The 54,029-nt window shown below is 50.5% G+C and carries 60 protein-coding genes and 2 tRNA genes (2 of these 62 running past the window's edge); 40 read left to right on the top strand and 22 right to left on the bottom strand.

Annotated elements, in window-relative coordinates; translation table 11 throughout:
• A protein-coding gene (bioF, locus tag ACZ483_RS06300) for an 8-amino-7-oxononanoate synthase (RefSeq protein WP_464323339.1) crosses the window boundary here: on the bottom strand, positions 1 to 974 show its 5' portion. 148 nt of this gene lie to the left of the window's left edge; the window shows 974 of its 1,122 coding nt (coding positions 1–974); its start codon is at positions 972 to 974; its stop codon lies beyond the left edge, outside the window.
• Between the two features lie 10 nt (positions 975 to 984).
• Here bioF and ACZ483_RS06295 point away from each other — a divergent pair, with 10 nt between their 5' ends.
• Genes ACZ483_RS06295 through dut form a run of 4 tightly spaced genes read left to right on the top strand, consistent with a single transcriptional unit; the run spans position 985 to position 4,317 of the window.
• Entirely contained in the window at positions 985 to 1,227 is a 243-nt protein-coding gene (locus ACZ483_RS06295) for a tetratricopeptide repeat protein (protein ID WP_464323338.1), read from the top strand.
• 48 nt (positions 1,228 to 1,275) lie between these two features.
• Positions 1,276 to 1,548, top strand: coding sequence for a 30S ribosomal protein S15 (rpsO, locus tag ACZ483_RS06290; protein WP_464323337.1), 273 nt, complete (start codon positions 1,276 to 1,278; stop codon positions 1,546 to 1,548).
• A gap of 1 nt (position 1,549) precedes the next feature.
• On the top strand, positions 1,550 to 3,871 hold the full coding sequence (locus ACZ483_RS06285; RefSeq protein WP_464323336.1) for a polyribonucleotide nucleotidyltransferase: 2,322 nt from the start codon (positions 1,550 to 1,552) through the stop codon (positions 3,869 to 3,871).
• A 2-nt stretch (positions 3,872 to 3,873) separates the two neighbouring features.
• Entirely contained in the window at positions 3,874 to 4,317 is a 444-nt protein-coding gene (gene dut, locus ACZ483_RS06280) for a dUTP diphosphatase (RefSeq protein WP_464325137.1), read from the top strand.
• Here the strand turns inward: dut and ACZ483_RS06275 are convergent, their stop codons facing one another.
• Complete coding sequence (locus ACZ483_RS06275; RefSeq protein ID WP_464323335.1) at positions 4,318 to 4,833, bottom strand: cytochrome P460 family protein; 516 nt, start codon at positions 4,831 to 4,833, stop codon at positions 4,318 to 4,320.
• Between the two features lie 95 nt (positions 4,834 to 4,928).
• Between ACZ483_RS06275 and ACZ483_RS06270 the strand changes: the two genes are divergently transcribed.
• The 4 genes from ACZ483_RS06270 to ACZ483_RS06255 are packed head-to-tail and all read left to right on the top strand — an operon-like array spanning position 4,929 to position 8,322.
• A complete protein-coding gene (locus tag ACZ483_RS06270; RefSeq protein ID WP_464323334.1) occupies positions 4,929 to 5,600 on the top strand; it encodes a response regulator transcription factor in 672 nt (223 codons plus the stop codon).
• Entirely contained in the window at positions 5,593 to 6,561 is a 969-nt protein-coding gene (locus ACZ483_RS06265) for a sensor histidine kinase (RefSeq protein WP_464323333.1), read from the top strand. The genes ACZ483_RS06270 and ACZ483_RS06265 overlap by 8 nt, the downstream gene beginning before the upstream one ends.
• Before the next feature lie 22 nt (positions 6,562 to 6,583).
• Positions 6,584 to 7,414 (top strand): hypothetical protein, encoded by an 831-nt coding sequence (locus ACZ483_RS06260; protein WP_464323332.1) that lies wholly within the window; start codon positions 6,584 to 6,586, stop codon positions 7,412 to 7,414.
• Positions 7,411 to 8,322, top strand: coding sequence for a multiheme c-type cytochrome (locus ACZ483_RS06255; protein ID WP_464323331.1), 912 nt, complete (start codon positions 7,411 to 7,413; stop codon positions 8,320 to 8,322). The genes ACZ483_RS06260 and ACZ483_RS06255 overlap by 4 nt, the downstream gene beginning before the upstream one ends.
• Here the strand turns inward: ACZ483_RS06255 and ACZ483_RS06250 are convergent.
• On the bottom strand, positions 8,297 to 9,271 hold the full coding sequence (locus ACZ483_RS06250) for an ABC transporter permease (RefSeq protein ID WP_464323330.1): 975 nt from the start codon (positions 9,269 to 9,271) through the stop codon (positions 8,297 to 8,299). The two genes, ACZ483_RS06255 and ACZ483_RS06250, sit on opposite strands and share 26 nt — an antisense overlap.
• 1 nt (position 9,272) lies before the next feature.
• Positions 9,273 to 9,650: a DUF1232 domain-containing protein gene (locus ACZ483_RS06245; RefSeq protein WP_464323329.1), complete on the bottom strand. Its 378-nt coding sequence runs from the start codon at positions 9,648 to 9,650 to the stop codon at positions 9,273 to 9,275.
• Positions 9,651 to 9,726: 76 nt separating this feature from the next.
• Between ACZ483_RS06245 and ACZ483_RS06240 the strand changes: the two genes are divergently transcribed.
• From ACZ483_RS06240 to ACZ483_RS06210, 7 genes are all read left to right on the top strand, one after another.
• Positions 9,727 to 10,212 (top strand): hypothetical protein, encoded by a 486-nt coding sequence (locus ACZ483_RS06240; RefSeq protein WP_464323328.1) that lies wholly within the window; start codon positions 9,727 to 9,729, stop codon positions 10,210 to 10,212.
• 47 nt (positions 10,213 to 10,259) lie between these two features.
• Positions 10,260 to 11,417: an ADP-forming succinate--CoA ligase subunit beta gene (gene sucC, locus ACZ483_RS06235; protein WP_464323327.1), complete on the top strand. Its 1,158-nt coding sequence runs from the start codon at positions 10,260 to 10,262 to the stop codon at positions 11,415 to 11,417.
• A gap of 13 nt (positions 11,418 to 11,430) precedes the next feature.
• Positions 11,431 to 12,348 (top strand): succinate--CoA ligase subunit alpha, encoded by a 918-nt coding sequence (sucD, locus tag ACZ483_RS06230; protein WP_464323326.1) that lies wholly within the window; start codon positions 11,431 to 11,433, stop codon positions 12,346 to 12,348.
• Positions 12,349 to 12,416: 68 nt separating this feature from the next.
• Positions 12,417 to 12,647 carry a ferredoxin gene (locus ACZ483_RS06225; protein ID WP_464323325.1) on the top strand — a complete coding sequence of 77 codons (231 nt, stop codon included), beginning with the start codon at positions 12,417 to 12,419 and terminating at the stop codon, positions 12,645 to 12,647.
• A gap of 3 nt (positions 12,648 to 12,650) precedes the next feature.
• On the top strand, positions 12,651 to 12,890 hold the full coding sequence (locus ACZ483_RS06220) for a ferredoxin (RefSeq protein WP_464323324.1): 240 nt from the start codon (positions 12,651 to 12,653) through the stop codon (positions 12,888 to 12,890).
• Positions 12,874 to 13,635: an MBL fold metallo-hydrolase gene (locus ACZ483_RS06215; RefSeq protein ID WP_464323323.1), complete on the top strand. Its 762-nt coding sequence runs from the start codon at positions 12,874 to 12,876 to the stop codon at positions 13,633 to 13,635. Before ACZ483_RS06220 ends, ACZ483_RS06215 begins: the two co-directional genes overlap by 17 nt.
• A complete protein-coding gene (locus tag ACZ483_RS06210; RefSeq protein ID WP_464323322.1) occupies positions 13,636 to 14,808 on the top strand; it encodes a type III PLP-dependent enzyme in 1,173 nt (390 codons plus the stop codon).
• Here ACZ483_RS06210 and ACZ483_RS06205 read toward each other — a convergent pair.
• Entirely contained in the window at positions 14,795 to 15,643 is an 849-nt protein-coding gene (locus tag ACZ483_RS06205) for a twitching motility protein (protein ID WP_464323321.1), read from the bottom strand. The genes ACZ483_RS06210 and ACZ483_RS06205 overlap by 14 nt on opposite strands.
• A gap of 99 nt (positions 15,644 to 15,742) precedes the next feature.
• On the opposite strand from ACZ483_RS06205, the gene ACZ483_RS06200 reads away from it, so the two are divergent.
• The gene (locus ACZ483_RS06200; RefSeq protein ID WP_464323320.1) at positions 15,743 to 16,792 is read left to right on the top strand and encodes an Mrp/NBP35 family ATP-binding protein; all 1,050 of its coding nucleotides are present in this window, start codon (positions 15,743 to 15,745) and stop codon (positions 16,790 to 16,792) included.
• Positions 16,793 to 16,804: 12 nt separating this feature from the next.
• Positions 16,805 to 18,028: a cysteine desulfurase family protein gene (locus ACZ483_RS06195; protein ID WP_464323319.1), complete on the top strand. Its 1,224-nt coding sequence runs from the start codon at positions 16,805 to 16,807 to the stop codon at positions 18,026 to 18,028.
• Here the strand turns inward: ACZ483_RS06195 and folK are convergent.
• Complete coding sequence (gene folK, locus ACZ483_RS06190; RefSeq protein WP_464323318.1) at positions 18,009 to 18,506, bottom strand: 2-amino-4-hydroxy-6-hydroxymethyldihydropteridine diphosphokinase; 498 nt, start codon at positions 18,504 to 18,506, stop codon at positions 18,009 to 18,011. The genes ACZ483_RS06195 and folK overlap by 20 nt on opposite strands.
• 47 nt (positions 18,507 to 18,553) lie before the next feature.
• Here folK and ACZ483_RS06185 point away from each other — a divergent pair, with 47 nt between their 5' ends.
• Positions 18,554 to 19,699, top strand: coding sequence for an NAD(P)H-dependent flavin oxidoreductase (locus tag ACZ483_RS06185; RefSeq protein WP_464323317.1), 1,146 nt, complete (start codon positions 18,554 to 18,556; stop codon positions 19,697 to 19,699).
• Here ACZ483_RS06185 and ACZ483_RS06180 read toward each other — a convergent pair.
• Genes ACZ483_RS06180 through ACZ483_RS06170 form a run of 3 tightly spaced genes read right to left on the bottom strand, consistent with a single transcriptional unit; the run spans position 19,677 to position 21,327 of the window.
• Positions 19,677 to 20,306 (bottom strand): purine nucleoside phosphorylase YfiH/LACC1 family protein, encoded by a 630-nt coding sequence (locus tag ACZ483_RS06180; protein WP_464323316.1) that lies wholly within the window; start codon positions 20,304 to 20,306, stop codon positions 19,677 to 19,679. The genes ACZ483_RS06185 and ACZ483_RS06180 overlap by 23 nt on opposite strands.
• Positions 20,261 to 21,046 carry a pyrroline-5-carboxylate reductase gene (proC, locus tag ACZ483_RS06175; RefSeq protein WP_464323315.1) on the bottom strand — a complete coding sequence of 262 codons (786 nt, stop codon included), beginning with the start codon at positions 21,044 to 21,046 and terminating at the stop codon, positions 20,261 to 20,263. The genes ACZ483_RS06180 and proC overlap by 46 nt, the downstream gene beginning before the upstream one ends.
• Positions 21,043 to 21,327 carry a DUF2103 domain-containing protein gene (locus tag ACZ483_RS06170; RefSeq protein ID WP_464323314.1) on the bottom strand — a complete coding sequence of 95 codons (285 nt, stop codon included), beginning with the start codon at positions 21,325 to 21,327 and terminating at the stop codon, positions 21,043 to 21,045. Before ACZ483_RS06170 ends, proC begins: the two co-directional genes overlap by 4 nt.
• 93 nt (positions 21,328 to 21,420) lie before the next feature.
• On the opposite strand from ACZ483_RS06170, the gene rpsB reads away from it, so the two are divergent.
• The 5 genes from rpsB to ACZ483_RS06145 all read left to right on the top strand — a co-directional run bounded on the left by rpsB (position 21,421) and on the right by ACZ483_RS06145 (position 24,987).
• Entirely contained in the window at positions 21,421 to 22,245 is an 825-nt protein-coding gene (gene rpsB / locus ACZ483_RS06165) for a 30S ribosomal protein S2 (RefSeq protein WP_464323313.1), read from the top strand.
• A gap of 91 nt (positions 22,246 to 22,336) precedes the next feature.
• Positions 22,337 to 23,197, top strand: coding sequence for a translation elongation factor Ts (gene tsf / locus ACZ483_RS06160; protein ID WP_464323312.1), 861 nt, complete (start codon positions 22,337 to 22,339; stop codon positions 23,195 to 23,197).
• Positions 23,197 to 23,916 (top strand): UMP kinase, encoded by a 720-nt coding sequence (pyrH, locus tag ACZ483_RS06155; RefSeq protein WP_464323311.1) that lies wholly within the window; start codon positions 23,197 to 23,199, stop codon positions 23,914 to 23,916. Before tsf ends, pyrH begins: the two co-directional genes overlap by 1 nt.
• A gap of 4 nt (positions 23,917 to 23,920) precedes the next feature.
• On the top strand, positions 23,921 to 24,475 hold the full coding sequence (frr, locus tag ACZ483_RS06150; protein WP_464323310.1) for a ribosome recycling factor: 555 nt from the start codon (positions 23,921 to 23,923) through the stop codon (positions 24,473 to 24,475).
• Positions 24,472 to 24,987, top strand: coding sequence for a YfgM family protein (locus ACZ483_RS06145; protein ID WP_464323309.1), 516 nt, complete (start codon positions 24,472 to 24,474; stop codon positions 24,985 to 24,987). Before frr ends, ACZ483_RS06145 begins: the two co-directional genes overlap by 4 nt.
• Here ACZ483_RS06145 and ACZ483_RS06140 read toward each other — a convergent pair.
• Positions 24,976 to 25,314 (bottom strand): DUF5335 family protein, encoded by a 339-nt coding sequence (locus ACZ483_RS06140; protein ID WP_464323308.1) that lies wholly within the window; start codon positions 25,312 to 25,314, stop codon positions 24,976 to 24,978. The two genes, ACZ483_RS06145 and ACZ483_RS06140, sit on opposite strands and share 12 nt — an antisense overlap.
• Before the next feature lie 49 nt (positions 25,315 to 25,363).
• Between ACZ483_RS06140 and surE the strand changes: the two genes are divergently transcribed.
• Genes surE through ACZ483_RS06120 form a run of 4 tightly spaced genes read left to right on the top strand, consistent with a single transcriptional unit; the run spans position 25,364 to position 28,605 of the window.
• Positions 25,364 to 26,113 (top strand): 5'/3'-nucleotidase SurE, encoded by a 750-nt coding sequence (gene surE, locus ACZ483_RS06135; RefSeq protein ID WP_464323307.1) that lies wholly within the window; start codon positions 25,364 to 25,366, stop codon positions 26,111 to 26,113.
• Positions 26,110 to 27,444, top strand: a complete 1,335-nt coding sequence (locus tag ACZ483_RS06130) for a UDP-N-acetylmuramoyl-tripeptide--D-alanyl-D-alanine ligase (protein ID WP_464323306.1) — start codon at positions 26,110 to 26,112, stop codon at positions 27,442 to 27,444. Before surE ends, ACZ483_RS06130 begins: the two co-directional genes overlap by 4 nt.
• Positions 27,441 to 28,046, top strand: a complete 606-nt coding sequence (locus tag ACZ483_RS06125; RefSeq protein ID WP_464323305.1) for a DUF8089 domain-containing protein — start codon at positions 27,441 to 27,443, stop codon at positions 28,044 to 28,046. Before ACZ483_RS06130 ends, ACZ483_RS06125 begins: the two co-directional genes overlap by 4 nt.
• On the top strand, positions 28,015 to 28,605 hold the full coding sequence (locus ACZ483_RS06120; protein WP_464323304.1) for a diacylglycerol/polyprenol kinase family protein: 591 nt from the start codon (positions 28,015 to 28,017) through the stop codon (positions 28,603 to 28,605). The genes ACZ483_RS06125 and ACZ483_RS06120 overlap by 32 nt, the downstream gene beginning before the upstream one ends.
• Here the strand turns inward: ACZ483_RS06120 and recO are convergent.
• Positions 28,593 to 29,222 carry a DNA repair protein RecO gene (gene recO, locus ACZ483_RS06115; protein ID WP_464323303.1) on the bottom strand — a complete coding sequence of 210 codons (630 nt, stop codon included), beginning with the start codon at positions 29,220 to 29,222 and terminating at the stop codon, positions 28,593 to 28,595. The genes ACZ483_RS06120 and recO overlap by 13 nt on opposite strands.
• 61 nt (positions 29,223 to 29,283) lie before the next feature.
• Here recO and panC point away from each other — a divergent pair, with 61 nt between their 5' ends.
• The 3 genes from panC to ACZ483_RS06100 are packed head-to-tail and all read left to right on the top strand — an operon-like array spanning position 29,284 to position 31,917.
• Positions 29,284 to 30,132: a pantoate--beta-alanine ligase gene (gene panC / locus ACZ483_RS06110; protein ID WP_464323302.1), complete on the top strand. Its 849-nt coding sequence runs from the start codon at positions 29,284 to 29,286 to the stop codon at positions 30,130 to 30,132.
• Positions 30,129 to 31,031, top strand: a complete 903-nt coding sequence (gene fmt, locus ACZ483_RS06105) for a methionyl-tRNA formyltransferase (RefSeq protein WP_464323301.1) — start codon at positions 30,129 to 30,131, stop codon at positions 31,029 to 31,031. Before panC ends, fmt begins: the two co-directional genes overlap by 4 nt.
• 4 nt (positions 31,032 to 31,035) lie before the next feature.
• Complete coding sequence (locus ACZ483_RS06100; protein WP_464323300.1) at positions 31,036 to 31,917, top strand: T3SS (YopN, CesT) and YbjN peptide-binding chaperone 1; 882 nt, start codon at positions 31,036 to 31,038, stop codon at positions 31,915 to 31,917.
• Here the strand turns inward: ACZ483_RS06100 and ACZ483_RS06095 are convergent.
• On the bottom strand, positions 31,912 to 32,763 hold the full coding sequence (locus ACZ483_RS06095; protein WP_464323299.1) for a UbiA-like polyprenyltransferase: 852 nt from the start codon (positions 32,761 to 32,763) through the stop codon (positions 31,912 to 31,914). The genes ACZ483_RS06100 and ACZ483_RS06095 overlap by 6 nt on opposite strands.
• A gap of 24 nt (positions 32,764 to 32,787) precedes the next feature.
• On the opposite strand from ACZ483_RS06095, the gene ACZ483_RS06090 reads away from it, so the two are divergent.
• The 5 genes from ACZ483_RS06090 to ACZ483_RS06070 are packed head-to-tail and all read left to right on the top strand — an operon-like array spanning position 32,788 to position 37,082.
• Complete coding sequence (locus ACZ483_RS06090) at positions 32,788 to 34,011, top strand: ABC transporter substrate-binding protein (RefSeq protein WP_464323298.1); 1,224 nt, start codon at positions 32,788 to 32,790, stop codon at positions 34,009 to 34,011.
• On the top strand, positions 34,008 to 34,865 hold the full coding sequence (locus ACZ483_RS06085; protein ID WP_464323297.1) for a carbohydrate ABC transporter permease: 858 nt from the start codon (positions 34,008 to 34,010) through the stop codon (positions 34,863 to 34,865). Before ACZ483_RS06090 ends, ACZ483_RS06085 begins: the two co-directional genes overlap by 4 nt.
• Positions 34,858 to 35,685, top strand: a complete 828-nt coding sequence (locus ACZ483_RS06080; protein ID WP_464323296.1) for a carbohydrate ABC transporter permease — start codon at positions 34,858 to 34,860, stop codon at positions 35,683 to 35,685. Before ACZ483_RS06085 ends, ACZ483_RS06080 begins: the two co-directional genes overlap by 8 nt.
• On the top strand, positions 35,682 to 36,698 hold the full coding sequence (locus ACZ483_RS06075; protein ID WP_464323295.1) for an ABC transporter ATP-binding protein: 1,017 nt from the start codon (positions 35,682 to 35,684) through the stop codon (positions 36,696 to 36,698). The genes ACZ483_RS06080 and ACZ483_RS06075 overlap by 4 nt, the downstream gene beginning before the upstream one ends.
• A 33-nt stretch (positions 36,699 to 36,731) precedes the next feature.
• Positions 36,732 to 37,082: a hypothetical protein gene (locus ACZ483_RS06070; RefSeq protein ID WP_464323294.1), complete on the top strand. Its 351-nt coding sequence runs from the start codon at positions 36,732 to 36,734 to the stop codon at positions 37,080 to 37,082.
• Here ACZ483_RS06070 and ACZ483_RS06065 read toward each other — a convergent pair.
• Together ACZ483_RS06065 and ACZ483_RS06060 are read right to left on the bottom strand one after the other, a co-directional pair.
• A complete protein-coding gene (locus ACZ483_RS06065; RefSeq protein ID WP_464323293.1) occupies positions 37,028 to 38,311 on the bottom strand; it encodes a TolC family protein in 1,284 nt (427 codons plus the stop codon). The genes ACZ483_RS06070 and ACZ483_RS06065 overlap by 55 nt on opposite strands.
• Positions 38,308 to 39,420, bottom strand: a complete 1,113-nt coding sequence (locus ACZ483_RS06060; protein ID WP_464323292.1) for an efflux RND transporter periplasmic adaptor subunit — start codon at positions 39,418 to 39,420, stop codon at positions 38,308 to 38,310. Before ACZ483_RS06060 ends, ACZ483_RS06065 begins: the two co-directional genes overlap by 4 nt.
• On the opposite strand from ACZ483_RS06060, the gene ACZ483_RS06055 reads away from it, so the two are divergent.
• Positions 39,380 to 42,400, top strand: a complete 3,021-nt coding sequence (locus ACZ483_RS06055) for an efflux RND transporter permease subunit (protein ID WP_464323291.1) — start codon at positions 39,380 to 39,382, stop codon at positions 42,398 to 42,400. The genes ACZ483_RS06060 and ACZ483_RS06055 overlap by 41 nt on opposite strands.
• On the opposite strand, the gene ACZ483_RS06050 is transcribed toward ACZ483_RS06055, so the two are convergent.
• A complete protein-coding gene (locus ACZ483_RS06050; protein WP_464323290.1) occupies positions 42,375 to 42,725 on the bottom strand; it encodes a hypothetical protein in 351 nt (116 codons plus the stop codon). The two genes, ACZ483_RS06055 and ACZ483_RS06050, sit on opposite strands and share 26 nt — an antisense overlap.
• 42 nt (positions 42,726 to 42,767) lie before the next feature.
• Between ACZ483_RS06050 and tpiA the strand changes: the two genes are divergently transcribed.
• The gene (gene tpiA, locus ACZ483_RS06045; protein WP_464323289.1) at positions 42,768 to 43,508 is read left to right on the top strand and encodes a triose-phosphate isomerase; all 741 of its coding nucleotides are present in this window, start codon (positions 42,768 to 42,770) and stop codon (positions 43,506 to 43,508) included.
• On the opposite strand, the gene ACZ483_RS06040 is transcribed toward tpiA, so the two are convergent.
• Positions 43,467 to 44,540 (bottom strand): LptF/LptG family permease, encoded by a 1,074-nt coding sequence (locus ACZ483_RS06040; RefSeq protein ID WP_464323288.1) that lies wholly within the window; start codon positions 44,538 to 44,540, stop codon positions 43,467 to 43,469. The genes tpiA and ACZ483_RS06040 overlap by 42 nt on opposite strands.
• 24 nt (positions 44,541 to 44,564) lie before the next feature.
• On the opposite strand from ACZ483_RS06040, the gene ACZ483_RS06035 reads away from it, so the two are divergent.
• The 3 genes from ACZ483_RS06035 to ACZ483_RS06025 all read left to right on the top strand — a co-directional run bounded on the left by ACZ483_RS06035 (position 44,565) and on the right by ACZ483_RS06025 (position 45,809).
• A tRNA-Ser gene (locus ACZ483_RS06035) sits at positions 44,565 to 44,655 on the top strand.
• Positions 44,656 to 44,669: 14 nt separating this feature from the next.
• Positions 44,670 to 45,317: a thiamine phosphate synthase gene (thiE, locus tag ACZ483_RS06030; protein ID WP_464323287.1), complete on the top strand. Its 648-nt coding sequence runs from the start codon at positions 44,670 to 44,672 to the stop codon at positions 45,315 to 45,317.
• 12 nt (positions 45,318 to 45,329) lie between these two features.
• The gene (locus tag ACZ483_RS06025) at positions 45,330 to 45,809 is read left to right on the top strand and encodes a peroxiredoxin family protein (RefSeq protein WP_464323286.1); all 480 of its coding nucleotides are present in this window, start codon (positions 45,330 to 45,332) and stop codon (positions 45,807 to 45,809) included.
• A gap of 30 nt (positions 45,810 to 45,839) precedes the next feature.
• On the opposite strand, the gene recG is transcribed toward ACZ483_RS06025, so the two are convergent.
• From recG to ACZ483_RS05995, 6 genes are all read right to left on the bottom strand, one after another.
• Positions 45,840 to 48,209, bottom strand: coding sequence for an ATP-dependent DNA helicase RecG (gene recG / locus ACZ483_RS06020; RefSeq protein ID WP_464323285.1), 2,370 nt, complete (start codon positions 48,207 to 48,209; stop codon positions 45,840 to 45,842).
• A 1-nt stretch (position 48,210) separates the two neighbouring features.
• Entirely contained in the window at positions 48,211 to 51,591 is a 3,381-nt protein-coding gene (locus tag ACZ483_RS06015) for a translocation/assembly module TamB domain-containing protein (RefSeq protein WP_464323284.1), read from the bottom strand.
• Between the two features lie 3 nt (positions 51,592 to 51,594).
• Entirely contained in the window at positions 51,595 to 52,233 is a 639-nt protein-coding gene (locus tag ACZ483_RS06010; protein ID WP_464323283.1) for a bacterio-opsin activator, read from the bottom strand.
• A 26-nt stretch (positions 52,234 to 52,259) separates the two neighbouring features.
• A tRNA-Pro gene (locus tag ACZ483_RS06005) sits at positions 52,260 to 52,332 on the bottom strand.
• A gap of 13 nt (positions 52,333 to 52,345) precedes the next feature.
• On the bottom strand, positions 52,346 to 52,648 hold the full coding sequence (locus ACZ483_RS06000) for an HU family DNA-binding protein (RefSeq protein WP_464323282.1): 303 nt from the start codon (positions 52,646 to 52,648) through the stop codon (positions 52,346 to 52,348).
• Positions 52,649 to 52,664: 16 nt separating this feature from the next.
• Positions 52,665 to 54,029 carry the 3' portion of a S1 RNA-binding domain-containing protein gene (locus ACZ483_RS05995; RefSeq protein ID WP_464323281.1) on the bottom strand. The gene runs 228 nt beyond the window's last position, so only the last 1,365 of its 1,593 coding nucleotides appear in the window; its start codon lies off the right edge, out of view; the stop codon is at positions 52,665 to 52,667.

The raw sequence follows: 54,029 nt of genomic DNA, 5'->3' as shown, positions 1-54,029 counted from the left end.
AGTTTTTGCGCAATCTGATAAGCTCTGCCTTCGTCTCCAACGATTACAGGAATTATGGGAGTTTTGTGAAATCTAACTTCAAAGGGAAGGTCCTTTAAGTTGAGATAAATCTCTTCTGCCATCTTTCTCAGTTTTCTCACCATGTCGGGGTTTTCCTCTATTATCTCCAAACTCTTCATAGCCCCCGCGCAGAGGGCAGGGGGAAGAGAGGTGGTAAATATCAGACTCCTCGCCTTGTTTACGAGGAGTTCTATTAGATCCTTGCTCCCACACACGAAGGCTCCGTAGCTCCCCAAGGCTTTAGATAGTGTCCCCATGATGATAACGTTCTCTCTCCACTCCAGACCGAACTCCTTAAGGCTACCCTTCCCTTCCCCTATCGTTCCCGTGGAGTGGGCGTCGTCTACGTAAAGCAGACAGTCGTATCTTTCCGCTATATCGTAGAGTGCTTTCATATCCGCCACGTCTCCGTCCATACTGAAGACGCTGTCGGTAACTATGAGAACTTTTTTGAACCTGTCCCTCTCTTTCTTAAGCACTTCTTCGAGATGCTCATAGTCCCTGTGTTTGAAAACTATCCTCTTAGCCTTTGACATCCTGCATCCGTCGATCAGGGAGGCGTGGTTGAGTTCGTCGCTCAGGATGAGGTCTCCCTCTCCAGCCAGAACCGGTATCGTCCCCACGTTGGCAAGGTACCCCGATCCGAAGAGGACGCAATAGGGAGTTCCCTTGAACTCGGCGAGCTTGCTTTCGAGTTCTTTGTGATACTTCGTGTAACCAGAAACTAATTGGGACGCCCCGGAACCGAGCCCGTACTCCTCCAAAGCCCTCTTGGAGGCTTTTATTACCTCCGGGTGATCCCTCAATCCTAAGTAATCGTTGGAGCAGAAGTCCTTAAGACCTTCCCTTAGAATTCTCCTCCTGTAGAGGTTTTTATTCCCTAAATCATGGAGTATCTCCCTTATCCAGTCCATAATCTTAATTATGCTGGGAAAGAACTACCGGGGTGTCTTCAGTAAGATGGGAGAGGGTCTTTTGGAGAAGTATATAGAAGATCTTAAAAAGGAGCTTGAGAACAAGCCGGAAGATCCTGAGCTTCTCTTCAAGCTCGGTGTCGCCTACGTGAGGATAGGGAGGATAGACAACGCGAGGGAGGTTTACAAGAGACTCAAGGATATAGACGTAGAGAAGGCGAAGGAACTCCTCGATAGGATCTACGAAGTTTAAATTAGGTTATAATAATAAATTGCAACTTTTGATAAGGAGGTCTGCGTAATGCCCCTTTCCAAGGAGAAGAAGTGGGAACTGATAAAGGGATTTCAGAGACACGAAGGAGACACCGGTTCTCCCGAAGTGCAGATAGCCATACTGACCGAGAGGATAAACAGGCTGACCGAGCACATGAAGAAGCACAAGAAGGACATCCACTCGAGAAGAGGACTGATAGCTATGGTGAACAAGAGAAGGAAGCTTTTAGAGTATCTCAGAGAAACCGACTATCAGAGATACATTGAGATCTCCCAGAAACTCGGGCTACAGGTAAAGTGATATGGAAGAGGTAGCGAGGATAGGAAATAGCAGAGAGCCGATAGTAATAGAGGTAGGCAAGTACGCAAAGCAGGCGGACGGAGCAGTTGTTGTAAGGCAGGGGGGAACCGCGGTTCTCGTCACCGCGGTGATGTCCGATGAGCCCAACACCGAGATAGACTTCACCCCTCTGACAGTAGATTACAGGGAGAGACCTTCCGCCTACGGAAGGATCCCTGGAGGCTTCATAAAGAGGGAAGGTAAGCCCACCGAGAGGGAGATCTTAGCCGCGCGGGTAATAGACAGACCCATAAGACCCCTGTTCCCGGAAGGCTTCTTCCACGACGTCGTGATAACCGCCCTGACCCTCTCCGCGGACGATAACTTTGATCCCGACGTCCTTGCGATAACCGGAGCTTCGGCGGCGCTCCACATATCGAGGATACCTTTCGAGGGACCCATCGCGGGAGTGAGGATCTGTAGGATCGATGGAGAGTTCATAGCCAACCCCACCTACGAGGAGAGGAGGGAATCCGACCTTGAGATCGTGATGGCGGGAACTAAAGACGCCATCGTAATGGTGGAAGGGGGAGCCAAGGAGGTTCCCGAGGAGGTGATCACGGAAGCCCTCTACTTCGGACTCGATGCTATAAGGGAGGTTATAGAGGCTCAGGAGAGGCTCAGGGAAAAGGTGGGAGTTTCCAAGGTTGAGTTCGAAGGTATATCTCTCGACGAGGAACTCTTGAAGACCTTGGAAAAGGAGTGTTCCGAAAGGATAATCTCCGCCTTCTCCATACAGGACAAGAAGGAGAGGAACAAGGCTCTCGAAAGTATCTTGGAGGAGTTCCTTGAGGCTCACGAGGTTCCGGAAGACCTTCACTTCAACGTTAAGTACTTCTTTAAGAAGCTTGAGAGCAGACTGATGAGGGAGAAGATCCTGAACGAAGGTATCAGGATAGACGGAAGGAGACCCGACGAGATAAGACCTATAAGTATTGAGGTTCATCCCTTTGAGAGACCTCACGGGAGCGCCGTCTTTACGAGGGGACAGACTCAGGCTTACGTTACCGTTACCCTCGGTGCACCCGATGAGGCTCAGATGATAGAGACCATAGCGGAGGGAGAGGTGTTCAAGAGGTTCATGCTCCACTACAACTTCCCTCCCTTCTCGGGCGGTGAGGCTCGCCCGTGGGGTCCTCCGAGGAGGAGGGAGATAGGACACGGAGCTTTGGCAGAGAGAGCCTTAGAGCCGGTCATACCCGATGAGGACGAGTTCCCCTACATAATAAGGGTCGTTTCGGACATCTTAGAGTCCAACGGATCCACCTCCATGGCTACGGTGTGCGGAGGATCCTTAGCCCTCTTTGATGCGGGAGTTCCCGTAAAGGGCGGAAAGCACGTGGCGGGAATAGCCATGGGACTGATCCTTGAAGGGGACAGATACGTTATCCTCTCGGACATACTCGGAGATGAGGATCATCTGGGGGATATGGACTTCAAGGTTGCGGGAACGAGAGATGGCGTTACGAGCATACAGATGGACATAAAGGTTAAAGGGATAACGAGAGAGATAATGGAGACCGCCCTAAAGCAGGCGAGGGAAGGGAGGCTCTATATACTCAACAAGATGTACGAAGCCATACCGGAACCGAGGAAGGAGCTCTCCCCCTACGCCCCGAGGATAGTTATATACAGAGTGCCCGAAGAGAAGGGACCGCTCATAATCGGTCCGGGTGGTGCCAACGTGAAGAAGATCTATGAAGAAACGGAGGTGAAGGTCTGGGTAGGAGAGGAGGGAAGGGTCTATCTGACGGGATACTCCGACGAGGCTATCCAGAAGGCTATTGAGATGATAGAGAACCTCATAAAGGACGTGGAGGTGGGAGAGGTTTATGAGGGTAAGGTTACGAGGGTTGAGCCTTACGGGGTCTTCATAGAGATACTCCCCGGTAAGATAGGACTCCTCCACGTTTCCAAGATGGCGCAACCTATCAAGCACGCGGGTGAGAAGTATAGCGTGGGGGACGTCGTGAAGGTAAAGGTTCTTGAAGTGGACGAGATGGGAAGACCCAAGTTCACCACCATGGGTATAGACGGAGAGCAGGCTCCTCCTGAGCAGAAGGTGGAGGTAGGCAAAGTTTACGAGGGCAAGGTTACGAGGGTTGAGCCCTACGGAGCCTTCGTTGAGATACTCCCCGGTAAGGTTGGACTCCTTCACGTGGACAACATGAGGAGGAGGGTCAGGGACGCGAGGGACGTTTACAGGGTCGGACAGAGCGTAAAGGTCAAGGTCTTTGAGCTTGACGAGAGGGGAAGACCGAAGCTGACGGACAGGGTGGAATGAGGATAAGGGTAAGGGTGAAGAGACTCCCCCACGGGGAGGGGATAGAACTTCCCTCTTACGCCACTCCCCACTCCGCCGGTCTGGATCTGAGAGCCGCCGTTGACGAGCCCGTGGTTCTGAAACCGATGGAGAGAGCTCTAATTCCTACGGGTTTTATCTTTGAAATTCCAGAAGGTTATGAAGGACAGGTAAGACCGAGGAGCGGACTCGCGATAAAGAAGGGTATAACCGTTCTCAACTCTCCGGGGACGATAGACTCCGACTACAGAGGGGAGGTCAAGGTTATACTCATAAACCTCGGTCAGGAGGAGGTGGTCATAGAGAGGGGGGAGAGGATTGCTCAACTGATAATAGCTCCCGTTAGCAGGGTGGAGCTCGTGGAGGTGGAGGAGGTAAGCGCCACCGCGAGGGGAGAGGGTGGCTTCGGTAGCACGGGGGTTAAGTGATCACTTCCTCCTCACGTAGTCGGTAAAAACGAAGTCCTTCTTCTCTACAAGCTTGTGGCAGGAAAAGCACTGCATGTAATCCTTGGCGCTCTTGCCGAAGACCTTGTACTTTCCCTTCTTGGAGTCGTAGACGAACCTCGCGAAGCCCCATCCTCCTGTGTCCTTGAACCTCTTGGAGTCCTTTATCATGAACTCGACTCTCTGAATAACGTCGGGTTCAACGGAAGCCTCGAAGGCGGGATTCTTCTTCAGGCTGTATCCTATCTTGACGAGTATAGATCCGTCGGGGAACTCCTTCCCGTTGAGGGGTATCCCGCTCCTGTAAGCCTTTACCGCCACGTCGTTTCCTATTATGTACCTGAGTTCGTTCTTGTCGGTCCTGTAGTGGGTCGCTACCACGTGCCAGTTCTCGTAGCCCTTTATAACTCCAAACTTCAGTCCCGTAGGAGCCTCCAGATCCCAGTCGCTTGCAAAGGCTACGCTCGCCATCGCACCTGCTATGAGGATCCTCTTCATCGCCTTACCTCCCTTCCTGAAGTTTTAAAGGAAGTTACTTCCCGAACTTGAATTTTTCTTGAACTCTCCTTGAACGGAGTTCAAAATTAGTGGTGATGAGGGGAAAGATATTGATAGTTGAGGACGATCCCCTAATAGCGGACATGGTGAGGCGCTACCTTGAGAGGGAAGGCTTTAGGGTTCTCTGGGACTCGGAGGGAAGGAGAGCGAGGGAGAGCTTCAGACTCTACAATCCTGACCTTGTGATCCTTGACCTCATGCTCCCGGACGTGGACGGCTTTGAGCTCTGCAGGGAGTTCTCGGAGAGCGCCCTCGTTATAGTCCTGACCGCCCGCGATGCGGACGAGGATAAGATAGTCGGTTTAGAGCTGGGTGCGGACGACTACGTTACCAAGCCCTTCAACATGAGGGAATTGATAGCCCGTGTGAAGGCTCTCCTGAGGAGGAAGGAGAAGCTCTCTTCGGGTGAGGTTCTGAGGGTAGGAGGCTTTGAGGTCAGAAACGACGAGATGAGGATATACCTGAAGGGAAAGCTCCTTGATTTAACTCCGAAGGAGTTCCTCATACTCAGGAAGCTACTCTCCAAGAGGGGAAAGGTGGTCAGTCGGGAGGAGCTGGTTGAGGAGATCTACGACGGGGACGTTCCGAGCTACGAGAGGATAGTGGACACCTACGTTTACAGGATAAGGGTAAAGGTCATGGAGGTGGATCCTTCGGAGGCTCGGAGGATAAAGACGGTAAGGGGGTTCGGCTATCGCTTTGAGTAGGGTCTCCTTCCTTACGGTTTGCTTTACCGCCCTCTTCCTGACCTACCTCGTGGTAGCCTCCCTCGTAGCCTTCTTCACCGTCAAGATAATCGGCGTCCCGATAGGGAAGAAGATGTTTACGAAGATCGTCCTCTCTATAATCTCCTTCGTTCCCCTCTACATCCTGATCGCTTACCTTCTCTCAAAGCTCGTGAGCAGGGACCTGAGCAGGCTCTCCAAGGCGGTGAAGGAACTTCCCTTTACCGAGGACATACCGGGGAGCAGGATAGCGGAGATAGACGAGCTCGCCGAAACGATCTCCCTCCAGTCGGGGAGGATAAGGGAGATGATGGAGGCTCAGAGGTTCATGCTCTACAGGATAGCCCACGATCTCAGGACTCCCATCACGAACCTGAGGAACGTTCTCTCGGCAATGGAGGAGGATCTGATAGGTGAGGAGGAGAGAAGATCTTACCTCAGGAAGCTGATAAAGGAGACCGAGAGGATGGAGAGTCTGTTGGAGGAAGCCCTCTCAAGTGTGAGGAAGATAAGCAGGCGGTTGGAGCCTGAGAGGGTGAACCTGTGCGAGTTCCTCCGAGATGTGGAGGACATCTGGAGGGTTAGGTTTGAAAAGAAAGGGATAGGGTTTAGCTTCAAGTGTGAGGGGGAGCCGATTGTTGAGATACCACTTCAGGATCTTGAGGAGATAGTGAACAACCTTTTAGAGAACGCTTACAAGAACACAAAAACGGGGGAGGTTAGGGTCAGGGTTCTTCCGGAGGAAGACAGGGTGGTTGTGTCCTTTGAGGATACGGGGGAAGGCATCTCCACACCGCGACTTCAGGAGGCTTACAGGAGGGGTAGCCTCGGACTCTACATAGTCAGAGAACTCACCTGGAAGAACGGCGGAAGGATTGAGATAGAAACTTCCGAGAAGGGAACTTCCGTGAGGCTCTTTTTCAAAAAGGCTCGGAGCATATAATTATCTTTGGGAGGTGAGAGCCATGAGGGGATTAAAGATCTTTCTCTCCGGACTTCTGCTGACTGGCGTAGCCCTTTCCGCCGACAAGATAATACTCAAAAAACCGCCGGAGTCTTTAAAGAAGTATTATCCGCCTGCCTCTAAGAAGTTTGAGTTCCTCTCTAACATGCATCTTATGAGCACGTCCTTTTACGGGATAAACCTGAACGTGAACGAGGACAACTGGGAAAAGGCTTTAGAGTGGGCAAAGAGATTGAGGGACACCTACGTCAAGACCTCCAAGATGGTTCCCGAATGGAAAAACTACTTCAAGCCCGAGCTCGCCGACGGGCTCGTCAAAGCGGTGAGCTCCAAGAACGTGGATAAGGTGATAGAGGCGTCCAAGAAGCTCGGTCAGACCTGCGCCAAGTGTCATCAGGACAACGAGATAGCGGTTAAGCTCGTATATCGTTTCCCCTCCTTTGAGGAGATAAAGATAGAGGATCCCGTGGAGTTCATGGAGTACGAGGTTCCCAAATACATGGAGAAGGTAACCAACTCTATGAAGGCTCTGAGGATATACCTTATGCAGGGGGACAGGGAGAAGGCTCAGGAGGCGGGGACCAACTTCGTGGAGAGGGCACGCCAACTCAGATCCATGTGCTCCAAGTGCCACACAAACAAGCTCTCAGAGGAGATTATAGTGGGCAAGGAGTTCGAAGGTGCCCTGGCGAAGATAGAGGAGCTCCTTTCCTCCGATAAATTCAAGACCGAAGAGGTTTTGGAGGCTCTCAATCCGATAGGCATGAGCTGTACCAAGTGCCACAACGTTCACCTCATACCCGCCAAGGTTCAGGAGGCGTTTAAGAAGTGATACCTCTCCTCCTGCTGGCTCTCCTGCTGGCGGGGTGTGAGAGGTTCGAGACCGTGTTTGTAGAGGAGGATCTCCTCCAGAGACCCCCCGCCAAGAGGTGCTCCGACTGCCACACGGAGATATACAACGAGTGGAAGGAGAGCAGGCACTTCCACGCTTGGACGAGCGAGAACTTCCGCATCGAGTCGGAGAACTACGGAAAGCTCAAGTGCCTCCCCTGTCATGCCCCCCATCAGGTGTATCCCGAAAAAAAACCTGTTCTCAGGGCGGAGTTCAGGGAGGACGGGGTGAGCTGTGTAGCTTGCCACTTCAAAGAAGAAACGGAAGCCATGCACGGACCTCTTAAGGTATGGTCTCCTCCCCATCCTTCCAAACAGGATCTCAGCTATCTGAGATCCAACTTCTGCGCCGGCTGTCATCAGGAGACCTACAAAGAGTGGAAAACCGCAAAGGTTCAGAGGAGCTGTCAGGAGTGCCACATGCCGAGCCTCGGTAAGAAGGACCTCATACAGAAGTTCCCCTTCTATCTCTTTCATCTTGCCAAGCCGAGAACCTCTCACAAATTCCCTTCCCTGAAAGCTAAGCCCGAAGATCTTGAGGTGAAATTAGAAGAGGGCAAACTCGTCCTCACCAACGTTGGTGTTCCCCACAACCTACCCACAGCCGATCAGGGAGATCCCAAGCTATACGTGATAGCCGAAGTGAAGTTCAGGAACGGGAGGAAGAGGACCATCAGAAAGCTCCTCTCCCCCCAGTCGAAGACAGCCTTAGAGTATAAAAAACCGAGATACATCAACCTGCCGGGGGGTGAAGTAGAAGAGGTTAAGGTCAAGATCCTTAGGAGGCTCGCCTGGAGTAAGGAAAGGGAGCTTATAAAGGAGGTTACTTTGCAAACTCCCTCTCCCTGACCCTCGGATCTATCCAAGCTAAAAGGAGATCCGCTATCAGGTTGCCCACGATGAGCATTATCGTCCCTATGTAGAGTCCTCCCATGACGAGGAAGAGATCCTGAGATAGAACCGCGTCAAGCATGAGCATCCCCATCCCGGGCCAGCCGGTTATTATCTCTATCAGAGCGGCACCGGAGATAAGGCTCGCTATCTCGTATCCCAGCAGGGTCGTAAAGGGGTTCATGGCGTTCTTCAGAACGTGCTTGACAACCACCCTTCGGGGAACTCCCTTGGCTTTGAGCATAACAACCATAGGGCTCTTGAGCACTTCAAGAACTGCGCTCCTGACGAGCCTCGTAAGACCCGCAAGGGAGACGAGAGCCAAGGTCATGGCGGGGATGAATAGATGGTGCAGAACGTCGAGTATCTTTTCGAAGAGGCTGAGCCTCTCGAAATCGGGGCTCTGAACACCTCCTATGGGGAACCAGCCCGTTTTACTCGCTACAAAGAGGAAGATAAAAGCTAAGAAGAAGCTCGGTATGGACATGAAGGAGTAGGCGTAAGCCTGTATCAGTTTGTCTATCTTCTTACCTTCGTTGAAGGCGGCTATCATACCGAGGGGGATAGCCAAGAGCCAAGCTATCAGGGCGGAACTCACAGATAAGAGTAAGGTGTTTGGTATCCTTTCCGCTATCAACTCTACGACGGGAGCGTGATACTGGAAAGAGTATCCGAGATCAAAGACGAGGGCGGACTTAAGCCATTTAAGGTACTGGATAAGGAGGGGCTGATCCAGTCCGTAGAGCTTTTTAAGCCTCTCTATGGTCTCGGGGGAGATCTGGGGATTCAGCTTCAGCTGATCTAAGAAGTCTCCAGGGGCGAGTTTTATTATCACGAAGGAGAGGAAGGTTACTCCTACGATAGTGGGGATCGCCTGAAGGATCCTGAGGAGGATAAACCTGATCATATTAGAAGTAGTTGGCTATGAAGAACTTGGTTTCCTCAAAGTACCTCTCTATTTCCTCCTTATGCTTTTCCTTTACGTATTTCACCAGTCTGTAATCGTCCCAGTACCCGACCATAGGTATCCAGTCGGGTATTCCGTCCTTTGTGTCTATGAAGTACCACAGAGCTGCTATGAAGTCCTCCCTCGCGCTGTCCTTCAGCTTAAAATCAGGATCTATGAGTATCCTGTAAAGGAGCTTCACGTCTAAGATCAGGTTTCTGAGGTATTCCATCGTTGGGGGAACCTTGTCGAGCTTCTTTTTAAACTCCGCTTTCAATCGCTCTAAGTTGTTGAGATTCTCGTAAGTTTTATACTTCCTGAGCTTGTTCTCCAAACCCATGGCTGAAATTATATCATGCCCGTTTTACGGCTTAGAACCTATAATTAAAGGTGTGAGATAAAAGGAGGGAAGTGACATGAGAGAGAAAATCCTTTCGGGACTTGTCAGGGGGTTTTTGTTTTTTCTTCTAACCTTTGGCTTTTCCCTTTCGGAAACGGGAGTTCTGGTACCAACACCGCTCACCAAGAAGGTAGGAGATTACTATGTAAGTATAGGGGTGACCTCCATATCCGAACTCAAGAGGTCCTTCCCAAGAGCCTACAACCTGCTTATCAAACACCACGGTGAACCGGGTAATAAGGACACTCATCACATCGCTGTAAGCCTGTGGAAAGAGGAGAACGGACAGGTGAAGTACCTTTCCAACTTTAAAGTGGAAGCTGAGGTCAGATCACCGATCTTCAGGGCTGTGAGGAAGAAGCTCACGAAGTATCCCCACCAGTATGGCGACAACTACGGCGGCTGGTTCGATATGTCCGACAAGGGGCTCTATCACATTGCCGTAATAATCCGCGAGGACGGGAGGACCAAGAGGGTGGACTTCGATTACCTGATCCAGTAAATCCTGATAAAATTAAACAAACGCCGTTTTAACCCGGAGGTAGTCTGATGAAACTGCATGAACATCAGGCGAAGGAGATTTTTGCCAAGTACGGTCTCCCCGTCCCAGAAGGGAAGGTCGCTTTCACTCTCAAGGAAGCTAAGCAGGTCGCTGAGGAGCTCGGTAGCTTTCCCCTCGTGGTGAAGGCTCAGATTCACTGCGGCGGAAGGGGGAAGGCTGGAGGTGTGAAGATAGTAAAGAGTATGGAGGAGTTAGAGAAGGCTGTAGAGGGAATGCTCGGAAAGGTTCTCAAGACCTTCCAGTGCCCTGACGGGAAGCCCGTGAACAGGGTGTGGATAGAGAGGGCTACCAACATAGATAAAGAGTTCTATCTTTCGATAACCTTAGATAGGGCGAGATCCAAGCCTGTTCTCATGGCTTCCGCGGCGGGAGGTATGGAGATAGAGGAGATAGCCAAGGAGAACCCGGAGGCGATAATCATAGAGGAGATAGACCCCGAACTCGGACTCATGCCCTATCAGGCTCGCAAGCTCGCCTTCAAGCTCGGACTACCGGTCAAGGATTTCTCCAAGATGGCTCTGACCCTTTACAGAATATACACCGATCTCGACGCCTCACTCGTGGAGATAAACCCCTTGGTTCTTGACAAGGAGGGGAACGTAATAGCCTTAGACGCCAAGTTGGAGGTAGACGATAACTCCCTCTTCAGACACAAGGACATAGAGGAGATGGAGGACGAGACCCAGATCTCCCCCCTCGAGGTGGAAGCAAAGAAGTACGGGCTCAACTACATAAAGCTCTCCGGGAACATAGGCTGTATGGTGAACGGCGCGGGTCTCGCCATGGCTACCATGGACATTATCAAGCTCGCGGGAGGAGAGCCGGCGAACTTCCTTGACGTCGGTGGTGGAGCGAACGTAGAGCAGATAGCCAACGCCTTCAGGATACTTATGGCGGACGAGGACGTCAGAGCTGTTTTCATAAACATCTTCGGTGGGATACTCAGATGTGACAGACTTGCCCAGGGACTCGTAGAGGCGGGTAAGATGGTAGAGCTTAAGGTCCCCATAGTTGTCAGGATGGAAGGGACTAACGTGGAGGAGGGCAAGAAGATCCTTGCCGAGTCGGGAATGAACTTCATAAACGCCGAAGACATGTGGGACGGGGCGAGGAAGGCGGTAGAGTTAGCCCAAAAAGCAAGCTGAGGAGGTCTGAAGGATGGCTATACTCGTCGATAAGAACACCAAGGTGGTAGTTCAGGGTATAACCGGAAAGGAGGGCTCCTTCCACGCGACCCAGTGCAAAGCCTACGGAACGCAGGTTGTTGCGGGAGTTACACCCGGAAAGGCGGGACAGGAGGTGGAAGGTATACCCGTATTCAACACCGTTGAGGACGCAGTGAAGGAGACTGGAGCCAACTGCTCCCTTATATTTGTCCCCGCACCCTTCGCCGCCGACGCTATAGTTGAAGCTCTTGATAGCGGAATAGGTCTTATAGTCTGTATAACCGAAGGGATACCTGTAAAGGACATGATGATGGTCAAAGACTACATGAAGAAGAATTATCCCGACGCTAAACTTGTAGGTCCCAACTGCCCCGGACTGATCACTCCCGGAGAGGCTAAGGTCGGTATAATGCCCGGACATATCTTCAAGAGGGGAAAAATCGGCATAGTCTCCCGTAGCGGAACCCTGACTTACGAGGCGGCTTACCAGCTCACGAGGCTCGGACTCGGACAGAGCACCGCGGTGGGTATAGGTGGAGATCCCGTTCACGGACTGTCCCACAGGGACGTTATAGAGCTCTTCAACGAGGATCCCGAAACAGAAGCCATACTCATGATAGGAGAGATCGGAGGAACCGCAGAGGAAGAGGCGGCGGAGTATATAGAGGCGAACGTGGAGAAGCCTGTCTTCGCCTACATAGCGGGTATAACCGCTCCTCCCGGAAAGAGGATGGGACACGCGGGAGCGATAATAATGGGAGGAAAGGGAACCGCAAAGGCTAAGATGGAGGCTCTCGAGAAGGCGGGAGCTTACGTGATAGACAACCCAGCAAAGATAGGAGAGACGGTGGCGAAGATCTTAGGAGTCTTGGAGGTTGCGGAAGAGGATAAAACGTGCGATACTGATTAAGGTTATCTTGATATATTGAATTTCTTTTGTATTTTTATATTTCCAACCAAACCTGAGGAGGTAGAAGGATGGGATTGAAGGTTAGGGTTGATCAGGACACCTGCACCGCCTGCGAGCTCTGCTACGACAGGATCCCTGAAGTTTTCAAGGACGTGGGCGACGGCATAGCGGATGTCGTTCAGGTTGACATAGAGGATGGGGACGAAAGGTGGATGAACGTCCCCGAGAACCTCACCGACGAGGTTCAGGAGGTTGCCGACGAATGTCCGAGCGGCTCCATCATCGTTGAGGAGGAGTGATCTATGCCTAACAAGAAAGTTAGGATAGATTACGATACATGCACCGCCTGTGAACTCTGCTACGATAGGGTTCCCGAGGTGTTCAAGGATAGGGGAGATGGCATAGCGGACGTTGTTCGCTACGATATAGAGGAGAGCGAAGAGGAGAAGTGGATGTACGTTCCCGAGGAACTCGAACAGGAAGTGGAAGAAGTAGCGGACGAGTGCCCGAGCGGTTCCATAATCGTTGAAGACGCCGACTAAGGTAGTATTCCTCGGAACCGCAGGAGGAAGGGTAACCACCTTCCGTCTCGTAAGGAGATCGGGCGGGTTCTTTATAGACTTCGGAGACTCTAAGGTTCACGTAGATCCTGGCCCCGGCGCCTTCGTCTATCTAAAGGAAAAAGGTATAGACTACAGGGATATAGACCTCATAGTTCTATCCCACATACACCTTGACCACACCGCCGACGTGAACACCCTCATAGAAGCCTGCACAGATGGAGGTAAGAGACAGGGGCTCGGGCTCATGGCTCCCAAGAGCGCCATCGAGGGGAATGACAGGGTAGTTCTTCCCTACCTGCTCAGGAGGCTATCCTACATAGGTGTGATTGAGGAGGGGAAAGAGCTTGGATATAAAAACGTGAAGGTAAAGGCTATAATGAGGCACTACCACCACGGTGCGGAGACCTACGGGCTCTCCTTCAACGGTTCCATCGTTTACCTCTCCTGCGCACGCTACGAGAGGAGGATGTTAGAGGTGTACCCTCGGAATCCTCAGCTAATGATAATAAACACTACCTTTTATAAAAGGAGACCTCAGATAGATCACCTCTCCGTTGAGGAGGTGAAGGAGCTGATAGATCATCTCAGACCCGATAGAACGGTTATAACCCACTTCAGCATGGAGATGCACGAGAAGGGTCCGGAGAGGGTGGCGGAGGAACTCTCAGAGGAGCTCGACCTCGAGGTGATTGCAGCCTACGACGGTATGGAGATATTAATTTAGATGGGTGAAAAACTCCTGAGCGTCGGTGAGGTTCAGTTCAATTACTCGAGGAGGTACTTCGAGGAGTTCATCTCCTCAAGACCGAAGATAGCCGAGAGGCTCAGAGAGGTAAAGACCCCCTCTCTGCTTATAGACCTCGACGGTGTCAGATCGAGATACATCCAGATAAGGTATCACTTCCCGGAGGTGAACGTGTACTATGCGGTGAAGGCTAACGATCACGTAGATATTCTGAAAGCCCTCGCCGAGCTCGGTTCAGGTTTCGAAGTTGCCTCCGTAGAGGAGCTTGAAAAGGTTCTCTTCCTCGGTGTTCCTTCCGAGAGGATAATATCGAGCAATCCTGTAAAACCTCCAGCCTTCATAGATCTTGCCTACACCTCTGGGGTCAGGAGGTTCGCCGTAGATAGCTTCGCCGAGGTGGAGAAGATAGCTAAGGTAGCTCCGAGGGCGAGGGTCTACGTGAGAATAACCGTCCCCAACGAGGGGAGCGACTGGCCCCTTTCGAGGAAGTTCGGTGTGGATCCGGATACCGCTCTGGAAATCTTAGAGTACGCCAAGGAAAAGGGGCTCGTCCCTATAGGTCTTACCTTTCACGTGGGATCCCAGTGCAACAACCTGAGGAACTGGTTCATAGCGATAAGGAACTCCTCCCAGCTCTGGGAGAGGGCAAGGCGGAAGGGCATAAAGCTTCTCGTCCTGAACATGGGAGGGGGAATACCGGTCAGGTACATGTACGAAGCCCTGAGGGTGGAGGACATAGCCTACTACGTGAAGGGTCTCCTGAGGAAGTACTTCCCCAACCCTCCCTACGAGCTCCAGATAGAGCCCGGAAGGGGGATAGTCGGAGATCAGGGGATAATGGTGACTTCAGTGATAGGGAAAGCTAAGAGGGGGGAAGAGAACTGGCTTTACATAGACACCGGTGTATTCAACGGACTCGCCGAAGCCCTCGGCGGAATCAGGTATCCAATGTACTTAGAGAGGGAAGGAGAGCTAAAGGAGTGGACGGTGGGAGGTGTATCTTGCGACAGTATGGACGTGGTGGCAAAGCAAGTCTACCTTCCGGAGCCAGAGGTTGGGGACAGATTGTATCTTCTCTCCACCGGAGCTTACACTACCGTTTACGGAGCTAAGTTTAACGGCTTTCCCGTTCCCGAGGTTATAGCTCTTTAATCTCGAACCTTATCTTATCCTTCTCGTCGAGCTTTAGCTCGATAACCTTCGATATGAGCTTGAGAACCTCCTTTGAGTCCTCTCTCAGAAAGACCTCAAAGCTCCTCCTCAGCGCCTCCACACTCGAGGCGGTAACGCTCAGGATCGTTAGTATGGGTATGTCGAAAAGCTTCCTGACGGATCTGAGGGCGTCCTTTATCACTATGTCGCTTATGTAGATTATCTCCGGGTGCAGAAAGAGCGCCTCCTCTATCCCCTCGTCGAAGGTATCCACGTCCACACCAACCTCCCTTTGGATAACTATGGAGTTGCTGTGCTTTATCAGATAGGTTATGGGTCTCTCTAAGACGTAAACGAGACCAGACTCCCTCTCACATATCTCTTTCAGGAGAGAGTAAGAGAACAGGTTGTGTATAACGTAGGACCTTCCTATTATCGCCAGTATGCCGCTCGTGTCCCTTATCTCCCTGTAGAGGGCGGAGAGATCCTCTCTGTTGGAAACTATAGCCTCCAAGAGAGGAATGCTGTAAGGAACCTTTACTATGCTCACAACGTAACTTCCCCTCTGGGTCAGGTAGGTTACCCTTATCCTTCCAACCTCTGGCAGTCCAAAGGAGAAGAAGCCTTCCCTACCGAGAGGTCCTAAGGATGTTGGGGTGTGGGATCTCAGCGATATCAACGTGTCCCTTATGTCTTCAGGAGAAAGGATGACGTCCATGATTTTGTCGATCCTCTTGTCCCTCCTCTCAACCGGGGAGGCTTTGGGAGCCAGTATAACTTCCGTAAACTCCCTCCTCTCGGCGAGGTAGTTGAGGATTTCAGGTGCTATGTTCATCTCTTCTCCCCCCCGAGTATTTTACTGCCGATGACTGCTGTCATACTTGAAAATTCAATTTACTATATTCTTTAGTAGTAAGCGAAGGAGGAGAAGCGTATGGCAGTTAAGGACGTAATGGACGCCCTGAGGAACGAAAGCCTGAAGGATCTCGGACTTGAAGAGAACCTGGCTCAGCTCGTTAAGGATATAAAGCTCATAGGGAAGGAACTGGACGTCCTTCTTTACCTTCCGAAAGCAGGGCTGGAGGACGTTTTAAAGGCGAAGGTTCAGGAAGCGGTAGCCGACGTGCCCGATGTGGAAAAGGTAAACGTCAGGTTTGCCGAGGCACCTCCCCAGCAGAGACCCCAGATGCCTGTAGGACAACCTGCTTTTACCAAAAGGAAGGTTCCCGGTGTGAAACATTTGATAGCTGTCGGAAGCGGAAAGGGAGGAGTGGGGAAGTCAACGGTAGCCGTTAACTTGGCGCTCGCCTTATCTAAGTTAGGATACAGAGTCGGTCTCTTGGATGCCGATATCTACGGTCCGAGCGTTCCAACCCTTCTGGGACTCAAAGGAACAAGAGTTACGGTGAACGAAAGGAACAGGATCGTTCCCGTTGAGAAGTTCGGTATAAAGGTTCTCTCCATAGGCTTTATGCTCCCCTCCGAAGATACCCCCGTCATATGGAGGGGTCCTATGCTCATGAAGGCTCTCACCCAGTTCCTCTTTGACGTTGAGTGGGGAGAGCTTGATTACCTCATACTTGACCTACCGCCGGGGACGGGAGACGTTCAACTAACGTTGGCTCAGAACGTTGAGATGTCGGGTGCTATAGTGGTAACCACCCCTCAGGACGTAGCCCTTGCGGACGTGAAGAAGGCAACCTCTATGTTCAGGGAGGTTCAGATACCGGTTATAGGTGTTATAGAAAACATGGCTTACTTCATCTGTCCTGAGTCCGGTAAGAAGTACTACATCTTCGGAAAGGGAAAGACCGCAGAGTTTGCCTCTGCTTATAACCTCAAGATACTCGGTTCCATACCCATAGACCCCGAAGTCGCCGAGAGGTCCGATAAGGGAGAGCCTGTGGTGATAAGCAATCCCGACTCGGAGGTGTCCAAGGCTTTCATAGGAATAGCTAAGCTTGTAGCGCAAGAATTGGAATAAGGAGGTATAAAAATGTTTGCAAAGAAGGCAGGATCAAGAGTCGTTTATCTCGATCACATAGCGACCACTCCTGTGGCAGAGGAAGTACTCGAGGCTATGCTCCCTTACTTCAGGGATAAGTTCGGAAACCCCACCTCCCTCCACAGCTTCGGACAGGAGGCTAAGAAGGCTATAAACGAGGCGAGGGAGAAGATAGCGACTTTGATAAACGCCAACACCCCCGAAGAGATAGTCTTTACCTCTGGAGGTATAGAGGCTAACAACCTCGCCATAAAGGGGATAGCGAGCGCCTACAAGAGAAGGGGAAACCATATAGTTACGACGGAGATAGAGCATCACTCCATACTCCATCCCTGTAAGACCTTAGAGAGGGAAGGCTGGGAGGTAACCTACCTCAAGCCGGACAAGTACGGACTGATAGATCCAGAGCAGGTAAGGGAGGCGGTAAGAAAGGACACGGTTCTCGTCTCCATAGGGCACTCCAACAGGGAGATAGGGACTATCCAGAACATAAAGGAGCTGGTTCAGGCGGCAAAGGAGAAGAATCCCAAAGTCATATTCCACACCGACGCCGCTCCCACCCTCGGACATTACCCTGTAGATCTCAAGGAGTGGGGAGTGGATGCAGCATCCTTCACCGCCCATCTGATGTACGGACCTAAGGGCGTGGGAGCCCTCTGGACGAGGAAAGGAGTAAAGGTGAGACCCCTTATAGAGGGGGGAACTCAGGAGAGAGGTGTGAGGGCAGGAACGGAGAACGTCCCCGGAATAGTCGGCTTCGGAGCCGCTGCAGAGCTGACGATGAAGGAGCTTGAGGACAGGATGACGAGGCTCTCCAACTACAGGGACAGACTGAAAAAGGCTATAGAGGAGAAGCTTGATTACATAGAGTTCACCGGACACCCTACCCAGAGACTTCCCCATCATCTCTCCCTCATTGTCCATTTCATAGAGGGTGAGGCTATGCTCCTGAGGTGCGATCTCATGGGTATAGAGACCGCCTCCGGATCCGCCTGTGTGTCCTTGGCTCTCAAGCAATCCCACGTCCTCTTTGCTATAGGGGTTCCAAAAGAGGTTTCCAACGGGTCTATAGTCTTCAGCTTTGGAAGGGAGAACACCGAAGAGGATGTTGAGTATGTTTCCGAAGAGTTTCCCAAGATAGTGAACTGGCTCAGAAGCCTCTCTCCTTTCAACCCCGAGAACTGGGAGAAGTACGTCAAGGCAAGGGAAGGATAGAGCAGATAGGTTTTAGCCTGACCTCTAACTCTTTGAGAGCCACCTTGTAGAGCTCTCCCGTTTTTGGATCCGAAAGGTTCTCCTCTATTTCAAGGAGGGGAACGAGGACAAAGTCCCTCCTCTTTATGTAGGGATGCGGTATCTTCAGATCGGGGAGCTCTAACACCTCTTCCCCATAAAGGAGGATGTCTATATCTATCTCCCTTGGTCCCCATCTAAACCTCTTCCTTCTCCCCACATCCCTTTCAATCCTCTTCACCTCTTTGAGGAGTTCCATTGGAGAAAGAGAGGTTTCCCCTGCAAGAACACAATTCAGGAAATGGGGTTGGTCTTCGACTCCCCACGGCTTGCTCTCGTAGATCGTGGATATCTTCTCTATATTCAGGAAATTTCTTAAAAGGTCTATTGCTCTGAGTATGTTCGAGAGACGGTCGCCCACATTGCTTCCCAAACCTAAGTACGTTCTCCTTGACTCCATATCCCGAAAGTTTAAAATTAAAACAACCTTAATCGAAGGAGTTGGTTATGGAACTACCAAAACTAAAGATAAGACACATAGAGGTCGATATTCCCATAATTCAGGGCGGAATGGGAGTAGGACTCTCTTGGGAGAGGCTCGCCGGGTCAGTTGCTAAGGAAGGTGCCATAGGCGTCGTGTCTGCCGTCGGGACGGGATACAGACATCCCGATCTCGTCAAGAGGGACAAGTTCGGAAGACCTGTCGGGTCGATAAACACCCACCATCCAGAAGCTCTCAAGAGGATTATCAGGGATGCCAAGGAGATCTCGAAAGGAAGAGGAGCGATAGGTGTTAATATCCTCGCGGCTATAACGGACTACGACAGGGTCGCGAGGGATGCCGCTGAAGCGGGTGCGGATCTCATAATATCGGGAGCTGGCCTTCCCTTATCCCTTCCCCAGTATGTAGAAGGGTACGAGATAGCTCTCGTTCCCATAGTCTCCTCGGCAAGAGCTCTAAATCTTATATGCAGAACTTGGAAGAGGAGGTACAACAGACTACCCGACGCGGTCATCCTAGAAGGTCCCAAGTCGGGAGGTCATCAGGGATTTAAGTACGAGGATTGCTTTAAGCCAGAGTTTCAACTTGAGAACCTTGTCCATAGCGTTGTGGAGGAAGCCAAGAAGTGGGGGGACATACCCGTTATAGTGGCGGGCGGTGTCTGGAGCTACGAGGATATCAAGTGGTACATGGAGCAGGGAGCTGCAGGTGTCCAGATGGCTACCCGTTTTATAGCGACTCACGAGTGCGACGCTCCCCTTATATACAAGGAGATAGTCCTCAACGCCAAGGAGGAGGATATTATCCTGCTTAAGTCTCCCGTGGGCTACCCGCTGAGGGTGATAAAGACGCCTTTCATAGAAAGATTGCTCTCCGGGATAAACGGCTGGAAGGGCTGTGTTTCCCACTGCGTAGTTCCCTGCAACAAAGGTGAGGAAGCGAAAAAGGTCGGCTTCTGCATAGCAGACAGACTCGGAGCCGCTTGGCTCGGAAACTACGAGGAGGGTATATTTATAAGCGGTGCAAACGGGCATCTCCTCAAGAAGCAGGGGATAATCCACGTTAAGGAACTTTTAGAGATGCTGACTGGAAAGAGACCCGATCCCACGCTGGAACCTTCGGAGAAACTCACAGTTTCCTTACAGAAGTAAGGATCCTCTCCTCCGTTTTATCCCTCCTGTATGAGGGGAGGTTTTCGGAACAGATGGTGCACTTCTCCAAAGTTCCGACGCTACCCGCGCCTAAAGCTTTAAGTTCTTTAACCACAGAATCCTGAAGGTCCATATAGAGCTTTCCATCTCGTTCGAAGACATAGCTTGGAAAGATATTTCTGAATTCGCTTCCCACTTCGTAGCAGCATCCCTTGGCGCAGGGACCTACGAAGAAGAAGATCTTTTCTGTATCTTCGTAGGATCTCAACCTCTCCACGAACCGCTCCAAAATCCCGGAGGTGAGACCCCTCCATCCCACGTGAGCGATACCTATCCACTCCCTCCCGATAGCTACAACGGGAGCACAGTCCGCCGTCCTCACCCCTATCTCCACGTTCCGAAGGTTCGTTATAACCGCGTCCCCTATCAGGGTAGGGTAAGGAAAGGCGGTCAGGGTTATCACCCTGTTGGTGTGCTTCTGAACGGGCAGGTAGAGCCTTTTATGCTCCCTCCACTCGGTCCTTACACGGATCTCCTTACCTTCAAACTCAAAGCGGTAATCTAACCCTTCAACTTCTTTGCCTTCTCTGAGGTCCTCTCCACGCATCTTATCACCGTCCCCCTGAAACCTTTCCTCTCCAAGTAGGCTATACCCTCTATGGTGGTCCCTCCCGGAGAGGTTACTTTTGTTATCCACTCGTTGGGGTTACCCCCTCTTTCTTTAATGAGCTGTGCACTTCCCAAGATCGTATCAAGAACTATCTCCAACGCCTTCTCGTAGCTGAAACCTTCCCTCACCCCCGCCAAAGCTAAGGCGTCTATGAACTCGAATATGAAGGCGGGCGAACTCCCTGCTAAGGCCGTGAAGCTGTCGAAGAGGCTCTCAGGTATCTCATGCAGACTCCCGCAGGCTGAGAGGATTTCCTTGAGATCTTCGTACTCCTCGTCCCCGACCTCGGAGTTCCTAACCACCGCAATGGTTCCCCTTCCCACGAGGACGTTTATATTGGGCATGAGCCTGACTATCTTTTTCCTCCCGACTATCCCCTCGATATAGCCTATCTCTATCCCTGCCGCTATGCTGACGAGTACCCTGTCCCCGATCCTCTCCTTTATCTCCTCAAGGACTCCCCTTATGTCCCTGGGCTTTACCGCGAGGATTATGACATCGCTCTGATCAGTGAGGAAGTAAAGATCCTTAGCCACGGCGAAGCCGTCCTTCAAGGCTAACTCTACCTTCTCCTTCTGGACATCGTAAACGACTACGTTCTCCTTACCAACCTTCTCCGAGAGAGCCTTGGCAAAGGCGCTTCCCATGTTCCCGTAGCCTGCTATCCCTATCCTCATCCGAACCTCTCCCTGAACCTATTCTCAAACCTGTCGTAGTCTGTGCAAACAACGAAGATCTCCTGAACGGAGGCGCCGTTTTTATAAAGGAGCTTGTACCCGCTGAGGGTTCTGTATTTTAAAAAAAGCCCCTTGGAACCCCTCCCTTTATTCTGCCTTACTATCCTCCCCGGTATTATGCTCTCCACCTCCTCCCACTCCTCTATCTCCGACAGGTAATCTTCCAAGCCTTCTAAAAGGTGGTGCTCTACCTTGAGCTTCCCGCTCCTGCGCCTCGACATGATATAATAGTCTATCTTAGAACGCACCTTTCCCGCTTGGGTTGCCCGTGAGGGTTCATCGGGAAAGGGAGGCAAAACCCAAGGAGGTGTGATATGGCAGTCGTATCCATGAAGGAGCTCCTGGAGGCGGGTGTCCACTTCGGACACTCCAAGTCCCGCTGGAACCCCAAGATGGCGCCCTACCTTTACGGCGTCAAGAACGGAATCCACATAATTGACCTCAACAGGACGTTGGTCCTTTTAGAGGAAGCCTACAACTTCATCTCCGATAGCGTGGCTCAGGGGGCTGAGGTCATCTTTGTAGGAACCAAGAGGCAGGCGAAGGAGATAATCAAGGAAGAGGCGGAGAGGTGCGGAGCTTACTACGTTAACGAGAGGTGGGTCGGTGGACTGCTCACCAACTTCCAGACGGTCAGGAAGAGCATCCAGAAGCTCAACAAATTGGAGAGGATGGAGGCGGAAGGTGTCTTTGACGTCCTCCCCAAGAAGGAGGTCAGGAGACTCAGGAGGCAGATGGAGAGACTCAGGAAGCTTTACGGCGGTATAAGGGAGATGGAGAAGCTCCCGGACATAATGTGGGTCGTCGATACGGTGCGCGAGTCCATCGCGGTTCAGGAGGCTAAGAAACTCGGAATTCCGGTCGTGGCTATAGCGGACTCCAACTGCGATCCGGATCTCATAGACTACATAGTTCCCGGAAACGACGACGCCATAAAGTCCATAAAGCTCCTCACCTCCAAGATAGCGGATGCGGTTCTTGAGGGTAAGACGAGAAGGGAGAGCGCCGAGGAGGTAGCTCCCAAGAAGGAGAGGAAGGTGGTTACCGTTGAGGAGCACGAGAAGGAGCTCTTTGAGAAGGCTATGGCTATGTCCGAGAAGTACGAGGAGATAGACAAGGACACCACGGAATACGAGTGATGAGCTTTTTCCTTTTGGCTCTCTGCTTTACGGTTTGCTCCTCAGGATTGATATGGATTTACAAGAAGTTTGAAACTACGGAGGTAAAAGGATGGCGGTAAGCATGGCTGATGTAAAGAAGCTCAGAGAAATGACCGGAGCGGGAATGTTGGACTGCAAGAAGGCTCTTGAAGAGGCGGGAGGAGACATAGAGAAGGCTAAGGAGATACTCAGGGTCAAAGGACTCGCCAAGGCTGAGAAGAAGGCGGGAAGGGAGACCAAGGAAGGGATAGTGAGGGTAAAGGTGAGTGAGGATAGAAAGAAGGGAGCGATGATAGAGCTCAACTGTGAGACCGACTTCGTCGCGAGGAACGAGGAGTTTCAGGCTCTCGCCGACAGGATCCTCGATCACATACTCTCCTTAGACGAGAACGCCAACAAGGAAGGGGAAGGAAGCGACATACTCCCTCAGAGGACTACGGAAGGGAAGACCGTAGAGGAGACGATAAAGGAGGCTATAGCCAAGATAGGGGAGAACATAAGGCTCACAAGGTACTGCAGGTACGACACTAAGGACTACCTCCACTCCTACGTTCACGGAGGTGGAAGGATAGGGGTCCTCTTAGACTTTAAGGCGGGCGAACTGAGCGACCAGGTTCTCAGGCTCGTTCAGGACATCGCTATGCAGATAGCCGCTATGAGACCTGAGTTTGTGAGCGTGGAGACCATACCTCAGGAGGTACTGGAAAGGGAAAAGAAGATCTTGGAGGAGCAAACCCGTCAGGAGGGCAAACCCGAGCACATAATAGAGAGGATAGTGGAGGGTAAGCTAAAGAAGTTCTATCAGGAGAAGGTTCTCCTGAATCAACCCTTCATAAAGGACGACAAGAAGACGGTAGGTAAAGTCATAGAGGAGTCGGGTCTCGGTGTGGAGATAAAGAGGTTCTGCAGGTTCGAGCTCGGTGGTCTCTGATGGAGGAGCCCAAATATAGGAGAATACTCTTAAAGCTCTCCGGAGAAGCCTTCGCGGGAGAGCAGGGATACGGGATAGATCCGGACTTCTTGGAGTACATATCCCACGAGATAAAGAGCGTCCACGACCTCGGCGTTCAGATAGCGGTAGTGATAGGGGGAGGAAACATCTTCAGGGGCTTTCAGGGAGAGGGGATAGGGATTGACAGGGCTACCGCCGACTACATGGGCATGCTTGCCACGGTGATAAACGCCTTGGCTCTCCAGTCCGCTCTGGAGAGGCACGTAAACATCCCCACGAGGGTTCTCTCAGCTATAGAGATGAGGCAGGTGGCGGAACCCTACATAAGGAGAAGGGCGGTCAGACACCTTGAGAAGGGAAGGATCGTAATCTTTGCCGGAGGGACGGGAAACCCCTTCTTCTCCACCGATACCGCTGCGGCACTGAGAGCCGCTGAGATAGACGCCGAGGTTCTCCTTAAAGCTACCAAGGTAGGAGGAGTCTACGACAAGGATCCGGAAAAGCATCCGGATGCAGTCCTGATTAAGGAGATAAGCTACCTCGAAGCCATAAACAGAGGGATAAGGGTGATGGATCATACCGCCCTTACGATGTGCAGGGAGAACAGGATACCTATAATAGTTTTTAATATTAAGGAGAAGGGAAATCTAAGGTCAGTCGTTATAGGAGCGGACGTAGGTTCGGTCGTAAGGGGGTAGAGCCATGGTGCAGGAGATAGAGGACATCCTCAAGGAAACGGAGAAGGACATGAAGAAGAGCGTCGAGCACTTCAAGGGCGAGATAGCGGGGATAAGAACGGGGAGAGCCTCCACCGCTCTGGTGGAGGAGATAAAGGTTGAGTACTACGGATCTAAGGTTCCCTTGAAGCAGCTGGGGACTATATCCATTCCCGAGCACAATCAGATACTTATACAGGTCTGGGACGCGAACGCCGTTCCCGCTATAGAGAAGGCTGTAAGGGAGGAGCTAAACCTCAACCCCAACACTCAGGGGAACACCATAAGGATAAACCTGCCTCCACTGACCGAGGAGAGGAGGAGGGAACTTGCAAGGATGCTCCACAAGCTCGCCGAGGAGGCGAGGGTTGCGGTCAGAAACGTCAGGAGGGATGCCAAGGATATGATAGAGGATCTTGAGGGTATATCGGAAGACGAAAAGAAGAGAGCTTTGGAGAGACTCCAGAAGATAACCGATAGATACATAGAGGAGATAAACGAACTCCTTGAAGCCAAGGAAGAGGAGATAATGAGGGTATGATCTTCAGCAGGGACGTACTGATCGGAGTTCTCTTAGCACTCCTGATAGCGGCTGGGGTTGGAGGTATAAACTACTGGAAAAAGTATAAGGAGAAGAAGCTTGACGAGCTCGCATCCGTCCTCTATCTCTACGAAAGTGGAAAGGTCTCGAAGGAAGAAGCTGAGAAGAAGCTAAAAGGAACAGAACTTTATCCCTACTTCCTCGCCCTCGGAGGAGGGAGCGCCTCTGAGATAGCTAATCTCCTGAAGGATAAGGACCTGAAATCCCTTTACTTGGAGAGGGAAGCTTTTACTCTTTACTCTAAGAAGGAGTACGACCGTTCCCTCTCGATCCTCGAAAAGGTGGATAAAGAGCACTTCAACTACCCCTCCGCTCTTCTACTAAAGGCTTTCGATCTTGAAGGAAAGGGAGACCGTAAGAGCGCTTTGGAGGTATATAAAACTCTCCAAAAAGATTATCCAGAAACCTACTTCGGTAAGATAGCCTCCGCTTTCCTGCTATTAAGAAGGTAAGGCTGGAGCTGGCCTTAGCTTTAGAACGAACTTCGTCCCGTCCTCCTTGACCACCTCGACGGATCTGAGAGTTCCCGCCTCTTCGTCAACGTAGATCTCGGCTGGTTTCTGTATGAGGTGGTCGTGCTTACCCTCGGTGAATTGTATCTCAAGGACGTCATCTTTGGGATCATAGGAGAGACCTTCTACGAAAGCCCACTCAACCTCCACCTGATCACCGAGCTCCTCGCTTACCACCTCAAGCTGACCCTCAACTCCCTTTAAGTTCTTTGAGACGTTATCGAAGTACCTCTCCCACTCCGTCCTGTCTAACTTCTTTGTTGCCATCCTCTCCACCTCCTCTTTATTTAATTCTATCACGCCTTAAAATACTCCTATGCCCACCATCCTTATAACCAACGACGACGGATACTTCTCCGAGGGAATAAGGGCTCTCAGAGAGGCGCTGAAGACTTTGGGCAGGGTGGTGGTGGTAGCTCCCGACAGGAACCTAAGCGGTGTGGGGCACTCCCTCACTTTCACCATGCCCCTCAAGATGAGGAAGGTGGACGAGGACTTCTACACAGTGATCGGAGGAACTCCTGCGGACTGCATACACCTGGGCTATTACGTCATTCTTGAAGGGAGGAAACCAGACCTCGTGTGCGCCGGAATAAACGAGGGTCCTAACCTCGGTGAGGACATAACCTACTCGGGAACTGTCTCGGGCGCAATGGAGGGCAGGATACTCGGGATACCCTCAGTAGCCTTTTCCGCCTTCGGAAGGGAGGATATAATGTTCAACGAGATAGCCAAATCCTGCAGGAGAATAGTGGAGAAGATACTCGATAGCGGTATGCCAGAGGACACTTACCTCAACGTGAACGTTCCAAATTTGAGATTCGAGGAGATAAGGGGCGTAAGGATAACGAGGCAGGGCAAGAGGGATTACAAGGAGAAGGTCTTCAAGTACTACGCTCCCTATGGAGAGCCTCTGTACTGGATAGCGGCGGAGGAATTCGGCTGGTCCTCGGAGGAGGGGACCGACTACTGGGCTGTAATGAACGGCTACATATCTGTGACACCGCTCCACCTTGACCTCACCAACTACAGGGCTATGAAGGAGATTAAATTCATAGAGGAATGAGGGCAGAAGATCTTAGAAAGATAGTAGGAGGGAGACTTTTAGGCGATCCCGACCTCGAGGTGTCCCGATTCTCGATAGACAGCAGGAGGATAAAAGGGGGAGAGGTCTTCGTGGCTCTGAAAGGGGAAAGACACGACGGGCACGACTTCGTCTTAGAAGCCTTAAACAAAGGAGCGGTGGGAGCCATAGTGGAGAGGGAAGTTCCCCTGCAAGAGGGAAAGTTCCTCCTCGTGGTAGACTCGAGCCTTGAGGCTCTCAGGAAGATAGCCCGCTATAAGAGGAGTACCTTTGAGGGTAAGGTTATAGGCGTGGCGGGTTCTGTAGGAAAGACTACTACGAAGGAGCTTATATACCACCTGCTCTCTACGGTGGCTCAATCCTACAGAAGCGAGGGAAATCTGAATTCCCAGATAGGACTGCCCCTGGTTCTTGCCAACCTCCCCAAGGAGTGCGAGTTTGCTGTCTTCGAGTTGGGAGCAAGCCAAAGGGGTGATGTCCTCTCTCTCACGGAACTCTCAGAGCCTAAGGTTAGGGTTATAACCGCCTTGGGGGAGGAACACTTGGAGACCTTCGGAACCCTCAAGGACGTTGTGGAAGGGAATGGTGAGATATTCTCCGGGTTCGATGAGGTGAGCTTCGGGGTGATTCCAGATTACGCTTCGAAATTTTATAAGCTACCTCCCAACAGAACCCTGACCTTCGGTGATCGGGGGGATCTCAGAGCAGAGAGGATCAGGCTTTCCCTCAGGGGTGTAGAGTTCAACTACTGCGGTGAGGAGTTCTCCGTGAAAGTTCTCAGTAAGGGAATAGTCGATAACGTACTCGCTTCCTTTGGTGTTTTGAAAGCCCTTGGCTTAGAGCCCCTTGAGTTTAAAAGCACTTTGAATAGCTTTAAAGCCCCTCCAGGGCGGATGAACCTCTTGGACGTAGGGGACTTTTATCTCGTAGACGATACCTACAACGCTAATCCCCCTTCTGTAAGGAATGCTTTGAAAACTCTTTCAGTTCTCGAAAGCAATTCGAAGAAAGTTGCCGTGTTAGGCGATATGCTCGAGTTGGGGAAGAAGAGTCCAGACCTCCACAGAGAGATAGGAGCTTTTGCCAAGGAGATAGGAGTGGACTTCTGCATCTTTTACGGTAAAGAAATGGCTTACGCTTACGAAGAGTTCGTCCGTAGGGGTGGCAAGGGCGTCCATTTAGAAAATAAAAACGATGTTTTAAAAGAGGTGTTGAAATGGACGAAGGATAAAAATATAATTCTCCTGAAGGGTTCAAGGGGGATGCGGATGGAGGATGTTATAGAGGGAATAAAGGGAGCTAAAAGGATATGACCTCAGAAAGAACCGCAGAAATTTTCATTTTTGAAGACTCTTTCTTCTTTTCAACACGAACAAAAATAAAGAGGATAGAGGGAGAAAAGATAGTTCTCGAAGAAACCAGACTTCTCAAGAGGTTTGCCGTTCTTGGCAAGAAGGTATACATAAAGTACTCCACCTTTGCCCTGCCCACCAAGATAGTGGGTAAAAGCGAGGAGGAGGTCATTGTAAACCTACCGTCCCTTAATCCGGAAAAACCTGTGGGCGATAGGAGAAGCTCGAGGGTGAAACCTTCCCATATACATCCGGTTAAGCTCTATATAAAGTTAGACGATGAGGAGAGGGAGTACGAGGTAGACGATATATCGGAGGGAGGATTTTCGATCATTGTAGACAGTCCCGCTGAGGTAGACAGCTTCCTCGATAGAGAGGTAGAGGTTCATATAGACTTTCCCGTTGAAGCTGAGGAGGTATTTGGGACAGCGAGGCTCGTAAACATTCAGGAGTTTAATGACGGAAGGATTAAGCTTGGCTTCGAAATGTTCCTTGAAGATGCGGATACGGTAAAGGTGAGGTTCTACGTGTATGCGAGGATTAGAGAGATCCTCAGAGGATAAGTACACATCCTTAGAGATAAAACGTCAGTTCTTTCATCTGATACTGCTTTCCCTCTGGCTCGTGCCGGTCCTTTACTTTCCTGCCTCCATTACTCTGATCCTTATGTCCTCTATCCTAATACTAAACCTCCTCGTGATTCGTAGAGTGCAACCTTTCTACGATTTCTTTAGGATATTAATAAAACATCTGGAAAGGGAGGAAAACTTGGATAAACCAGGGATTCAAGCGCTCTACGCAAACCTCGGTGTAACGATTTCTTTCCTCCTGTTCGGGAAGCTGAGTTCCGTCGGTATAGCTGTGTTGGCTCTGGGGGACAGCTTATCGACCTTGGTAGGTAAGCTCTTTGGGAGGAACAGGATTTTCTTCAATGAGAGGAAGACTTGGGAAGGAACCTTTTCCTTCTTTACAGGAACATATCTTATACTACTTCCCTTTCTCAGCCTTGAGAAGGCTATTCTTGTAGCCGTTGTCGGGGCTCTGTTAGAGGCGGCGGATCTCCCGTTGGACGACAACCTCACCGTCCCGGTTACGGTTACAGCCATTTCCTATCTCGTGTGATACTCCAGTAGAGCGTCTAAGAGCCTTTCCATGTCACGTGCTGTATCCTCCCTTATGTTCAAGTTTTTCAGCCTCCTTGCCCTCCACACCTTAACGAGGAATCTGAGGACGTAGCTTTCGGTCTCGTAATCTCCCTCCTTGCTCACCGAACCGTCCGAAAGCCTTAGCTTTAGTTTTCCCCTACCGAAACTCTCCTCCAAAAACTTTGGTCTCAGCCCGGAGAGGTCGAGGTAGTCGAGCTTAAGTCTCACCCTGTAGAGATGTTCAACCTCTTCAGTTCTCTCGAGCAGGTATCTCAGGAAGAGGTCAAAAAGTCTGTCGTCATAGAAACCCACGTACTTGAGTATAAAGCGGGCTATCCAGGACATCCAAAGGAACCGGCGAAAATCCTTTGTAAGTAGAGAAAACCTCTCCACCCTGCCTATATCGCTAACAACCACTATGCCACCCCTTTGAGAGAGGTCCACCTCAACCAGATTGAAGGGTTCGAATACACCGAAGAAGCGGCAGGTATTCAGGTAAGCATCTCTGACGAGCAGGTCAAGAACTCCCCCCTGCCCGTAAACCTTGGCAAGAAGGTCCTGATCGCCTGCCCTTATCCGCTTTAGAACTATCACCCGTGTCTTAAGGCTCACCGTTCCTATATAATACTTTCTCCTAACCCTCAGGAGGTGTGAGGTGCCACTCTTGTTCAGAAAGGTAAAGGACTTGCGGAATCATCTGAATGCGATAAGGTGTGAGGAACGGGTGAGTGTGGGTTTCGTGCCTACTATGGGCTATCTCCACGAAGGTCACAAGGCTTTAATCAAAAGTTCAAAGCTTCAAAACGACATTACGGTAGTTAGCATATATGTGAATCCGACTCAGTTCGGTCCTAACGAAGACTACGATAGGTATCCAAGGAATTTGGACAGGGATCTTTCCATATGTGAGGAACTTGGGGTAGACATAGTCTTCGCTCCCACCGATGAAGAGATGTACCCGGAGGATTTCAGAACTGAGGTTTACGTGAAGGGAATAAGCGACGTGCTCGAGGGAGAGTTCCGACCGGGGCACTTCAAGGGTGTTGCAACCGTCGTTGTAAAGTTATTCAACACTGTCCAGCCGGACAGAGCTTACTTCGGCGAGAAGGATTACCAACAGCTCAAGGTAATAGAGAGGCTCGTTAAAGATCTACTCATTCCAGTTGAGATAGTTCCGATTGAAACAGTGAGAGAACCCGATGGACTCGCCTACAGTTCGAGGAATACCTATCTGTCCCCAGAGGAGAGGGAGTCAGCCCTGTCCATATATAGAGCTTTCCTCTTAGCCGAGGAATTGATAAATGGTGGTGAGAAGAGGAGCGGCGTTATAAAGCGGGCGTTGGAGCGTTTCATCCTCTCTCATCCTCACGTTAAGAAGATAGACTATATAGAGATAACGGACAGCGAGCTACATCCGAAGGAGATAGTGGAACCGGGCGATAGAATTCTCGTTGCCCTGTGGGTTGGTAATACAAGGTTGATAGACAACTGGAAGATTAAATGAAGATCCTCTTTATGGGAACGCCGGATTTCGCAGTTCCGAGTCTGAGAAAGCTAAGCGGGGAGTTTGAGGTTGTAGGTGTGATCACACAGCCCGACAGACCGGCGGGAAGGGGCAAGAGAGTGAAACCTCCTCCTGTTAAGGTATTAGCTCAGGAACTCGGAATACCGGTTTATCAGCCGGCTAAGCTCGAAGAGCTTGTGGAAATCGTGAAGAGTATAAAGCCAGACTGCGCTGTCGTTGTGGCTTACGGCAGGATACTGCCCAAGGAGGTGTTGGAGACACCTCCCTACAGGGTGATAAACCTCCACGCTTCTCTCCTTCCCAAGTACAGAGGTGCTGCGCCCATACAGAGGGCTTTGATGGCTGGGGAGAAGGTAACGGGGAACACTGTAATGCTCGTGAACGAAAGGATGGACGCGGGGGACATACTCTCTCAGGAAGAGGTGGAGATAGATGAGGAGGATAACCTTAAAACTCTATCCGAGAGGCTGTCCGTCACAGGTGCGGATCTACTTACAAAAACGCTAAGGCTTTGGTTTGAAGGAAGTATAGAGCCTGTTCCTCAGAAGGAGGAGGAAGCGACCTACGCTCCTCCGGTTCAGAGAGAGGAGGAGAGGTTGTGCTGGAAAGCTCAGGCTGAGAGCGTGCGGGACAGGGTAAGAGGATTGTACCCGGACGCCTACACCTTTTTCAGGGGTCAGAGGGTAAAGATTTTGAAGCTCAAGGTTGTAGAAGGTGAGGGAGAGCCGGGAGAAATAGTGGATCCTAAGAGATTCGTGGTTGCCTGCGGTAAGGGTGCGGTCAGAATCGAGGAGATCCTTTCTCCTAAGGGGAAAAGGATGAGGGGGGAAGAGTTCGTGAGAGGGTACCCTCCTAAGAAGGGTGAGCTGTTAAAATAAAGCCATGGAGAGCAAGCTTGAGAGAGCTGCCCTTCTTATAGAGAGATACCTCGGTCAGATTTTCGGGTCTATCAGGGTTTACAGAGAAGATAATGAGTTCCTTATACCGTGGGGTTCAACCGTCATAAATGTGGACGTCCTGAAGGAAGAGGAGGATATAGTTGTTCACATATATTCTCCGGTGGTTCTGAGGGTGAAGCCCGATAAGGATCTGACCCGATTTCTCTTGATGGAAAACGCTTCCCTGAAGATGTGTTCTTTCTATATAGAACTTGAGAACGGACTTATAGACATAGCTCTGGGTATCAAGTTAAGGTTTGAATTCCTTAACAAGGAGATGCTCAGGTACATAACCATAAACGTAGGGAATCTCGCCAATGAGTACTCTAAGGAGATAATAGCCGTGTTCGGCGGTATATCCTTCAAGGAGTACGTGGAAAGGGAGAAGAGGGAAAAGAAGCCCTTTGGCGAGGAAAAGGTTCTTCACGACATATTCCAACTCGAGGGTGTGGATATAAGCCTGGAACTTTACAGAACACCGGAGGAAAGCTATCTGATAGTGGGTAAGGTAAAAGACACAGGTCAGGTCTTTCTCAGAGCGGAAAGGAGAAAGGACATTAAGGAGGTATTCGATCTTTTAGAGAGGATAAAGGACCTGATGGTAAGGAAGGATATAACCTCGCTTAAGAGAGTGCTCAAGCACTATGAGGTAGAAGAAACGCTACTCTATAGCGTGCTGGCGGGAAAGGAGGAGGAAAAGTTAAAGAGACTCAAGGAGATGGAGAGAGAGATTCAGTTCCTGACAGACATGTTGATGAAGGGTGAGATATCCCACGAGGAGTATCAGAGGAGAATATCTGACATAGAAAAGCTCTTCGGTCTATAGTATTCTGTCGATAAGAACTGTTAAGAAAAAAATTATGCTCACATAGCCGTTCACCGTGAAGAAGGCTTTGTTTATCTTGGAAAGGTCGTGGGGTTTTATAAGCGAGTGCTCGTATATAAGGAAGGCAGAGAGAACGATAAAACCAGTGAAGTAGAGAGGTCCGAGCCACTCTACCCTGAAGCTTAGCACCAGTAGAGACAGGAAGGTGATGAGGTGAAGGAGTCTCGCAATCTTCAGAGCTCTCTCTATCCCGAACTTCACGGGTACAGATTTGAGCCCGTGCTCCCTGTCGAACTCGTAATCCTGTAAGGAGTAGAGAATATCGAAGCCGGAAACCCAGGAAGCCATGGCCGTTCCGAGTATCAGGGCGTTGAAGGAAAGGGATGCGTTTAAAGCAACGTCCACCGCAACGGGTATGAGGAAATAGACCAGTCCGAGGACTAAGTGGGGAAAGTGTGTAAACCTCTTGGAGTAGGGGTAGAGCCATAGGAGGAACAGAACTAAGGGGGAGAGTAGAAATGCGAGGAAGTTGAGCATCAGGGCGCTGAAGAGGAATATACCTGAAGATAGGAGTATGAGTCTCCTCACCTCCTCCCTGCTGACAGCTCCCGAAACAAGGGGCCAGTTCTTCGTCCTGGGGTTCAACCTGTCAAAGGGTTCATCTATCAGCCTGTTGAAGGCCATGCCAACGGTCCTTGCGCTCACGAGGGCTACAACTATCCATAGGACCTCCCACAGGGAGGGAGTCCTGTGAGCAAGTATGAGTAGGCTGGCGAGGGCGAAGGGGAGGGCGAATACGGTGTGTTCGAACTTTACCAACTCCGCGTAGTGCCTCAGCTTATGCATACCAAATTATAATAAAGCGGAGGGATGCTCTTAGTTGCCCTTTCCATCTTCGTTATCCTTTTGGGATGCGAGAAGTCGGAGAGAAAGCTCACCTTCGCTGTCGGAGGGGCTCCGGAGGAGGTAAGTTACTGGGAGAAGCTCATCGAGGATTTTGAAAGGGAGATCGGCGTAGATGTAGAGCTGATAAGGCAACCCACCGATACGGATTTGAGAAGGCAAGGGCTCGTAGTTGCCCTTAGCTCTAAGAAGCCCGATCCAGACGTTTTCTTAATGGACGTAGCTTGGCTCGGACAGTTTATAAGCTCGGATTGGCTTGCGGAACTTGAAGACTTCGATCTTGAGCCCTTCCTTCCCGAGGTGCTCAAGGTAGATCTAATGGATGGAAAGCTCTACGCCCTCCCGGTTTACGTGGATTGCGGAATTCTTTACTACAGGAAGGATCTTCTCGAGGAGTTCGATTGCAGGGTTCCCGAGAGGTGGGCGGAGCTAATAGATTGTTCCCTCAAAGCCCAGTCGGCCATGAGGAAGAGGATCGGAGACTTCTACGGTTTTCTCTGGCAGGGTGCTCAGTATGAAGGGCTCGTATGTACCTTCTTGGAGTTCTCCGCCTCGGCCGGTGGGAGCCTCGAGAAGCTGGTATCCAAGGAGAATATCAGAGCTCTGACTTTTATGAGAGATCTGATTCATAAGTATAAGATCTCGCCACCAAACACCTACACGGAGATGAAAGAGGAAGAGGTGAGGATGTACTTTCAGAGCGGAAGGGCTCTCTTTGAGAGAAACTGGCCCTACGCATGGAAGCTCCACAACTCTCCCGAATCTCCCGTTAAAGGAAGGGTCGGGGTCTCTGTTCTCCCTAAGTTCGAAGGTGGAAAGCCCGCCTCCTGCTTGGGTGGCTGGCACATCGGTGTTTCGAGATACTCGGACAAGAAGAGGGAGGCTATGAAACTACTTAAGTTCATAGTGTCGAAGGAGGTTCAGAAGAGGTTAGCACTTAACCTCGGCTGGAATCCAGGAAGGAGGGACGTTTACGAGGACAGGGAGATTAAGGAAAGGCTACCTCACCTAAGGGTAGTCAGGGAAGCTTGCTCCTACGCAGTATCGAGACCTCCTCTTCCTTACTACACGCGGTTTTCAGAAGTTCTGAGAAAGTATGTGAACGCGGCGATAGGGGGAAGGATGAGTCCCGAGGAAGCTCTGAAGAGAGCGAATGAAGAGATAATTGAGCTGGAAAAACTCTATCGATGAGGGGATGGATCCTCTGGTTATATAACCTGCCTCTCCTTCTGTTTGTCTTCCTTCTCCTCCTCATCCCGGTGATAGGAACCTTCTTCCTGAGTTTCTTCCGAGGTGTTATCTTCCTCGAGAAGGAGTTCGCTGGTTTGGAGAATTACTCACGTCTATTCAAGGATAGCTACTTCCTTGCATCACTGACCTTCACCCTTAAGTTCACGCTGTTTTCGGTAATTCTTGAGGTAATTCTCGGTCTCTGTATCGCCTTCGTGATAAACGAAAAGGTACCGCTCCGCGGTATTCTCAGGGGTATAGTGCTCGTACCATGGGCTATTCCGAGCGTTGTGAGTGCAAGGGTGTGGCAACTGATGTTTAACTACTCCTACGGATTTCTGAACTACCTGTGCGTAACCCTCTTCGGGGAGAGGGTGAACTGGCTCGGGGGAGAGTTAAGTGCCTTTATCTCCCTTGTGATAGCGGACGCTTGGAGGACGACTCCCTTCGTCGCGCTCATTCTACTCGCCGGTCTTCAATCCATACCTGCCGAGATATACTCTCAGGCTAAGGTGGACGGAGCGGGTATGTTTAAAAGATTTCTCTTCCTGACTCTTCCCCTTCTGAAGCCCTTTCTATTGGTAGCGGTTCTCTTCAGGAGCGTCGATGCCCTCAGGGTGTTTGATGTAGTATTTGTGCTCACTGGAGGAGGACCGGGCGGATCTACAACGCCAGTGTCTCTATACGCTTACAAGCTGTATCTCATGGGAGACTTTGGTTACGCTTCGGCTGTATCCACCTTTCTCTTTCTCGTTGCGTTCCTCATCTCCCTCCTTTTAGCAAGACATCTTAGGGGAGGCTGGATCCTTGAGTGAGAGAAGGATAAAGCTACTCCTTCTCCTTTTCGGAAGCTTTCTTTCCCTATTTATACCTCTCTTTCCCCTCTTCTGGATGCTCCTCGTTTCCCTTACCAGCTCTCCGGACTTCCTGCTGACAGGCAAAATCTCCTTTACTTTGAAGAACTACATAGATCTACTTACATCTCCAAACCTGCACTTCTTGGACTATCTGAGGAACAGCCTGATAGTAGCCTCCTCCTCAGCCCTCTTATCCCTTATACTCTCCTCTCTCTCCGCTTACTCCTTAAGCAGGTTCTCTCTCCCCTACTCTCTCCCTATACTCGTTGGTGTCCTTACGGTCTCCCTCTTCCCCCCGATAAGCGTTGTGGGCTTTCTTTACCGACTCTTCTCAAACTTGGATCTCATAAACACCTACACGGCTCTCATCCTTCCCTACACCGGCTGGAGTCTTCCCCTCGGACTCTGGCTCCTTTACACGTACTTCTCCAGCATTCCGAAGGATATAGACAGGGCAGCGATGATAGACGGGGCGGGGACCCTGAGGATTCTCTTTCAGATAATACTTCCCCTCTCCCTGCCCGGTCTCGTTTCTACCTACATACTTCTGTTTCTCTTTGCCTTCAACGAATTTCTCTTTGCCCTTATGTTTACCGTGGATCACCACGCCCGGACCGTTCCCGTCGGTATCGCCCTCTTCGAGGGTCTTCACGGTCAGCTACCGTGGGGATACATAACGGCTGCGTCCTTCATTTCTGTCTTACCAGTTGTCCTTATGGTTCTTATGCTCCAGAAGTATATAATCAGCGGTCTAACGGGAGGAGCAGTGAAGGGATGAGGGTGGTTTTGAGGAATATCTCAAAAGTTTTCCGATCCGCTCTAAGAGGAAGGGTCGAGGCTTTGAAGGGTGTGGACCTTGAGGTAGAGGAGGGGGAGTTCTTTGTGCTCTTAGGTCCTTCGGGGTGCGGTAAGAGCACCCTGCTCAACATAGTTGCCGGGCTGGAGGAGCCGAGTTCGGGAGAGGTTTACATCGGTAAAAGGCTTGTCGCCGGAAGTGGTGTCTTTCTTCCACCCAGGGAGAGGAACGTGGCTATGGTTTTCCAGAGCTACGCCCTATACCCCCATATGAGTGTGAAGGAGAACATCGCTTTCCCTTTAAGAATAAGGGGGGAGAAGGGCGTGGAGGGAAGGGTCAGGGAGGTGGCGGAGCTCCTTAAGATAGAGCATCTCCTCTCCGCAAAGCCTGCGGAGCTTTCGGGCGGTGAGAGACAGAGGGTAGCAATAGCAAGAGCTATAGTCAGGAAACCCGACGTTCTCCTCTTAGACGAACCCCTCTCCAATCTCGACGCTAAACTCAGGATGGAAACAAAGGGGGAGATAAGAAGGCTTCAGAGGGAGCTTCGGATAACCACTCTATACGTTACCCACGATCAGGCTGAAGCTATGTCCCTCGCCGACAGGATTGGGATTATGAGGGAAGGGAAGATAATTCAGATAGGGAGGCCTCTCGAGGTTTATAGGAGACCCGCCAACTCCTTCGTGGCGGGTTTTATAGGTAGCCCTCCTATGAACCTCTTTAGAAGGAAGGGCAGGGTAGTGGAGATCTTGGGAAGGCGGTTGGAGCTCGACAGGGAGGGGGTAGTGGTTATAGGTGTTAGACCGGAGGATATAAAAGTAACTGAAGGTAAGGAGTACACGGTAACCTTCGTAGAGAGACTCGGAGATGAAACGTTACTCCACCTTACCGACGGAAGGGAAAAGTTTATAGTGAAGATCCACGGAGACAGAGGGTTTGTTGAAGGTAGCATGGTTGGGGTAAGAGTGGAAAAGGTTTATATATTTGAGGATTGAGGTCAGCACCTTGGAAAAAAATAATAAGTTGAGATGGAGTTCTTGATACCCCTACTTATCTTTCTCTTTGTGGCTATTCTCGCCGGCAGGCTCTCTGGAAGTGAGGATAGGAATTCTGTGGAGAAATTCGAAGGACACAAGGTATGGGAGGAAGGAGAGAATTATATAACTCGTTCGATGTTTGATAACTCTGACGATGAGTTTTTTAATATCGATGATGATTACGGTTATGAGGACGACGTAGCCGATCCCACGAAGTGCTACCTGCCTTACAACATCTACCACGATTCCTGTTTTGGAGACGACTGGGACAGCTTTTCAAACAGCGATCACTGGGACGATTTATCCTCCAATGATTTCGATGCCTTCCAAGACGACTGGTAAAGCCCCAAGAGTCTCTTTATATCGGCAGCGACCGAGTTGTAGTTGTATATCGCGCTCAATAGGGAGAGCTTAGCTTGTTCGTAATTCTGCCTTGCCTCCAGGAGTTCAACCTGTGAGCCCACACCCTCCCTATACCTTTCGGTGGCAAACTTTAGGGACTCTTCTGCCGCAAGAAGACTGTCCTCTCTCGCCTTTATCTCTTCCTCGGCACTCTTCAGTTGTGCCATAAGGGAGTCGAGCTCGTTCTTCAGCTTATTTAGCGTAAACTCTATCTCTTCCCTAACCTTCCGCTCTTCTATCCTTTCCTGCATCACCCTCGCACTTCTCTTGCTTCCATCAAAGAGGGTGAAGTCGAACCTCAGACCAAAATTATAGCCGTGCCTGTAATCCTCCTTTAGCCTTCCCGCTTCGAAATCCATTATGTTTTCGAAGTTGTAGTTAAAGAACAGAGAAAGCTTCGGATAGTAATCCGCCCTCTTCAGCTCTACGTTTGCTTTCCTTACCTCTAAGGTCTTCCTGAGGATCTTCAGTGTTGTGTTTCCTTTTTCGAGCAGAACCTCCGGGTCTTCTATGCTAAGGGGGGATTTTTTAAACTCCCCATCAACCGGAACCTTCCCGGCGAGCCCGAGGAAGCTCTTCAAGGAGTTGAGAGAAACCTTTAGATCGCTCTCAGCCCTTATCAGGTCCGCCTTAGCCTGACGGAGCTGAGCCCTTGCCCTCAGGAACTCGTACTTTGGTATAATTCCCCTCTCGTACTTTTCCTTCACAAGTTCAAAGTAACTCTTCCAGTACCGGAGGGATTCCCTCTTTTCCCTTAGAACTTCCCTCTTCAGAAGGACCGCCCAGAAGAGCTTTTCCGTCTCTCCCATGATGATCGCCTTCACGTCTTCTATAACGTAATTCTGAAGCTCCCTGCTCTTCCTGGCGACCTTGAGAGCAGACCAGACACTCTTATCGAAGAGAGATTGGTTGAGGTTTAAATTGGCAAAGTACTTGTTCTCAGGGATGAAAGAGGAGATATAGTTTTTATCCCATCTCGTGTAGGTAAAGCTGAGGGTAACCGTCGGAAGTACGCTTCCCCTTACCTCCCTTATCCTTTCCTCTACCTTCTTCAGGTCAAGTTCGGACTTTATACTTTCTACGTTCCTCTCAACTGCAAGCCTTAGAGCCTCCTCAAGACTCAGAGGGAAGCTTAGGGAAGTGATCAGTAGAAAGAGGAAAAGGATCATCTCTCTCTTACCCTCACACCTTCCTTCAGGAACATAAGATTCTCTACCGCTATTCTGTCTCCCTCCTTCAGTTCTCCCACAACGGCAGATAGCCCGTCCGAGTGTCCGACTATCCTGACCGGAACCTTCACCGCCCTGGAATCCCTGATAACCCAAAGGAAGGTATGCCTTCGGGAGAGCTGAATTGCGTTCTCCGGAACCAGAACTGCCTTAACCTTCCCGTAACGGAAGGAGACCTCTCCGTACATACTCGGCTTTAGACTCCCTTCTCTGTTCTCTACAAAAGCCTTTGCCGTAAACATCCTCTCCCTGTCGGCAGATGGGGATATGTAAGCGATCTTACTCCTTATCCGTTCTCCCCCTACATTTAGCTCTACCTTAGATCCTATTTTTATGTGAGAAGCTATTTCTTGGGGCACACGAAAGACGAACCTTAGAGGATCGAGCTTAACTACTTCGTAACATACACTGTTCGGACCAACAACGTCCCCCACATTCACCAGTCTTTTTACGATATATCCATCTATAGGAGAACGAACATTCGTCCTATCAAGGTCTATCTTTCTCTTCTCCACAAGCGCCTGAAGGCTCTTTATCCTTGCTTCCAGGCTCTCCATCTTAGTCTTGGCAGTCTCGAACTCCTCTCTGCTTATGAGCTCTTTTTCGTATAAGGCTTTCCTCCTCTCGAAGATGGCTCTGCTGTTTTCATACTCCCTCCTCGCCTGTTCCAAATTCCATAGGGTTTCTCTGTAAAGAGCTTCGTACTCCCCGTCCTCTATCTTTAGAAGCGTATCACCCTCTCTTACCCTGTCCCCTTCCTCAACGTATATGTCCTTCACCCTGCCGCTAATTAAGGGCTTAACCTCTACCAACTCCACAGCTTCGAGGTATCCGTTGGTCCGGTAAGTGAGGGGGTAGTCCGTAAACCTCACCTCTGCAGTTCTGACCTCAACGATTCGCTCTTTATTTATCTCCTTTTCCTCTCCTTTTCCGCAGGACAGGATTGTAACCAGGATCAGCAGGAGGCTGAGTGACTGACGAGTCATAAGGCATATTATAATACCTCCCATGTACCGCTTCTTTATCAACAGACCCGTAACTACCCTCATGCTTATGCTCTCTCTAATAATACTCGGGGTATACGCCTACAGAAACATACCGGTGGACAGATTCCCAGACGTTGACTTCCCCGTCGTTGCCATAACAACTGTATATGAAGGGGCGAATCCTTACGTTGTGGATACGGTAGTGACCCGTGAGATAGAGGAGGAGCTTGCCTCTATAAGCGGTATAGACTCGATAATCTCGAAGAGCTACACCGGTCTCTCAAGAATAAGCGTGGTCTTCGATCTCGATAAGGATATAGACGTTGCTGCCCAGGAGGTGAGGGACGCTGTCCAGAGGGCTTACAGGAGGATGCCCGCGGGAGTGGATCCCCCGGTGGTCAGGAAGCTGAACACCTCCCTCGCTCCCATAATGGCGGTTCTCGTCCACGGGGATGTAGACTACGACACCATATCTTACTTCGCCGACAAGGTTGTTAAGAGGGAGTTCGAGAGGGTTAGGGGCGTTGCGGAGGTTCATCTGGGAGGTTTCAGAGACAGGGTTATGTGGATAAGGGTAGATCCCCTGAAGATGAACGCCCGTAGGATAACGGTTGTGGACGTTATAGACGCCTTCCGAAGGAACAACGTGGAGACTCCCGCCGGCAGGATATACAGCAGGGAGAGGGAGTACGTTCTGAGGATAATCGGTAAGTTCAGGGATGCGCAGGAGATAAACGATCTTGTGATAAAGGACGGCGTTAGGGTCAGAGATATAGGTCATGCGGAGTTTTCCTTCGACGAGAGGAGGAACGCGGTAAGGTTTAATCTGAAGTCCGCCGTCGCTCTGATAGTTTACAAGGAAAGTAAGACAAACACCGTTCAGACCGCTGAGGGTGTAATAAGAAAGATAGAAGAGCTCAGAAAGGTCGCCCCCGCAGGGGTAAACATAGACGTTAACTACGACGCCTCAATCTTCATAAAAAGAAGCGTTTCCGACGCCATTCACGAGATAGGAGTGGGAAGCCTGCTCACGGCGGCGATAGTCTTCCTCTTTCTGGGGAGCGTAAGGTTTACACTGATCCCCGTCCTGGCGATACCTATTTCGATACTCGGAACGGTCTTTTTGCTCTACCTCACAGGAAACTCTCTGAACACGATGAGCCTCCTCGCCCTTGCCGTTGCTGTCGGTATAGTGATAGACGACGCTATAGTCGTCCTCGAAAGCATATACAGAAGGAACGAAGAGGGGCTGAGGGGTGTTAAGGCCGCCGAGGTAGGGACGAGGATAGTGATCTTCGCCCTTCTCTCCTCCACCTCTTCCCTGATAGTGATATTCCTGCCCATTCTCTTCTTAAAGGGACCCATAGGGGTCTTCTTCGGTGTTTTCTCCCTGACCCTCCTGACTGCGATCGCCATCTCCTTCCTCGTTTCCATCTCCTTCACACCGATGCTTTCCGCAAGGCTCGTGAGTGCTGAGAAGAAGAATGTATTCATGAGAGCTTACGAGAGGTTCGAGAGGGCTTTCGACGTTGCACTTAGGTGGTCTCTGGACCACAAGCTCATCGTTCTACTCTTCTCTATAGGTACGGTTGTAGGAGGGATCCAGATCGCCAAGTTCGTTAAGAAAGAGTTCTTTCCTATCGTGGATGAGGGCCGGTTCATAATCAGGTTCGAGACACCTCTCGGTTCCTCCTTCGAGTTTACCAACAGGAAGGCGAGGGAGATAGAGAAGGTTCTGGTGAGTAATCCCTACATCCTGAGATACGGTATGGCGGTGGGGGAAGGACTCATAAGTCCTACCGTAAACGGAGGTATGTTCTTCGTAACCTTGAGGGACAGGAGAGAGAGACCTCACCAGAAGGTTGTTATGAACATGGTCAGGGACAGTTTGAGGAGGATAAAGGACGTAAGGGCTTCTGTGGAGATACCTTCGGTGGTCGGGGCGAGGGGAGGAAGGCAGACGGACATTCAGTACGTAGTAAGGGGAGAGTCTTTGGAAGAGCTTGGGAGGATAGCCGAAGATCTCGTCTCCTTTCTTAATGATAGAGGGGGCTACGCTGATATAGATACGGATATAAGGATAAACCAGCCGGAGATAAGGATAGAGATAGACAGGGACAGGCTCGCTGATCTCGGTCTCAGCGTTGAGGACATAGGAAACACCCTCAGTGCCCTTTTCGGAAAGTTATGGATAGGAACCTACGAGCTTGGCTCGGAGAGCTACGACGTTTACATAAAGGCGGAGGAAAACTTCCTGAGAACCTACGAGAACCTTAAGAGGGTTTTCGTGAGATCTAAGAGCGGTGAACTCGTCCCAATAACGAGCGTGATACGCTACGAGCTCGCACCCGGCTACACGGTTATAAACCGGCACAATAGACAGTATTCCTTTATCCTATTTGCCAACCTCAGAGATAAGAGCCTCGGGGAGGCGGTCGAGGAGATCGAAGGCTTTTTAAAGGACAGGCTCCCGCCCGGTTACACCTTCGAGCCTACGGGTGCAACCAAGGAGTTCCAAAGGGCTTTCAGGGGTCTCGCCACAGCCCTGCTCGTGGCGGTGATAGGGGTTTATATGATCCTGGCTTCCCTCTTCGAGAGCTTTATTCATCCTTTCACGGTGATGCTGACCCTACCCCTTGCGGTGTCGGGGGTCTTTGGTCTACTTCTCATAACCGGGAACAGCCTCAGCATCCCCTCCTACTTCGGGATAATCCTACTGATAGGTCTCGTGGCGAGGGACTCGGTCCTCTTTATCGAGAGGATAGTTCAGCTCAGGAAGGAGGGAGAGGGAACGAGGGAGGCGATAATGAAGGCGAGGAAGGAGAGGCTGAGACCCATACTGATGACCACACTGACTATAATGTTCGCCCTCCTGCCGGTAGCCCTTGGGCTAACCGAGGGATCTGAGCTCAGGAAGCCCCTGGCTCTATCGGTGATAGGTGGACTTACCACAGCCCTTCCCCTGAGCCTCTTTGTAATACCGGTGGTTTACGAGCTTTTTGAGAAACTCGGCTCTCTTATACGTAACCGAACTCTCCGCTGAGGTCTGGATTGACCTTTATCCACTTAGGGAAGAACCTCTCGGGCTGGATGACAGACATATCGAACTCCTCAAAACCCTTATCCCCTCCACAGAAGCGAGATCCCACAGCCCTGAAAACAACGTAAACGTCCACATCCCCTTCCTTGAGATGCAGCGCCTCTCCCTCCGGCTCATCTCCTATCTCAGCTCTGAACCTCTTGGTTATTAAACAGCTGAACTTCAGCGTAGGATAGAGCACTATGGATTTACTCTCTTCCTTAGCCCTCTTTAAAACCTGTGGAGCTATGTCGAGTTCGATCTTCCTGCTCACGGTGGCAGTCCCCATGGCTCACCTCCTGTCTTTTGAATATAGGTTAAAATTCTTCCCATGAGACTGATAGCAGCCAACTGGAAGATGCACAAGACGGTAAAGGAAACGGAAGAGTTCATAAAGAGCTTCCTCAGGTTCGTCGAGCACCCTGAAAGCAGGGAGATCCTTATCTGTCCACCCTTTACCTCTCTGTATGTTGCGGGAAGACTCTTAGAGGGAACGGGCGTGAAACTCGGCGCCCAGAACTGCCACTACGAGAGGAAGGGAGCCTTCACGGGGGAGATCTCTGTGCCTATGCTCAAGGAGCTCGGGTGTGAATACGTTATAGTTGGACACTCGGAGAGGAGGCAGTACTTCTGCGAAAGCGACGAGATAATAAACAGAAAGCTCCTCACCTGTCTGGAGGAGGGGATAAGACCTATACTTTGCGTCGGTGAGAAGCTTGAAGATAGGGAGGCCGGGATGACCTTTAAGGTGATAGAGACCCAGATAAGGTTGGCTCTCTCGGGGATAGAGGAGCATACGGACAGAATAGATATAGCCTACGAACCCGTCTGGGCTATAGGGACGGGGGTACCGGCTACGCCCGAGGACGCGGTCTCCGTCCACAGATTCATAAGGGAGCTATTGAAAGAGCTCAACCCTAAGAACGAGGGGAAGACGAGAGTACTCTACGGGGGAAGCGTCAAGCCCGAGAACGCTGGAGAGTTCACCAAGCACTCGGAGATACAGGGCTTCCTCGTCGGCGGAGCGAGCTTAGACCCTGAGTCCTTTGCCAAGATCGTATACTCTTTTTGATAGGTAGAGGAGAAGGAAAGCGTAGCCTATCAGTGCGTACTGAGGGGGAAGGTTAGCCTTCTCGGCAAGGACCTTCGGACTTACGGCAACTATCCAGCCTATCACAAGATGGATCAGGAAGGAGAGGAATCCGATCCTAAAGCTCCTGTACTTGAACATGTAAAAGATAAGGGGAATAAGTACCATCAGGGGTAGGAGGGACATACCCATCCTGTAAAGGAGCTCGGATAGATACCTGTTAGTGTCGAGACCCAATCTCGAGCCCTTGAGGTAGAGGGTTATGAGAGAGGAGGCACTCACGTGTTCTATCTTCTCGGCGAACAGACCTACCTCCTTAAGTCCTATTTCTGTTCTGAGGGAGAAGTTCACCAGCCTGGGGACGAAGTAGCCCTCTCCGAAGTTGTAAGCCGAGCCAGTATCCACGTATATGACGTTCTCACTCCACGTTCCACTCCTGCCTTCCACGACCTCCAACACCTCGCCCTTGGGTGAACTCTTCAACATAAAGAGACCTACGAATCTCCCCTTAGCTACATCCAGGCTATCTATGTAAACGAAGTACTTTCCCCTTTCCGTATCCTTGACAAACCACAGCCTCTCCACCAGCCTTCCCACCTCCTGCTTCTTCTTAAAAGTCTTCTCCACGTACCAGAGCTTTCTAAACATCTTGGGTAGAAAGGACTCGTTCTGGAGCAAAAAGAGGAAGCACATGCATAGCGTGAAGGCAAGAATTACGAGAGAGAACCTCAAGGGAGACACGCCGAAGCTCTGGGCTGTGAGATCTATCTTCTTGGATTGAACTCTCCTCAGAAGAAGGAGGGCGGACACGTTTATTAGCAAAGGGGAGAGAACATAAAAGCCGATCGGCATGAGATAGGTGGTGTATTTGAGGGCTACCTCAAAACTGGTGACCTTGAAGGCGAGGAAGAAGTCGGTGAGACTGTAAACGAGTATCAAAAGTAGGGAAACGAGAGTTACCGTCAGGAATATCTTCAGGAAGTTGACGAGGAGGTATCTGTCGAAGATATTCATGTGGTATATAATTGTAAATCCTGAGGAGAGGTGGCCGAGTGGCCGAAGGCGGCCGCTTGCTAAGCGGCAGAGGGTTAACAGCCCTCCGAGGGTTCGAATCCCTCCCTCTCCGCCATAAAGGAGGAAGCTATGAACCTTACCATATATCTCATAACCGACGATAAATACTTCAAAGACAGGGACCTGTTCGAGACCATAGAGCAGGCTCTTCAGGGAGGTGTTACGGCGGTTCAGTACAGATTCAAGAACAAGACCACACGCCAGATGTACGAGGAACTCCTGAAGATAAGGGAGATAACAAGGAATTACGGCGCCGACCTCGTGGTGAACGACAGGGCTGACCTCGCTCTGGCAGTGGACGCGGACGGCGTTCACGTCGGGAAGGAGGATCTGCCTCCGGAGGCGGTGAGAAAGGTAGTGGGGGATAAGCTCTATATAGGCTATACGGCTAACAGCCTCGAGGAGCTCAGAGAGGCTCAAGATCTCCCAATAGACTATATAGGTTTTGGGTCGATATATCCCACCTCTACAAAGGAGAGCTACAAGCTTGTTGGATTGGATGCCCTCAGAGAGGCGGTAAGGATCTCAGAAAAGCCGATAGTTGCCATAGGGGGGATAATGCCCTACAGGGTCTCCGAAGTTCTAAAGGCAGGTTGCAGAAACCTCGCCATATCGGCGGGGATACTCGGCTTTGCAGACGTGAAAAAGGCTGCGGAGGAGATAAAGAGGGCTTACAAAGAGACTGTGAGACAGATGATGCTCTTAGGCCAAGTTTGAGGGAGGTATGCTATGCCACTCAAAGTAGGATCGTCAGCTCCGGACTTTACCCTTAAAGATGTGGAGGGAAGGGAGTACGAGTTTCACACCTTGGAAGGATACAAGCTCCTCGTCTTCTACAAGGTGACATGCCCCACCTGCCAGCTGACCCTTCCCTTTGTAGAAAAGATGTTCAGATCTTACCGAGGCGGTATCAACTTCCTTGGAATAGTTCAGGATTCTCCTAAGGAAGCTGAGGACTTTGCTTCAAAGTACGGGCTCACCTTCCCCCAGCTCATAGACGCACCCGACTACGAGGTATCCTTAGCCTACGACGTTCAGGTTGTCCCCACGATATATCTCATAGATCCTGACAACAGGATAGTTTTCGTTGAGGAGAGCTTTGTGAAGTCGAGCTTAGAGAAGCTTAACGAGGAGCTTGCTAAGATAGCGGACAGGGAGGTAAATCCCCTCTTCGAGGACGTCAGCGTTCCCCCCTTCAAGGCGGGCTGAGGTTCGAGGAGCAGGCGCTAGGTTAGCGCCTCAGGCGACGAAGCTAAGATCGAGCCTGTCTCCGTACCTGTAAAGGAGTATCTCCCTGAGCTCAGGATGGTTCTTCAGCGTAGGATCTTTTTTAAAAAGGTTCTCCGCGTCCTCGCGGGCGTTTAAAAGAACCGCTCTGTCATGGGCTCTGGCGAGGTTAGCAATGTTAAAGCCGAAGTATCCCGACTGGGAGACCCCCAAGAGTTCCCCAGGACCCCTTAGCTTCATATCCATCTCAGCGACCTCAAAACCGTCGGTCGTTCGAACGAGGACCTTGAGCCTCCTTATAGCCTCCGCATCGCTTTTCTTAAGGCTGTCCGGAACGACGAGGTAGCAGTAGGAGGGTCTGTCCGATCTTCCCACCCTACCCCTGAGCTGGTGGAGCTGGGAGAGACCGAAGCGGTGGGCGTCCTCTATGACCATAACGGTGGCTTCGGGAACGTCGATACCGACCTCCACGACGGTGGTTGAGATGAGGACGTCCCCCTCCTCTTTAAACCTCTCCATCACCTCCTGCTTTTCCCTATCGCTCATCCTTCCGTGGAGGAGAAAGATGTTTCTTCCGGGCATGAGCTCCCTCCACCTCTCGAACTCCTCGACTGCAGCTTTGAGCTCCAGCTTGTCCGATTCCTCTATGAGAGGATAGATCACATAGACCTTGTTGCCTGCCTCTATCTCCCTGTCCAGAACCTCGAGGAGCTTCTCCTTCTCGCTGTCGAAAATGAGGAGCGTTCTCACCTCCTTCCTTCCCGGAGGCATCTCGTCTATGATCGATATGTCGAGGTCTCCGTATATGGAGAGAGCCAGAGTTCTCGGTATAGGTGTTGCGCTCATCACAAGGCAGTGGGGATAGGTTCCTTTCCCCTTCTCCAACAGAAGCTTTCTCTGCATCACCCCAAAGCGATGCTGCTCGTCTATCACAACCAAACCGAGTCTCTCGAACTCCACCTTCTCCTGTATGAGGGCGTGGGTTCCTATCACTATCTTTATGTTTCCTTCCCTTATGTGTCTGTAAATACTTCTCTTCTTAGCGGGGGTGAGGCTTCCCGTGAGCAATCCTACCTCTATACCTTCCTTTTCAAAAAACTCCTTGAACTTCTTGAAGTGCTGGTGGGCGAGTATCTCGGTAGGAACCATGATAGCGACCTGATAGCCGTTCTTCACCGCCGCAAGGGCTGCTCCTATCGCCACTACAGTCTTTCCGCTCCCCACGTCCCCCTGAAGCAACCTGTTCATAGGATGTTCCCTTCCCATGTCCTCGAGAATCTCTCTCAGAGATCTCCTCTGGGCGTTGGTAAGTCTGAAGCTGAGCTTTCTCTCGAACTCAGCAACGAATCTGTCGGGAGACACCTTTATCCCCGGAGACCTTTCCCTTTCAGTTTCCTTCTTCCTTAGGAGGAGTGAGAGCTGAAAGAGAAACAGGTCGTCGTATATCATCCTCCTGTGGTAAGGATCTTTAAATTCGTTTAGAGTTTTTACATCTAAGCCTTCAGGCAGGTGCAATATACGGAGGGTCTCGTCTATCTCGGGAAAGCCGTACTTCTTCAGTATCTCCCCTGGCAGGTACTCAGGCATATACTTGGAGGCTCTGGTAGCTATCTTTTCTAAAGAGCTCCTTATCCTGTTTTGCTTCGTTTTCGAGGAGATCCTAACGATCTCTCCCTTCGTTCTCGAATAGTAAACCGGGAATATCCTTCCGTACTCCCCCTCCTTGAGGAGCTCAGGATGAACCATGTACTTCTCCCCACGGAAGGACCTTAATCTTCCCCATAGAACGACTTCGCTCCCCTTCCGGTAGAGTGCCGGGATAAAGCTAAGGTTTTTGTATCTGAATTTCAAACTTATCTCCTCACTCCCGTCGCTACATATAACCTCGGCGTTGTACCTACCGTCGGACTTGAGTCTAACGTCTTTCACCTTCAGCTTGAGCACCACCTTCTCCCCGACCTTGGCGAACTTTAAAGAGCTTACGGGCCTCCTATCCTCGTACCTCAGGGGGAAGAAGTAAAGAGCGTCGAGTAAAGTTTCAAGTCCGAGGGACTTTAAGACTTTAAGCTCCTTTTTCTCCAGAAATTTCAGCTTGTCAATTGGAACGAGAAAGTCCTTAACTGCCCTCTTTTTAACCTTCTCTTTTACCGTCTGCCTTTGGAAGGAACTCTCCAACATTCTCTTTAGCTCTATCAGAAGAGCCTTTTTTTTCTCGAAAGGCATCCTGTCAAGAAGTTGAAGGTTTTCCAGGACGTAAGGGGGGAGCCTGTCTCTGAGGAGGTTGTGGAGGTAAAGACCTATGCCAAACCCCCTCCTCAGCTTTATCGCTCCATCTTTTAGGAGGTTGTCTATGAAGCCAAGAGCCTTCCGAGTTTCGTCCATATCAGAAGTCAAACTTCCTAATAAATCTTAATTTTATCTCCGAGGTTTTATCGGAAAACATCCTGCCGTAGAAGGAGAGGTTTGCCGGAAGGTGTACGCTTCCACCGTAGTAGGTCTGTCTCGGATCCTTCAGGGTGCTCTGTTGATACTCTACGGTAAAGGCTCTCGCTATCTTCTTTCTCACGTTCACGCCGAAACCGACCTCCCCCTGACTTCCTGTCTGGGTGGATAGGGTTATATCTACTCCAAGTAAGCTCGCCAATCCGCCCCTAACCTCCCCTATGTAGCCGAGCTGTTTAAACAGCGCTTTGGCAACCGGGATTATACCCTCTGCCGTGCTGCCGATGATCAGATTTGTCATTATCTCCTGGGTGCTGCGGGGCGGTTCAGACCACACCACTATAGAGGGATCCTCAAGATCGCCCCTGAGGTTTATGAAGATGCTTATCTCATCGGTCGGATTCACTATAGAAAGATCTATTACCCTTTCCTCCCTATCCTTTTCCCTCACAAGGTTCAGCGTTCCCCCTTTCACGAAGAACTCCCTTCCGAAGTACCTCAGCTCCCCGCTTAAGAACTCCACCCTTATAACGTACTCAGGGGAGTCTGCTCGGCCGCTTACCCACCCCTTAATGTTGGCGTAAACGTATCCCTCAGGCATGGATATCCTGATTGGATCTGAGCTCTCAAAACGGACGTTGAGGTTTACGGGAATACCTTTCTTAGCTCTCCTCCCTTTTTCAAGCGTTTCTATCTCTATATCGCCGGAGAGAAGAGCGCTTAGGTTTATGCTTACCTCCTTTAGATCGTTAACCTTTATCCAACCCTCCGAACTGACCTTCAGAGAGGAGAGGACACCAGATCCTCTGTAACTAACCGGAAGATCTCTTGAAACGAGATAAACGTAGTAATTCCTTAGATCGTTTGAACCTACGTTCGCAGAAAATCCAGAATTGTTCTTCCATGCGGTCAGGAAAGCAGCGAGTGACCTACCTAATGCCCTCAGCTCTACCCAGAGATCCATAGGGACTGAGAAGTATCTTGAGAAAATTAAAACCCTTCCCTCATTCTTGAGTTCTAACCTCAACCCTCCCTCATCGAATTTCAGGGTGTAAGAGAGGGTTCCCCTTGACCTGCCGCCCAGGGGAGTAGCGGTAAAGAAGGACAGCCTCTCGAGGTCTAAACTCCCTGAGGATTCCAGCTTAAACCTGCCTCCTCCGTACAGAAGTTTGAGGGATCCCCTTATACTCCCTTCTAAATTACCCTTCAGATCCAGTTGCCTCCTCTTCAGTGAGAGTTCCCCTGTGTTAGGTAGTAATGTAAAGATAGATTCTCCCAGTATCCTTAACTCTAAAGGTTTTAGATCCACTTTCGCCTTTTCGAAACTTCCTTTTACAGAAAGTCCCCCCAGATTAATCTGGGCAGTCTTAAGCTGGTACTCAAGCGGTTCTAACTTCAGTAGATAGGTTTCCCCTCTGTAGCTTACGGACCCTTTAAAGGGTATACGCTCGCCGTAGAACTTCAAATCACCTTCGAAGAGTGCTCTCCCCTCCTGAGAAGAACCTTTAAATAGGTAGCTCAGCTCGATTTCCTTCCTTCTGATCCTGCCTTCGGTGCTGAGAAACCCCCTCTCTATGTTGAAGCTGTAGCTCCCGCCAATATAATTTCCAAAGCCGTAGCTTCCAATCACACTGACTCCTTTCACCTTCCCTTTCAAGTAGCCCTTTCCGAGTATCTTCCCAGCAGAGAAGAGGGAACCTTCCAGATTAAACTCACCCCTTAGGTCTCTTTTTTTGATTACTTTAAGATCTCCCTTAAATTCCGATCTGAGGTTTCCCCTTGAAATCTTTCCCCTTACAAGCTTAGCGCTTATAGATAGGGATTTCCCGTAGACGAATAGATCTACTCTACCCTCCTTAACCTCTATATCTGTACCCCGATAGCCTCTCTTAAAGCCTATAAGGTCGTTCACCGAGAAAAGCTCTCTGCCGATCTTACCCTTTAAGAATCCTTCTACTCCTTTTCCTTTGTAGCTTACGTATATATCTTTCCCGGTTAAGCTGAGAGTGTAAGAAAGATCCCCCACGGGAAAATCCCGATAGTGAAGGCTCTTTATCTCTCCCCTTCCCTTCAGGCTGACCTTCCCCGCATAATCTATATATCCACCGTAGGAAAGGAAGGCGGACACACCGTCCCTGATAAGAAACATGTCTTTAATGAAAAGCCTGCCTTTTAGATTGGAACCCTCTAAGGTAGCCTGTAAAGCCACGCTCCCTGCGCCGTAGGCTCTCAGGTCTAACATTCCTTTAGAGGCTTTAAAATCGTATTCGAGATTCAGGTCAGTCTCTTGGAAGCTCAAGTCCTCAAACAAAAGGTTATTGCTGAATAGGTTGAGCCTGAGTCGTTTTTCGCCGAACGTGTAGGAGAGGTCTCCCCTTACCCATCCGAAGATCAGTCGGGAGGTTCTTAGAAGCTCTGAATCCACTGGAAAGCTTTCTATTTCTACCCGAAGCCTCCTACGTGGAGAAAGCTCCAGCCTGTATCTGCCCTTCACATCACCACTTTCTATATCGCCGATCAGTGTCATGAACTCTCCAAAACGGAGCTGGAACAGGGATCTACTCCATACCTCTTTAAACCTTTTGCGCCCCTTCACGTATATCTCGGGCGTGTGGGCGGTCAGCTCGGCTGTCAGATACTTGTAATCTACAGTCCCCTTGCCTTTCACCTCTATGGGATATATACGCACGTACTTATCTTCTATGGGATTAACCCAACCTTCTATGCTGAACTCTCCCTTCCCCATACCTTCTCTGTAGACTCCCTCCGCTCGTAGGTAAAACAGCCTGGAACGTGCCGAAAGCTCCCCCAAGCTTATCTCTTCCCTACCGAGGTAAGCTTCCCCCAAGTCTACATCTGCGGTGATATTTCCGTAAGTAATACTGACAAAGGCGTTCAATTTCCTGTCTTTGAGTTCTAATCCTTCTACCAGAACCGAAATCTTCCTCTGAGATACGAGGTTTATCAGGAGTTTGTTTACTTCCACATTCGATCTCTTGATCACCTCTGGGATCGCTAACTTAGGTATGGTTACCTTACCATCGCTACCTTTCCTATCTGGGACTATCGTAAATATTCCCTCTTCGATACGTAGCTTAGGAACCCCATCGAGCCGGAAGTTAAGACCTTTAACGGAGAAAAAGTACCTACCCTGTCCGAGGGGAAAGTAGAGATAGAAACTGCTCACCCGTACGCTGAGGGGAGAAAGGGTAAAAGAAACACCTTTAATTTTGTACTCTATATCCTTTTCCCTGAGGTAGGGTTTCAGGAACAAAAAGTAAAGGGAAAGGAGAAGGAGGAGAAGGAAAGCGACATAGCGCATAAATCAGTCTATGCCGTGCATCTTAAGGTTCTCCTTTATTCTGTGGAGGAGTTCTGCGGGGTTCTTTATCGGATAGTCGAGCTCCTCGACGACCTCCTCTGCCCTCCTCCCCTTTATCATCACACCGGAGAGCTTCTCCTTAATATCCTCGGCTGATTGCAGAGGGAAATCGGTTCCCTTTATCCTCTTCAGGACCATGTAAGCCCACGGAATGTCAAGGGCAACGGCTGCCTGCGTGCAGTATTCCAAGAATATCTTGGGTTCCTCGTGCCCCTCCTTGACGAGCTTGTAGGCGAGCTTGGCTATACCTCCGGCGGTGTGAACCCTGAGTTCCTTCTTCTCTTCTTGCGTAAGCTCATCGATATGTTGAATCTTGTACATAGCCATTTCCGGATCAGCCCTGAGGATGTTCCTTACAGTCTGCCTCGTCAAACCGACTATCTCGGCTATCTCCTCCTCAGTTTTTAAATACTCTTCCCTAAGAACTACCGCAAAGGACGCTCTGGCGAGTGAAGGGAGCCATGTCAGCGTTTTGTACTCGGCAAGCTTCTGAAGTCCCCCCAAGAGGTCTATAGCCTTTAGGAAGACTCTCGTTACAAGAGGTTCTACGTCCACTTCTACCGGTGTGAGTTCGATGACCATATCTCCACCTCCTTTTGATCTCTAAATCGGGGTGCCGGGACTTGAACCCGGGACCTCTGGCCCCCCATGCCAGCGCGCTGCCACCTGCGCTACACCCCGTTATTATGGATAATTATACTTTCTTTAATTTAAGTTCGACCAGTTCTAAGAGCTTCTTGCTTGGCTTGAAGACGATGACCCTTCTGTCAGGAACGGGTATGCTCTCCCCCGTTTTGGGATTCCTTCCTACCTTGCCCTTTCTGAACTTAACCAGAAAGGTTCCAAAGCCGGATATCTGGACCTTCTCACCATTCCGGAGTGCTTCCTCTATTATTTCGAAGATCTCGGAGACTATCTCATAGACCTCTTTCTTAGTTATATCAAACTCCCCCTCGCATCTTTCGTGGATCAGGTTAGCAATATCCCTCTTGGTCATTCCGATGCCCCGAAGGTTACATTTTCCACTTCTTCTTCAGAATCTCACCCAGCTTGAAACCGGCTGCAGAGACCTCTTCCTCCCTTTGAGGCTCCTCTTCCTCACCCCTAAGAGCCTTTATGGAAAAGGTGATTTTCCCTTCCTTGGTGTTAAGATCTATGATCTTCACTTCGTACTCCTCGCCGGCTTCTATCTTTACGTCCCGCGGGACTTCGGAGAAGGGGAGCAACCCCTCAACGCCCTCAGGGAGTTCTAAGAAGGCTCCGAAGGGCATCACTTCCTTCGCTTTGAGGTTTACCACATCGCCTACCTTGTACTTCTTCTCTATCTCCTCCCATGGGTTAGGCGTCAGCTGTTTGAGTCCGAGCTTTACGTACCTTCCATCGGTTCCGAGTATCATGAATTCCCTCTCTTCACCCTCTTTTAGAACCTCCTCCACCCTCTTAGGTTTAGTCCAGGAGAGATCGCTTCTGTGGACTATTCCCTTTACCTTCTTCTCTCCAATATCTACGATCGCCCGACTACCTTCTATCCTTTCCACCTTACCCTTTATCTTCGTACCTACCGGGTTTCTCTCCAAGAACTCTTCCCAGGGTTTGGGCATAGCCTGTCTTATGCTCAAGACTATCCTTTTTCTCCTCGGTTCTATCCTGAGTATCTTCGCCTTAACGGTATCGCCTTTCTGGGGTGTCTCTCCGTCCCAGCTGATCTCATCGGTAGGTACAAAACCCTCAACACCCTCGTCGAGCTCCAACACCACTCCCTTGGAAGTAGCCTGGAAGACCTTACCTTCTACAACATCTCCCTCCCTGTGTTCTTTAAGGAACTTGTCCCAAGGATTCTCCTTCATCTCTCTAAGGGAGACTATAAGGAAGTCCTTCCCTTTGCTCTTCTTCTTTACCTTTACCTTTATAACCTCATCTACCTCTGCGTAATTATAGGGGTTCCTGTCACGCCCCCAGGAGAGTTCCTCCTTTGGGAGGAAGGCTCTGAGAACCCCATCTATAACGAGGGTTATCCCCTTGTTGGGATCTATCTTAACCACCCTGCCTTCTACAACGTCCCCCTTCTTTATACTCTTCAGAAGTTCCTGCTTTCTCCTTTCCCTCTCCTCTTCTAAGTAAGCCTTGTGGGACACGATAACCTTTGGTTTATTGTCCTGCAGTCCAACTTCGAGAACCTTCACCCTTACAGGTTTGCCGACGCTCAGCTTTTTGCCTGTCTCGCTGGAAGGAAGGAAAGCCTTAACACCCTCTATATCGACGATGAAGCCTCCTCTCGTTCTCTTCTCTATATTTCCTACGACCTCCTTGCCTTCCTCCTTCGCCTTTTGGAGCTTTTCTATACCCTTCTGCTGGGCTATAACCCTGTAGGAGAGCCT

The organism is Hydrogenivirga okinawensis (assembly GCF_055385515.1).
This window is presented reverse-complemented; position numbering and strand designations above follow the sequence as displayed.

Excerpts from the sequence above, each read along its gene's own strand:
- ACZ483_RS06295 (WP_464323338.1), top strand. The coding sequence starts at position 985 with ATGCTGGGAAAGAACTACCGGGGTGTCTTCAGTAAGATGGGAGAGGGT.
- rpsO (WP_464323337.1), top strand. The coding sequence starts at position 1,276 with ATGCCCCTTTCCAAGGAGAAGAAGTGGGAACTGATAAAGGGATTTCAG.
- ACZ483_RS06285 (WP_464323336.1), top strand. The coding sequence starts at position 1,550 with ATGGAAGAGGTAGCGAGGATAGGAAATAGCAGAGAGCCGATAGTAATA.
- ACZ483_RS06275 (WP_464323335.1), bottom strand. The coding sequence starts at position 4,833 with ATGAAGAGGATCCTCATAGCAGGTGCGATGGCGAGCGTAGCCTTTGCA.
- ACZ483_RS06270 (WP_464323334.1), top strand. The coding sequence starts at position 4,929 with ATGAGGGGAAAGATATTGATAGTTGAGGACGATCCCCTAATAGCGGAC.
- ACZ483_RS06260 (WP_464323332.1), top strand. The coding sequence starts at position 6,584 with ATGAGGGGATTAAAGATCTTTCTCTCCGGACTTCTGCTGACTGGCGTA.
- ACZ483_RS06250 (WP_464323330.1), bottom strand. The coding sequence starts at position 9,271 with ATGATCAGGTTTATCCTCCTCAGGATCCTTCAGGCGATCCCCACTATC.
- ACZ483_RS06245 (WP_464323329.1), bottom strand. The coding sequence starts at position 9,650 with ATGGGTTTGGAGAACAAGCTCAGGAAGTATAAAACTTACGAGAATCTC.
- ACZ483_RS06240 (WP_464323328.1), top strand. The coding sequence starts at position 9,727 with ATGAGAGAGAAAATCCTTTCGGGACTTGTCAGGGGGTTTTTGTTTTTT.
- sucC (WP_464323327.1), top strand. The coding sequence starts at position 10,260 with ATGAAACTGCATGAACATCAGGCGAAGGAGATTTTTGCCAAGTACGGT.
- sucD (WP_464323326.1), top strand. The coding sequence starts at position 11,431 with ATGGCTATACTCGTCGATAAGAACACCAAGGTGGTAGTTCAGGGTATA.
- ACZ483_RS06225 (WP_464323325.1), top strand. The coding sequence starts at position 12,417 with ATGGGATTGAAGGTTAGGGTTGATCAGGACACCTGCACCGCCTGCGAG.
- ACZ483_RS06220 (WP_464323324.1), top strand. The coding sequence starts at position 12,651 with ATGCCTAACAAGAAAGTTAGGATAGATTACGATACATGCACCGCCTGT.
- ACZ483_RS06210 (WP_464323322.1), top strand. The coding sequence starts at position 13,636 with ATGGGTGAAAAACTCCTGAGCGTCGGTGAGGTTCAGTTCAATTACTCG.
- ACZ483_RS06205 (WP_464323321.1), bottom strand. The coding sequence starts at position 15,643 with ATGAACATAGCACCTGAAATCCTCAACTACCTCGCCGAGAGGAGGGAG.
- ACZ483_RS06200 (WP_464323320.1), top strand. The coding sequence starts at position 15,743 with ATGGCAGTTAAGGACGTAATGGACGCCCTGAGGAACGAAAGCCTGAAG.
- ACZ483_RS06195 (WP_464323319.1), top strand. The coding sequence starts at position 16,805 with ATGTTTGCAAAGAAGGCAGGATCAAGAGTCGTTTATCTCGATCACATA.
- folK (WP_464323318.1), bottom strand. The coding sequence starts at position 18,506 with ATGGAGTCAAGGAGAACGTACTTAGGTTTGGGAAGCAATGTGGGCGAC.
- ACZ483_RS06185 (WP_464323317.1), top strand. The coding sequence starts at position 18,554 with ATGGAACTACCAAAACTAAAGATAAGACACATAGAGGTCGATATTCCC.
- ACZ483_RS06180 (WP_464323316.1), bottom strand. The coding sequence starts at position 20,306 with ATGCGTGGAGAGGACCTCAGAGAAGGCAAAGAAGTTGAAGGGTTAGAT.
- proC (WP_464323315.1), bottom strand. The coding sequence starts at position 21,046 with ATGAGGATAGGGATAGCAGGCTACGGGAACATGGGAAGCGCCTTTGCC.
- ACZ483_RS06170 (WP_464323314.1), bottom strand. The coding sequence starts at position 21,327 with ATGTCGAGGCGCAGGAGCGGGAAGCTCAAGGTAGAGCACCACCTTTTA.
- rpsB (WP_464323313.1), top strand. The coding sequence starts at position 21,421 with ATGGCAGTCGTATCCATGAAGGAGCTCCTGGAGGCGGGTGTCCACTTC.
- tsf (WP_464323312.1), top strand. The coding sequence starts at position 22,337 with ATGGCGGTAAGCATGGCTGATGTAAAGAAGCTCAGAGAAATGACCGGA.
- pyrH (WP_464323311.1), top strand. The coding sequence starts at position 23,197 with ATGGAGGAGCCCAAATATAGGAGAATACTCTTAAAGCTCTCCGGAGAA.
- frr (WP_464323310.1), top strand. The coding sequence starts at position 23,921 with ATGGTGCAGGAGATAGAGGACATCCTCAAGGAAACGGAGAAGGACATG.
- ACZ483_RS06145 (WP_464323309.1), top strand. The coding sequence starts at position 24,472 with ATGATCTTCAGCAGGGACGTACTGATCGGAGTTCTCTTAGCACTCCTG.
- ACZ483_RS06140 (WP_464323308.1), bottom strand. The coding sequence starts at position 25,314 with ATGGCAACAAAGAAGTTAGACAGGACGGAGTGGGAGAGGTACTTCGAT.
- surE (WP_464323307.1), top strand. The coding sequence starts at position 25,364 with ATGCCCACCATCCTTATAACCAACGACGACGGATACTTCTCCGAGGGA.
- ACZ483_RS06130 (WP_464323306.1), top strand. The coding sequence starts at position 26,110 with ATGAGGGCAGAAGATCTTAGAAAGATAGTAGGAGGGAGACTTTTAGGC.
- ACZ483_RS06125 (WP_464323305.1), top strand. The coding sequence starts at position 27,441 with ATGACCTCAGAAAGAACCGCAGAAATTTTCATTTTTGAAGACTCTTTC.
- ACZ483_RS06120 (WP_464323304.1), top strand. The coding sequence starts at position 28,015 with ATGCGAGGATTAGAGAGATCCTCAGAGGATAAGTACACATCCTTAGAG.
- fmt (WP_464323301.1), top strand. The coding sequence starts at position 30,129 with ATGAAGATCCTCTTTATGGGAACGCCGGATTTCGCAGTTCCGAGTCTG.
- ACZ483_RS06100 (WP_464323300.1), top strand. The coding sequence starts at position 31,036 with ATGGAGAGCAAGCTTGAGAGAGCTGCCCTTCTTATAGAGAGATACCTC.
- ACZ483_RS06095 (WP_464323299.1), bottom strand. The coding sequence starts at position 32,763 with ATGCATAAGCTGAGGCACTACGCGGAGTTGGTAAAGTTCGAACACACC.
- ACZ483_RS06090 (WP_464323298.1), top strand. The coding sequence starts at position 32,788 with ATGCTCTTAGTTGCCCTTTCCATCTTCGTTATCCTTTTGGGATGCGAG.
- ACZ483_RS06085 (WP_464323297.1), top strand. The coding sequence starts at position 34,008 with ATGAGGGGATGGATCCTCTGGTTATATAACCTGCCTCTCCTTCTGTTT.
- ACZ483_RS06075 (WP_464323295.1), top strand. The coding sequence starts at position 35,682 with ATGAGGGTGGTTTTGAGGAATATCTCAAAAGTTTTCCGATCCGCTCTA.
- ACZ483_RS06070 (WP_464323294.1), top strand. The coding sequence starts at position 36,732 with ATGGAGTTCTTGATACCCCTACTTATCTTTCTCTTTGTGGCTATTCTC.
- ACZ483_RS06065 (WP_464323293.1), bottom strand. The coding sequence starts at position 38,311 with ATGATCCTTTTCCTCTTTCTACTGATCACTTCCCTAAGCTTCCCTCTG.
- ACZ483_RS06055 (WP_464323291.1), top strand. The coding sequence starts at position 39,380 with ATGTACCGCTTCTTTATCAACAGACCCGTAACTACCCTCATGCTTATG.
- ACZ483_RS06060 (WP_464323292.1), bottom strand. The coding sequence starts at position 39,420 with ATGAGGGTAGTTACGGGTCTGTTGATAAAGAAGCGGTACATGGGAGGT.
- ACZ483_RS06050 (WP_464323290.1), bottom strand. The coding sequence starts at position 42,725 with ATGGGGACTGCCACCGTGAGCAGGAAGATCGAACTCGACATAGCTCCA.
- tpiA (WP_464323289.1), top strand. The coding sequence starts at position 42,768 with ATGAGACTGATAGCAGCCAACTGGAAGATGCACAAGACGGTAAAGGAA.
- ACZ483_RS06040 (WP_464323288.1), bottom strand. The coding sequence starts at position 44,540 with ATGAATATCTTCGACAGATACCTCCTCGTCAACTTCCTGAAGATATTC.
- thiE (WP_464323287.1), top strand. The coding sequence starts at position 44,670 with ATGAACCTTACCATATATCTCATAACCGACGATAAATACTTCAAAGAC.
- ACZ483_RS06025 (WP_464323286.1), top strand. The coding sequence starts at position 45,330 with ATGCCACTCAAAGTAGGATCGTCAGCTCCGGACTTTACCCTTAAAGAT.
- recG (WP_464323285.1), bottom strand. The coding sequence starts at position 48,209 with ATGGACGAAACTCGGAAGGCTCTTGGCTTCATAGACAACCTCCTAAAA.
- ACZ483_RS06015 (WP_464323284.1), bottom strand. The coding sequence starts at position 51,591 with ATGCGCTATGTCGCTTTCCTTCTCCTCCTTCTCCTTTCCCTTTACTTT.
- ACZ483_RS06010 (WP_464323283.1), bottom strand. The coding sequence starts at position 52,233 with ATGGTCATCGAACTCACACCGGTAGAAGTGGACGTAGAACCTCTTGTA.
- ACZ483_RS06000 (WP_464323282.1), bottom strand. The coding sequence starts at position 52,648 with ATGACCAAGAGGGATATTGCTAACCTGATCCACGAAAGATGCGAGGGG.